At 72.3% G+C, this 40,875-nt stretch carries 38 protein-coding genes, 1 other RNA gene and 2 pseudogenes; 18 read left to right on the top strand and 23 right to left on the bottom strand.

Features of this window, described 5'->3' with window-relative positions; genetic code table 11:
• Positions 1-292: 292 nt before the first annotated feature.
• The 4 genes from ACFWGJ_RS08155 to ACFWGJ_RS08170 form a co-directional block, all read right to left on the bottom strand.
• Positions 293-925, bottom strand: coding sequence for a response regulator (locus tag ACFWGJ_RS08155; protein WP_387321808.1), 633 nt, complete (start codon positions 923-925; stop codon positions 293-295).
• 139 nt (positions 926-1,064) lie between these two features.
• Positions 1,065-2,291, bottom strand: a complete 1,227-nt coding sequence (locus ACFWGJ_RS08160) for a sensor histidine kinase (protein WP_387321772.1) — start codon at positions 2,289-2,291, stop codon at positions 1,065-1,067.
• Positions 2,292-2,366: 75 nt separating this feature from the next.
• On the bottom strand, positions 2,367-3,086 hold the full coding sequence (locus ACFWGJ_RS08165; protein ID WP_387321809.1) for an ABC transporter permease: 720 nt from the start codon (positions 3,084-3,086) through the stop codon (positions 2,367-2,369).
• Between the two features lie 2 nt (positions 3,087-3,088).
• Complete coding sequence (locus ACFWGJ_RS08170) at positions 3,089-4,039, bottom strand: ABC transporter ATP-binding protein (protein WP_387321810.1); 951 nt, start codon at positions 4,037-4,039, stop codon at positions 3,089-3,091.
• Between the two features lie 443 nt (positions 4,040-4,482).
• Here ACFWGJ_RS08170 and ACFWGJ_RS08175 point away from each other — a divergent pair, with 443 nt between their 5' ends.
• From ACFWGJ_RS08175 to ACFWGJ_RS08185, 3 genes are all read left to right on the top strand, one after another.
• Positions 4,483-5,358, top strand: coding sequence for a MaoC/PaaZ C-terminal domain-containing protein (locus ACFWGJ_RS08175; RefSeq protein WP_387321774.1), 876 nt, complete (start codon positions 4,483-4,485; stop codon positions 5,356-5,358).
• A gap of 83 nt (positions 5,359-5,441) precedes the next feature.
• Positions 5,442-6,518, top strand: a complete 1,077-nt coding sequence (locus ACFWGJ_RS08180; RefSeq protein ID WP_387321775.1) for a Zn-dependent alcohol dehydrogenase — start codon at positions 5,442-5,444, stop codon at positions 6,516-6,518.
• Positions 6,519-6,629: 111 nt separating this feature from the next.
• Positions 6,630-7,619: a 3-oxoacyl-ACP reductase gene (locus ACFWGJ_RS08185; RefSeq protein ID WP_387321776.1), complete on the top strand. Its 990-nt coding sequence runs from the start codon at positions 6,630-6,632 to the stop codon at positions 7,617-7,619.
• A 102-nt stretch (positions 7,620-7,721) separates the two neighbouring features.
• On the opposite strand, the gene ACFWGJ_RS08190 is transcribed toward ACFWGJ_RS08185, so the two are convergent.
• On the bottom strand, positions 7,722-7,898 hold the full coding sequence (locus tag ACFWGJ_RS08190) for a hypothetical protein (protein ID WP_387321777.1): 177 nt from the start codon (positions 7,896-7,898) through the stop codon (positions 7,722-7,724).
• 87 nt (positions 7,899-7,985) lie between these two features.
• Entirely contained in the window at positions 7,986-10,100 is a 2,115-nt protein-coding gene (locus ACFWGJ_RS08195; protein ID WP_387321778.1) for a hypothetical protein, read from the bottom strand.
• A 312-nt stretch (positions 10,101-10,412) separates the two neighbouring features.
• On the opposite strand from ACFWGJ_RS08195, the gene ACFWGJ_RS08200 reads away from it, so the two are divergent.
• The 3 genes and pseudogenes from ACFWGJ_RS08200 to ACFWGJ_RS08210 form a co-directional block, all read left to right on the top strand.
• Positions 10,413-11,252, top strand: a complete 840-nt coding sequence (locus ACFWGJ_RS08200) for a Nif3-like dinuclear metal center hexameric protein (protein WP_387321779.1) — start codon at positions 10,413-10,415, stop codon at positions 11,250-11,252.
• Complete coding sequence (locus tag ACFWGJ_RS08205) at positions 11,249-11,992, top strand: zinc ribbon domain-containing protein (protein ID WP_387321811.1); 744 nt, start codon at positions 11,249-11,251, stop codon at positions 11,990-11,992. Before ACFWGJ_RS08200 ends, ACFWGJ_RS08205 begins: the two co-directional genes overlap by 4 nt.
• Before the next feature lie 145 nt (positions 11,993-12,137).
• Positions 12,138-12,938, top strand: a pseudogene (locus tag ACFWGJ_RS08210) (histidine phosphatase family protein); the annotation flags it as partial.
• 217 nt (positions 12,939-13,155) lie between these two features.
• Here ACFWGJ_RS08210 and eda read toward each other — a convergent pair.
• Together eda and yaaA are read right to left on the bottom strand one after the other, a co-directional pair.
• Positions 13,156-13,818: a bifunctional 4-hydroxy-2-oxoglutarate aldolase/2-dehydro-3-deoxy-phosphogluconate aldolase gene (eda, locus tag ACFWGJ_RS08215; RefSeq protein WP_387321780.1), complete on the bottom strand. Its 663-nt coding sequence runs from the start codon at positions 13,816-13,818 to the stop codon at positions 13,156-13,158.
• Between the two features lie 62 nt (positions 13,819-13,880).
• A complete protein-coding gene (yaaA, locus tag ACFWGJ_RS08220; RefSeq protein WP_387321782.1) occupies positions 13,881-14,681 on the bottom strand; it encodes a peroxide stress protein YaaA in 801 nt (266 codons plus the stop codon).
• A 90-nt stretch (positions 14,682-14,771) separates the two neighbouring features.
• On the opposite strand from yaaA, the gene ACFWGJ_RS08225 reads away from it, so the two are divergent.
• On the top strand, positions 14,772-16,289 hold the full coding sequence (locus ACFWGJ_RS08225; protein ID WP_387321783.1) for an RNB domain-containing ribonuclease: 1,518 nt from the start codon (positions 14,772-14,774) through the stop codon (positions 16,287-16,289).
• Here the strand turns inward: ACFWGJ_RS08225 and ACFWGJ_RS08230 are convergent.
• Positions 16,240-16,917 carry a hypothetical protein gene (locus tag ACFWGJ_RS08230; protein WP_381832899.1) on the bottom strand — a complete coding sequence of 226 codons (678 nt, stop codon included), beginning with the start codon at positions 16,915-16,917 and terminating at the stop codon, positions 16,240-16,242. The two genes, ACFWGJ_RS08225 and ACFWGJ_RS08230, sit on opposite strands and share 50 nt — an antisense overlap.
• Positions 16,914-17,735 carry a MerR family transcriptional regulator gene (locus ACFWGJ_RS08235; protein WP_387321784.1) on the bottom strand — a complete coding sequence of 274 codons (822 nt, stop codon included), beginning with the start codon at positions 17,733-17,735 and terminating at the stop codon, positions 16,914-16,916. The genes ACFWGJ_RS08230 and ACFWGJ_RS08235 overlap by 4 nt, the downstream gene beginning before the upstream one ends.
• 104 nt (positions 17,736-17,839) lie before the next feature.
• Here ACFWGJ_RS08235 and ACFWGJ_RS08240 point away from each other — a divergent pair, with 104 nt between their 5' ends.
• From ACFWGJ_RS08240 to rnpB, 3 genes and pseudogenes are all read left to right on the top strand, one after another.
• Positions 17,840-18,727 (top strand): AraC family transcriptional regulator, encoded by an 888-nt coding sequence (locus ACFWGJ_RS08240; RefSeq protein ID WP_387321785.1) that lies wholly within the window; start codon positions 17,840-17,842, stop codon positions 18,725-18,727.
• Positions 18,728-18,746: 19 nt separating this feature from the next.
• Positions 18,747-19,577, top strand: a pseudogene (locus ACFWGJ_RS08245) (DMT family transporter); the annotation flags it as partial.
• A 67-nt stretch (positions 19,578-19,644) separates the two neighbouring features.
• An RNA gene (rnpB, locus tag ACFWGJ_RS08250) (RNase P RNA component class A) lies at positions 19,645-20,051 on the top strand.
• 37 nt (positions 20,052-20,088) lie between these two features.
• Here rnpB and ACFWGJ_RS08255 read toward each other — a convergent pair.
• From ACFWGJ_RS08255 to ACFWGJ_RS08275, 5 genes are all read right to left on the bottom strand, one after another.
• Positions 20,089-20,538: a spore-associated protein gene (locus ACFWGJ_RS08255; protein ID WP_387321786.1), complete on the bottom strand. Its 450-nt coding sequence runs from the start codon at positions 20,536-20,538 to the stop codon at positions 20,089-20,091.
• A gap of 154 nt (positions 20,539-20,692) precedes the next feature.
• Positions 20,693-21,391 carry a restriction endonuclease gene (locus ACFWGJ_RS08260; protein ID WP_381834515.1) on the bottom strand — a complete coding sequence of 233 codons (699 nt, stop codon included), beginning with the start codon at positions 21,389-21,391 and terminating at the stop codon, positions 20,693-20,695.
• A 171-nt stretch (positions 21,392-21,562) separates the two neighbouring features.
• Positions 21,563-22,243: a polysaccharide deacetylase family protein gene (locus tag ACFWGJ_RS08265; protein ID WP_387321787.1), complete on the bottom strand. Its 681-nt coding sequence runs from the start codon at positions 22,241-22,243 to the stop codon at positions 21,563-21,565.
• Positions 22,240-22,911 (bottom strand): glycoside hydrolase family 11 protein, encoded by a 672-nt coding sequence (locus ACFWGJ_RS08270; RefSeq protein WP_387321789.1) that lies wholly within the window; start codon positions 22,909-22,911, stop codon positions 22,240-22,242. The genes ACFWGJ_RS08265 and ACFWGJ_RS08270 overlap by 4 nt, the downstream gene beginning before the upstream one ends.
• Before the next feature lie 260 nt (positions 22,912-23,171).
• Complete coding sequence (locus ACFWGJ_RS08275) at positions 23,172-23,858, bottom strand: TetR/AcrR family transcriptional regulator (protein WP_387321791.1); 687 nt, start codon at positions 23,856-23,858, stop codon at positions 23,172-23,174.
• Between the two features lie 111 nt (positions 23,859-23,969).
• On the opposite strand from ACFWGJ_RS08275, the gene ACFWGJ_RS08280 reads away from it, so the two are divergent.
• Positions 23,970-24,749 (top strand): SDR family NAD(P)-dependent oxidoreductase, encoded by a 780-nt coding sequence (locus ACFWGJ_RS08280; RefSeq protein WP_387321792.1) that lies wholly within the window; start codon positions 23,970-23,972, stop codon positions 24,747-24,749.
• Between the two features lie 17 nt (positions 24,750-24,766).
• Here the strand turns inward: ACFWGJ_RS08280 and ACFWGJ_RS08285 are convergent, their stop codons facing one another.
• Positions 24,767-25,438: an enoyl-CoA hydratase-related protein gene (locus ACFWGJ_RS08285; RefSeq protein WP_387321793.1), complete on the bottom strand. Its 672-nt coding sequence runs from the start codon at positions 25,436-25,438 to the stop codon at positions 24,767-24,769.
• Positions 25,439-25,719: 281 nt separating this feature from the next.
• On the opposite strand from ACFWGJ_RS08285, the gene ACFWGJ_RS08290 reads away from it, so the two are divergent.
• Together ACFWGJ_RS08290 and ACFWGJ_RS08295 are read left to right on the top strand one after the other, a co-directional pair.
• Positions 25,720-27,096: a PHB depolymerase family esterase gene (locus ACFWGJ_RS08290; RefSeq protein WP_387321794.1), complete on the top strand. Its 1,377-nt coding sequence runs from the start codon at positions 25,720-25,722 to the stop codon at positions 27,094-27,096.
• A gap of 27 nt (positions 27,097-27,123) precedes the next feature.
• Positions 27,124-28,473: an SGNH/GDSL hydrolase family protein gene (locus tag ACFWGJ_RS08295; protein ID WP_387321812.1), complete on the top strand. Its 1,350-nt coding sequence runs from the start codon at positions 27,124-27,126 to the stop codon at positions 28,471-28,473.
• A gap of 9 nt (positions 28,474-28,482) precedes the next feature.
• On the opposite strand, the gene ACFWGJ_RS08300 is transcribed toward ACFWGJ_RS08295, so the two are convergent.
• On the bottom strand, positions 28,483-29,046 hold the full coding sequence (locus ACFWGJ_RS08300; protein WP_387321795.1) for a MarR family winged helix-turn-helix transcriptional regulator: 564 nt from the start codon (positions 29,044-29,046) through the stop codon (positions 28,483-28,485).
• Positions 29,047-29,137: 91 nt separating this feature from the next.
• Between ACFWGJ_RS08300 and ACFWGJ_RS08305 the strand changes: the two genes are divergently transcribed.
• Positions 29,138-29,671, top strand: coding sequence for a YceI family protein (locus ACFWGJ_RS08305; RefSeq protein WP_387321796.1), 534 nt, complete (start codon positions 29,138-29,140; stop codon positions 29,669-29,671).
• A gap of 147 nt (positions 29,672-29,818) precedes the next feature.
• Here the strand turns inward: ACFWGJ_RS08305 and ACFWGJ_RS08310 are convergent, their stop codons facing one another.
• From ACFWGJ_RS08310 to ACFWGJ_RS08330, 5 genes are all read right to left on the bottom strand, one after another.
• Positions 29,819-30,172 carry a MazG-like family protein gene (locus ACFWGJ_RS08310; protein WP_387321797.1) on the bottom strand — a complete coding sequence of 118 codons (354 nt, stop codon included), beginning with the start codon at positions 30,170-30,172 and terminating at the stop codon, positions 29,819-29,821.
• A gap of 5 nt (positions 30,173-30,177) precedes the next feature.
• Complete coding sequence (locus ACFWGJ_RS08315; RefSeq protein WP_387321798.1) at positions 30,178-30,738, bottom strand: DoxX family protein; 561 nt, start codon at positions 30,736-30,738, stop codon at positions 30,178-30,180.
• Positions 30,739-30,934: 196 nt separating this feature from the next.
• Entirely contained in the window at positions 30,935-31,627 is a 693-nt protein-coding gene (locus ACFWGJ_RS08320) for an ABC transporter ATP-binding protein (RefSeq protein ID WP_387321799.1), read from the bottom strand.
• Between the two features lie 55 nt (positions 31,628-31,682).
• Entirely contained in the window at positions 31,683-33,170 is a 1,488-nt protein-coding gene (locus ACFWGJ_RS08325) for an ABC transporter permease (protein WP_387321800.1), read from the bottom strand.
• A gap of 211 nt (positions 33,171-33,381) precedes the next feature.
• On the bottom strand, positions 33,382-34,191 hold the full coding sequence (locus ACFWGJ_RS08330) for an SDR family oxidoreductase (protein ID WP_387321802.1): 810 nt from the start codon (positions 34,189-34,191) through the stop codon (positions 33,382-33,384).
• A gap of 145 nt (positions 34,192-34,336) precedes the next feature.
• Between ACFWGJ_RS08330 and ACFWGJ_RS08335 the strand changes: the two genes are divergently transcribed.
• Complete coding sequence (locus ACFWGJ_RS08335) at positions 34,337-35,983, top strand: alkaline phosphatase D family protein (RefSeq protein WP_387321803.1); 1,647 nt, start codon at positions 34,337-34,339, stop codon at positions 35,981-35,983.
• Positions 35,984-36,107: 124 nt separating this feature from the next.
• On the opposite strand, the gene ACFWGJ_RS08340 is transcribed toward ACFWGJ_RS08335, so the two are convergent.
• A complete protein-coding gene (locus ACFWGJ_RS08340) occupies positions 36,108-37,109 on the bottom strand; it encodes a Gfo/Idh/MocA family protein (RefSeq protein WP_387321804.1) in 1,002 nt (333 codons plus the stop codon).
• Between the two features lie 123 nt (positions 37,110-37,232).
• Here ACFWGJ_RS08340 and ACFWGJ_RS08345 point away from each other — a divergent pair, with 123 nt between their 5' ends.
• From ACFWGJ_RS08345 to ACFWGJ_RS08355, 3 genes are read left to right on the top strand one after another with little or no spacing between them, the layout of a single operon-like run.
• Positions 37,233-38,600: a multidrug effflux MFS transporter gene (locus ACFWGJ_RS08345; protein WP_387321805.1), complete on the top strand. Its 1,368-nt coding sequence runs from the start codon at positions 37,233-37,235 to the stop codon at positions 38,598-38,600.
• Positions 38,528-39,730, top strand: a complete 1,203-nt coding sequence (locus tag ACFWGJ_RS08350) for a serine hydrolase domain-containing protein (protein ID WP_387321806.1) — start codon at positions 38,528-38,530, stop codon at positions 39,728-39,730. The genes ACFWGJ_RS08345 and ACFWGJ_RS08350 overlap by 73 nt, the downstream gene beginning before the upstream one ends.
• A gap of 60 nt (positions 39,731-39,790) precedes the next feature.
• A complete protein-coding gene (locus ACFWGJ_RS08355; protein ID WP_387321807.1) occupies positions 39,791-40,783 on the top strand; it encodes a small ribosomal subunit Rsm22 family protein in 993 nt (330 codons plus the stop codon).
• Positions 40,784-40,875 lie beyond the last annotated feature (92 nt).

Genomic DNA, 40,875 nt, shown 5'->3' on the forward strand with positions numbered 1-40,875 from the left:
CCAGGGGCGCGGGGAACGGCGCGGGCGACCACGACGCACCCGCAGGTGGCAGTGCACCTCCACCCCCCCCAGGGGCGCGGGGAACGGCGCGGGCGACCACGACGCACCCGCAGGTGGCAGTGCACCTCCACCCCCCCCAGGGGCGCGGGGAACGGCGCGGGTAACCACGACGCACCCGCAGGTGGCAGCGCACCCCCACACCCCCAGGGGCGCGGGGAACTGCGCGGCCGACCCCCACGCGCCCGCAGTCGGCCACGCACCTGGGCCCCCGCGGCGCGCCGCAGCAGAAGGGCTACAGCCACCCCTGGTGGCGGGCCTCGCGCATCGCCTCCATGCGGTTGCGCGTCGCCGTTTTGCCGATCGCGGAGCTGAGATAGTTGCGCACGGTCGACTCGGAGAGACGCAGTTTCGACGCGATGTCGGAGACTGTCGCCCCGTCCGCCGAAGCCTTCAGCACATCGCACTCACGCGCCGTGAGCGGATTCGGCCCCGCCCCCAGCGCCGCCGCCGCGAGCGCCGGGTCGATGACGGTCTCCCCGGTCAGCACCCGGCGGATCGCCTGCGCCAGTTCCTCCACGGGCCCGTCCTTGACGAGGAACCCCGCGGCACCCGCCTCCATGGCACGGCGCAGATAGCCGGGCCGGCCGAAGGTGGTGAGGATCAGCACCCGGCAGTCGGGCGCCTCCTGACGCAGCAGCGCGGCGGCGTCGAGCCCGCTGATCCCGGGCAGTTCGATGTCCAGCAGCGCGACATCGGGCCGGGACTCCAGGGCGGCCCCCACGATGGCGTCCCCCGTCCCGACCTGCGCCACCACGTCGATGTCGGCCTCCAGCCCGAGGAGCAGAGCCAACGCGCCCCGCATCATCCCCTGATCCTCGGCGAGCAGCACACGGATGGACTTGGCAGGCCGATGATCCTGGGGCATCTCGTTCACACCCCAACATTAGGCTGTCTCGGCTCCCCTGCTCAGGGGCCGCACTCGTGCCTTTCAGGGGCGCGGGGAACTGCGCAACCAGCCCCCACGCACCCGCACCCGCACCCGGCAAAACCACCCCCGGGCCCCCTCAGACCGCAGCCACCCCCACCGCCTCTCCCGGAAGCTCCGCCGTCACCACGAACCCGCCCCGGCTTCCAGGCCCCGCCTCCAGAGAACCCCCCGCCGCCGCAAGCCGCTCGGTCAGCCCTTTGAGCCCGGTCCCGCCGATACCCGGCAAGACGGAGGGTGAGGAACCAGGGGGCGAGGACGCGGGCACGGCGGCCGCACCCCCGCCGTCGTCCGACACCCGCACCCGCACCCGCTCCGACCCCCCGTCCACCGTGATCGAGCAGCGGCGGGCGCCGCTGTGCCGCACCGCATTGGTGACGGCCTCCCGCACGACCCACCCGAGCAGCGCCTCCGCCTGCGCGGACAACGGCGGCCCCGACTGCCGTACGACGGGTTCGATCCCCGCGGCCTTGAGCGCCGACCGCGCCCGGTCCAGGTCGGTGGCCAGACTGCCCTCGCGGTACCCCGTGACCGCCTCACGGATCTCGGTGAGCGCCTGCCGGCCGACCGACTCGATGTCGGAGACCTGGACGAGCGCCGCGTCCAGGTCCCGGTGGGCGAGGCGCCGGGCCGCCTCGGACTTCACGACGATGACGGAGAGCGTGTGGCCGAGCAGGTCGTGCAGGTCGCGGGAGAACCGCAGCCGCTCCTTCTCGACGGCCTGGTGCGCCAACTCCTCGCGCGCGGCCCGCAGTTCGCGTACGGCGTCGGACAGGGACAGGATCGCGGCGGTCACCATCGTGGACAGGAACGTGCCGTACGCGACGTTCACCGCGCCCCAGCCGTCCCGCACCCCCGCCACGACGCCGGCGAGCACGCTCAGTCCGACCCCGGTCCTGCCGAGCCACGGCCCGCGGACGATCGCGCCCGCGGCGAGCCCGAGCAGCGGGAAGAAGAGGAGCCAGCTGCCCCCGTACAGACCGCCGAGGAGGCAGGTCACCACGCCCAGCGCGATCAGCGCGCCCCGGGTGGAGCGGGCCTCGCGGGCTTCCTTGGTGAAGGCGCGGAACACCACCTGGATGTAGAGGGAGTTGAAGACGAGGAGTCCGATGCCGCCGATCCACGGGTTCGGGGTCCTGCCCTGGAAGAGGTTGGAGAAGGCGCCCATTCCCATGAGGAGCCAGGGCAGCAGCGCGAAACCGCTGGGCGGCGGGCCCAGGTGCTCGGGGAGCCTCGCGTTCCTGTGCCCGGTCCGCTCCTCCCGCCGTTCGGCCATCCGGCAACTGACGCTCCGCAACCAGGACATCTGCCCGGCCCCCGTTCCTGTGCCCGTGCCTGTACGTGTACGTGTACGCCTGCGTGTACCTGTTCCCGATTCCGTTCAGACGGTCCGCGCGGTCCTGCGGTACGAGACCACAGCGTACGAGCCGAAGAGCAGCAGCCAGCCGGTCAGCACCAGGACGGCCGCGAGCGCGGGCGCCCGCCCGTCGGCGACGGCCGTACCGAGCTGTGCGAAGCGGTTCGTGGGGGTGTAGGACGACAGCGACCGCAGCCAGCCGGGGAACAGGGCCAGGGGGAACCACAGCCCGCCGACCACCGCGAGCGTCAGGTTGCACACCATGTTCACCACGCCGGTGGCCTGCGCGGTCAGCCGGTAGCCGTTGCCGAGCCCGAGCAGGGTGAAGGGCACCGAGCCGAGCCACAGCGCCAGCGCGACGACCGCCCACTTCCAGGCGTCCATCCGTACGCCGTTGACCAGGCCGCCCGCCGCGAGGACCGCGACGATTGCGGGCAGGACCGTCACCGCGCCGGTCAGCGCACGCCCCGTGACCACCTGGCGCGGGCTCATCGGAGTGATCCGCAGTTGTCGCAGCCAGCCGGTCGTGCGGTCCTCGGCGACCCCGCCGCCGGTGTTCAGGGCCGAGCCCATCGCCCCGTACGCGGCCATGCCGATCATGGACGCGGTCTTCCAGTCGGCGTCGGCGCCGCCCCCGAGGTTCGTGAACAGCAGGTACATCACCACCGGCATCACGACCCCGCCGATCATGAAGCCGACGTCGCGCAGGGTCCGGCGCACTTCGAGCCGCAGATAGTCGAGCATCATCACACCGTCTCCAGGGAAGCGGGCTGTGCCACCGTGTCGGAGGCCGAGTCGGAGGCCGAGTCGGAGGCCGAGGGAGAGGTCGAGCCGCTGGCCGTGGCGGTCAGCGCCAGGAACGCGTCGTCCAGCGAGGCCGGAGCGACCTCCAGGCCCCGTATCGCACCTCGTTCGGCCAGCGCGATCACCGTCGCGTCCGGGTCGTCGGTCCGCAGCCGGGCCCGGTCACCCCGGACCTCCAGGGAGACCACGCCGGGCAGCAGCGACAGCCCGTCCGTACCTGCACCCGCGAGGTCGAAGGCGACGAGACTGCCGCCGGCGGCCCGTCTGAGCTGCTCGCCGGTGCCGTCGGCGACGATCCGCCCGTGGTCGACGACCACGATCCGGTCGGCGTTGGCGTCCGCCTCCTCCAGGTAGTGCGTGGAGAACAGGACGGTGTGGCCGTGGCGCGCGTACGCCCGCATCGAGTCCCAGAAGGCGTACCGGGCCTCCACGTCCAGCGCGGCGGTCGGTTCGTCCAGCACGATCAGCGCGGGGTTCCCGACGAGGGCGACCGCGAACCGCACCCGCTGGGTCTGGCCCCCGGAGAGCCGGTCGACGCGCCGCCCGGCCAGTTCGGCGACGCCGGCCAGCGTCAGCGCCTCCCGGACGGGCATCGGCGCGGGATAGGTGCGGGCCACGAACCCGATCAGCTCACCCACCGTCACCCGCGGCACGGGCCGCGCGTCCTGCAGCATGGCACCGACCCGGCCGGCCCGTACGGCGTGCTCCGGAGCGGCGCCGAAGAGGCGGACGGTGCCCTCGTCGGGCTCGTTCAGGCCCAGCAGGAGGGAGAGCGCGGTGGACTTGCCCGCGCCGTTGCGGCCGAGCAGTGCGACCGTCTCGCCGCGGGCGATCTCCAGGTCGACCCCGTCCACGGCCCGTACCGCACCGAAGGCCTTGACCGCCCCCGTCATCCGTACCGCCGCCGTCCCCGTCGACGTCTCCGCCGCCGTCTCCGTCCTCGGCCCCGTCCTCGTTCCTGCCGTCGTCCCCGTCTTCGTCATGGGAACGACGCTACGGAGCGGCGGGCGGGGCGCGGCAGATGCGCATGTACGGACTCGGGCAGGACAAATGTCATGGCCGGGGCACAGCCAGGGCGCCGCAGGGGCGCTGCCGGGACTCGGGAGTGCGTGCGGTCACGCCGCTATCTGACATGGCGTCAGGAGTCTTCACATGTGCCCGGGGCTCGGCTATACAGGGGATCGCCGGTACTGGAACGCGTTCTAGAACAGGCGGGTTCCAGGTTCCCCGGCCCGGAGTCGACCTCGGTGCGACCGACGGTGCGGACGGCCGCATCGAGGTCTTCCCGTGTTCTCCCGTGCCCGTCCGTGTTCTCCGCGCGGCAGTCAGGAGCCCCATGCCCATCGACGTTGCCCAGGCCCTCGCGGCCGAGCCCCGGTCCGCCGGGATCGCCTGGGGTCACAAGGACGTCCAGCTCTACCACCTCGGCGTCGGCGCCGGCGCGAACCCCGACCGGGACGACCCCGCGACCGACCCCGACGAACTGCGCTACACCCTGGAGTCCCGGCTGCACGTCCTGCCGAGCTTCGCGACCGTCGCGGGCGCGGGCTCCCCGGGCGTGATCAGCGGCCTCTCCATGCCGGGCGTCGACGTCAACCTCGCGCACGTCCTGCACGGCGGCCAGACCGTCACGCTGCACCGGCCGATCCCGGTCGCCGGTGAGGCGGTCGCCACCGCCCGGATCGCCGCCGTGTACGACAAGGGCAAGGCCGCCATCCTCGTCGTACGCACCGAGGTCGCCGACGCGGACGGGCCGCTCTGGACCAACGACGCGCAGATCTTCGTACGCGGCGAAGGCGGTTTCGGCGGCGACCGGGGCCCCTCCACGCGCCCCGAACCGCCGACGGGCGCCCCGGACCGGACCGTCGAACGCCCGATCCGCGCGGACCAGGCCCTCCTGTACCGGCTCTCCGGCGACTGGAACCCGCTGCACGCCGACCCCGAGTTCGCCAAGCTCGCCGGCTTCGACCGCCCGATCCTGCACGGACTGTGCACGTACGGGATGACGCTGAAGGCGGTCGTGGACACCGTGCTCGGCGGCGATGTCACCCGGGTCCGCTCCTGCGCCACGCGCTTCGCCGGGGTGGTGTACCCGGGGGAGACCCTGCGCGTGCGCATGTGGGAGGAGGACGGCCGGGTCCGGGTGACGGCGGGCGCGGCCGAACGCGACGACGCGCCCGTCCTCACCGACACCGTCGTCGAACACACCTGAGCGTCCCGAGGACGAGGGGCGCGTGCCGTCCGAACGTTTCGCAGCTTTCGCACGTTCCGCACGTTTCCGAGGGGAGCCGCACCATGCGCGCAGCCGTACTGCACGAGATCGGCCAGGACAAGCTGGAGATATTCGACGACGTCGAGGCGACGGGCTTCGGACCGGGCCGGGTACGCATCCGGGTGCGGGCCACCGGCCTGTGCCACTCGGACCTCTCGGCGATGGCCGGGGTACTGCCGCAGCCCGCGCCCTTCATCCCCGGGCACGAGGGGGCCGGTGAGGTCCTGGAGGTCGGCGAGGGTGTCACGAACGTCAAGGCCGGTGACCGGGTCGTCGTCTGCTGGCTGCCCGCGTGCGGCGCGTGTCCCGCCTGCAAGCGCGGCCAGACCGAACTGTGTCTCGCCGGGTTCATGAACGCCGGCACGCCCAACTTCAAGCGCCCCGGCGGCGATGTGTTCGGCTTCGCGGGCACCGGGACCTTCACCGAGGAGGTCGTCGTCGACGCGGGCTGCGCCGTGCCGATCCCGGACGACGTGCCCTTCGACATCGCCGCGCTCATCGGCTGCGGGGTCACCACGGGGCTCGGCGCCGCCCTCAACACCGCTGACGTGGAGGCCGGTTCGTCGGTCGCCGTCATCGGCTGCGGAGGCGTCGGCATCTCCGCGATCCAGGGCGCGCGGCTCCGCGGAGCGGCGGAGATCGTCGCCGTCGACCCCGTGCTCTCGCGCCGCGAGGCCGCGCTGAGGTTCGGCGCGACCAAGGCCGTCTCGCCCGACGAACTCCCCGACGCCAAGCAGTCGGTGACCGCGGGCGAGGGCTTCGACTACGTCTTCGAGGTCGTCGGCCGCTCCGCCACCGCCCGCACGGCGTACGAGAACACCCGCCGCGGCGGCACGCTGGTCGTCGTCGGCGCGGGCGCCATGGACGACTTCCTGCAGCTCAACATGTTCGAGCTGTTCTTCGACGAGAAGCGGATCCTGCCGTCCATGTACGGCGGGGGGGACGTCCTGCGGTCGTACGAGCGGACCATCGCGCTGTGGCGCGCCGGACGCATCGACCTGGAGGGCCTGATCACACACCGGGTGCCGCTCACCGACATCAACGAGGCGCTCGACCAGATGCGTACGGGGGTCTCGCTGCGTACGTGCATCGAGATCTGACGCTGCTGCGTCCACTGCTGTCGCTGTCGCTGTCGCTGTCGCTGTTGTTGCCGTTGCCGTTGCCGTTGCCCCGAACCTCCGGTCACGGCCGGTCGAGCCGAAGGGACTTCCATGTCATTGCCACGTCTGCCGCATCCGCCCCTTCTGCCGCTTGAGGGGCGGGCCGCGGTCGTCACGGGGGCCGGACGCGGGCTCGGCCGGGCGGAGGCACTGGAACTGGCCCGGCTGGGGGCCGCTGTCGTCGTCAACGACTACGGACAGCCCGGCCGGGACGGATCCGGCGACGCGTCGGCCGGGCCCGCCGAGGAGGTCGCCGCCGAGATCCGGGCGGCGGGCGGCCGCGCGCTCGCGCACACGGGGGACGTGGCCGACCACGAACAGGCGCGGGAACTGGTCGAGTTGACGGTCGCCGAGTTCGGGCAGCTCGACATCCTCGTCAACAACGCGGGCATCCTGCGGGACCGGATGGTCTTCTCCATGTCCGAGGACGAGTGGGACTCGGTGATCCGCGTCCATCTGAAGGGCCACTTCAACACCACCCACTTCGCGTCCGCGCACTGGCGGGCACGGTCCAAGGCGGCGGACGCGCCGGTGTACGGGCGGATCGTGAACACCTCCTCGGAGGCGTTCCTCGCGGGCTCCGCGGGACAGCCCAACTACGCCGCCGCGAAAGGCGGGATCGTCGGTCTGACGACCTCGACGGCGCTGGCACTGGCCAAGTACGGCGTCACGGCGAACGTGATCTGCCCGCGGGCCCGGACCCGGATGACGGCGGACGTCTTCGCGGGCTTCCAGGAGCCAGGGGAGGGGCAGGGGGCTGGAGGGCGGGAAGCGCTCGATCCGCTCGCGCCCGAGCATGTCGCCCCGCTTGTCGGCTACTTGGCCTCGCCTGCCGCGCGACACGTCAACGGCCAGCTGCTCGTCGTGCACGGCGGGATGGTCGCCGTCGTCGAACGGCCGCGGGTGGCGGCGAAGTTCGACACCAAGCAGGACGCCTTCACGTACGACGAACTGGACGCGCTGCTCACGCCGCACTACGCGGACCGGCCGCGGGGGGAGACGTTCGCGGCGGCGGAGGTACTGGGCCTGAAGCACGAGTAGCTCTCGCAGCACGAGCAGCCAAGGATCTGCTGCCCCCATGCGGAACGGCCCCGCCCGACGAGTGTCGGACGGGGCCGTGTCGTGTCGCGGCCCGTGGTGTGGTCAGGCCCCTGAGTCGTGCTGCTCGGCCGGCCTGCGGTGCCGGCCACGGGGGATCGCCCCGTCCTCCTGTGCGGAGACGGGCCCCCGGTGCCGGCCCTGGCCACCGTCGTCGTCGGCCTGGGCCGACATCCCCCGCGGGTCGGTGACCGTCGTCTCCATGGTGTTCGTTTCGCTCATCTGGAATTCACCCCGTCAGCAAGATCCTTCGGTACAGCGCCGGAGATTCTAACGGTCGGTTGTGACCGACCTGAGGGGTGGTCGGGGCTACTCGGTGGTCACTTTGAGAGAACTCGGCGACGGCCCGCCCCCGGCGCCCACCCGAAGCCCCCGAAAGTCAGCAGGCGCCTCACAACTGACCCGCTCCACACGGAGTGGCTGCGCCGGCTCGGGGGGTCGGGAGTGGACACCGGGGGGTGTCGGGGGAGGGGCGGTGGGGCGGAGCGCGGGGAGGAGGGAGTTGGTCTCGGGCCCGGCGCCTGAAGCGGTGCTGGGCTTGGAACCGGCACCGGAACCAGAGCCGAACTCGGAGCCGGCGTCCCTGCGCGGGGCGTCGTCCGGCGTACTGCCTGGATCCCCCTCGGGGGCTCCGGCGGAACTTCCGCCAGGAGCCTGGCGGAGGGCCAGAGCCCGGGCCGCAGCTTGGCTTTCCGCCGTGGCCCGGTCGGGGGTCGCGCCCGGGACGCCGTCGAGCACGGCGACGCGAGCGCCGCCCGCGGGCGTGTCCAGGTCCCGGCCCCGGTTCCAGTCCCGGTCCCGGTTCCCTTCCGGAGCGGGATACGAGGTCCCGCCCCGAGCGGTCCCCGGAGCCGGTTCGGGCCTCCGGGCCGAAGCGCGTTCCGGTGCGGGGGGCGACGGGTGGTTGGGAGTTGTGTCTGAGGCTCGGCCCGACGGGTGGTTCGGAGTCGTGTCCGGTGCGGGGGCCGACGGGTGGTTTGGAGTCGCGTCCGGTGCTTGGTTCATCGGGTGGTTCGGGGTCGTGTCTGAGGCTCGGCCTGAGGGGTGGTTCGGGGTCGTGTCTGAGGCTCGGCCCGACGGGCGGTTCGGAATCGCGTCCGGTGCGGGGGCCGAAGGACGGTCCGGAGCCGCGTCCGGTGCCCGGTTCGACGGGTGGTCCGGGGTGCGGTCCGGGGCGCGGTGAGGCGTCCCGCCCGGGCCCCGGCTCCTCCCCGCCGCCTGTGCCGCCCTGCGGCCCGCGAAGGCGCTTGCGACTGCTTGGGCCGTCAGCGGGGCCTGTTGGAGCGGTACCGGGCGGGTCACCCCCGGCTTCTGTTCCGGCCCCTGCCCCTGCCCCTGCTGCGGCTGCGGTTCCTGATCCGACGGGTCCCCTGGTGCTTCACCCGTAACGGTGGACCCTTCCACCGTTGCCACCCCGCACGGCACCGCCCCCGTCGCGTACGGCAGGTGGAGCACTCCGTCCCTGGTCCAGCGGCCGGAGCCGGTCAGCCAGCCCTCGGGGGGCGGGAGCTGGTGGAGGTGGCGTTCCGCCGGGCGCCAGACTCCCAGCCAGCTGCCCGAGCCACCGGCGCCGCCGTCGCCGTCGATCCGCAGCGCGACCCCGCAGCTCTCCGGCGTCAGTACCAGACCCGGCTGGATCGCGAACGGCGTGACCGTGCACCCGGCCGGCTGAAGGCACTCCGGGAAGCGGACCGGCAGCGTGCTCCCCAGCACACCCCAGCCGAGCCGTTCCTGCCCCGGGGAGGGCGCGTCCGAGCGGATCAGGAGCAGCCCGCTGTCCGCGTCCGCGAGCAGCAGCCGGTCGTTGCTCTCCTCGGAGATCTGCAGCAGCGGCGACACCTCGCCCCCGCGTTCCAGATCGACGACCACCGTCTTGGTCCTGCCCTGCGACTCCCGGTCCAGCGCGAGCAGCCGGTCCCCGCCGCCCAGCCACACCCCGCCCGAGCAGCGCCCCGGCACCTCCGCGAGATGCTCGGGCCCGAACGCGCCGCCCGCCACCAGCCACACCGCGGTCGAACCCCGGCCCACGGCAAGCGCGTACGCCCGTGTGCCGTCCGGAGCCGGTGGCAGCAGCCGCAGCTCCGTGCCCGGCTCGGGGCACTCCACCGCGCCGAGCGGCACCTCACCCGTGCCGGGACCCGTCGGGTACAGCAGGGAGAACGCGTGCCGCCCGTCGGTGAACCGGTGGATGAGCACGCGCCCGTCCGCCATCGGCAGCACCTCCGTGCCGGGCTCCTCCGGCTGGTTGCCCGGCAGGGGCACGGCGTAGGGCTCAGGGCCGTCCAGCGTCCAGCGCTCCGGGAACCAGGACTCGCCGCTGCGGGCCAGCCGGGCCGCGTACGCCCCGTCGACGGTGATCACGCACCCCGCCCGCGTGGCCCTTCCGTTCTCGGACGCCGCGGACTCGATCGCACAGGCCGCCATCGTTCGGTCACCTCCGGCGACGAAACTAGTTTTCGCACGCACAGTCGTGGGACCCGCGGGCAGCCCCTTCACACATAAGAGTGGCCGCCTTCCGATTCGCCTGAGGGAACGGGGGCGGGTGTGCTCGACGGGAGCGAAGGTGCTCATGGTCGGGGCCGCGCCGAGCAGACCGGGATCACCGTGCCTGACAGGCGTCGGGCAGGCGTCGGGCGGGCGCCGGGGCGGGCGGCCGGCACGGCGTCGCGCGGTCGCGGCCGGTCGAGTCACCCGCGACCGGTGGGGCACGGACACAAGGCAGGTAGCCTTTTGTTCGTGCCCCGTCTGTCTGAAGCAATCGCCGCGCTCGACGCCCTCTGGCCCCCCGGGAGCGCGGAGGCATGGGACGCGGTCGGGACGGTCTGCGGAGACCCCGACCAGCAGGTCTCCCGTGTCCTGTTCGCCGTCGACCCGGTCCAGGAGATCGTGGACGAGGCGGTGAAGCTGGGCGCCGACCTGCTGGTCACCCACCATCCGCTCTATCTGCGCGGTACGACGACGGTCGCGGCCTCCACCTTCAAGGGCCGGGCCGTGCACACGCTCATCAAGAACGACATCGCGCTGCACGTCGCCCACACGAACGCCGACCGCGCCGACCCGGGGGTGAGCGACGCCCTCGCGGGCGCGCTGGACCTGCGGGTCGTACGTCCCCTGGTGCCGGACCCCGCCGACCCGGCGGGCCGCCGGGGCCTCGGGCGCGTCTGCGAACTGGACCACCCGGTCACCGTCCGCGAGTTCGCCGCGCGCGCCGCCGAACGCCTGCCCGCGACGGCGCAGGGCATCAGGGTGGCGGGCGACCCGGAGGCACTGCTGCGGACCGTCGCGGTCAGCGGCGGCTCCGGCGACAGCCTCTTCGAGGACGTACGCGCCGCGGGCGTGGACGCCTTCCTCACCGCGGACCTGCGCCACCACCCGGCGTCCGAGGCCCGCGCCCACAGTCCTCTCGCGCTGCTCGACGCGGCGCACTGGGCCACCGAGTGGCCCTGGTGCGAGCTGGCCGCAGCCCAGCTCGACGAGATTTCCGACCGTCACGGCTGGGGCCTGCGGGTCCATGTCTCGAAGACGGTCACCGATCCGTGGAACTCCCACTCCCCTTCACCTGGAGCCCCCAACTGAACGCCGCGCCCGCCGACCAGATCCGACTCCTCGACGTACAGTCCCTCGACGCCCGCCTCCAGCAGCTCGCCCACAAGCGGCGTTCGCTGCCGGAGCACGACGAGATCGAGTCGCTGACCAAGGACCTCACGCAGCTGCGTGACCTGCTCGTCGCCGCCCAGACCGAGGAGAGCGACTGCTCCCGCGAGCAGACCAAGGCGGAGCAGGACGTCGACCAGGTGCGCCAGCGTGCCTCGCGCGACCAGCAGCGGCTGGACTCCGGCGCCGTCACGTCCCCGAAGGACCTGGAGAACCTCCAGCGCGAGATCACCTCGCTGGCCAAGCGGCAGGGTGACCTTGAGGACGTCGTCCTGGAGATCATGGAACGCCGCGAGTCCGCGCAGGAGCGGGTCGCCGAGCTGACCGGGCGGGTCTCGTCCGTCCAGTCGAAGATCGACGACGCGACGGGCCGGCGGGACGCGTCCTACGAGTCCTTCGACGGAGAGAGCGCGACGCTACAGAAGGAGCGCGAGGTCGTCGCGGGCTCCGTCCCCGCGGACCTCCTGAAGCTCTACGAGAAGCTCCGCGAGCAGCAGGGCGGCGTCGGCGCGGCCCGCCTCTACCAGCGCCGCTGCGAGGGCTGCCGCCTGGAGCTCAACATCACCGAGGTGAACGAGGTGAAGGCGGCGGCCCCGGACCAGGTCCTCCGCTGCGAGAACTGCCGCCGCATCCTGATCCGCACATCGGAGTCGGGCCTGTAACCCCCGCCCCGGGGGCCCCGGTGGGGCCCCGTAAGGGGCGCGGGGAACGGCGCGCCCAGCCACGACGGCCGGTGAGCCGAATGCCGATCCCCGCCTGCGGCTTCGGGCGGCAGCCGGGCGGGCCTCGGTCAGGGCCCCGTAAGGGGCGCGGGGAACTGCGCGGCCAGCCACGACGGGCCGTCAGCCGGACCACAACCCCCGTACCACCGACGTACAGGCAGCCAAGAACATGACCCGCCCCCCAGACCTGGGCACCCCCACCACCCTCCTGCTCCTCCGCCACGGCGAAACCCCCCTCACCCCGCAGAAGCGCTTCTCCGGAAGCGGAAGCGGACGCGGAGGTGGGAGCGGGGCAGGCGCCCCCACCGACCCACCCCTCTCGGACACCGGCCGCCACCAGGCGGAGCGCGTCGCCACCGCCCTGGCCGCACGCGGCACCGCACCCGGCAGGGAACGCGGCAGGGAACGCGGCGCCGTACAGGCCATCGTGTCCTCCCCCCTGACCCGCTGTCGCGAAACCGCCGCGTTCGCAGCCGCCCGCCTGGACCTGGACGTACACATCGAGGACGGCCTCCGCGAGACGGACTTCGGCGCCTGGGAGGGCCTGACCTTCGCGGAGGTACGGGAGCGCCACCCGGACGACATGAAAGCCTGGCTGGCCTCACCGGACGCCGAACCGACCGGCGGCGGCGAGAGTTTCGAGGCGGTGGCGCGGCGTGTGGCGGCTGCCCGGGACGGGCTGCTCGCGGCGTACGCGGGCCGTACGGTGCTCGTCGTGTCGCACGTGACGCCGATCAAGACGTTGGTGCGGCTGGCGCTGGGCGCCCCGCCGGAGGCCCTGTTCCGGATGGAACTGGCTGCGGCGTCGCTCTCGGAGGTGGCGTATTACGCGGACGGGAACGCGAGTGTGCGGTTGCTGAACGAGGTCACTGCGTTGAGCTCTTGAGGGGCCGGTCGCTGGCCGGGTGCGGGCCGGTGGGGGTTGCTCGCGCAGTTCCCCGCGCCCCTTCGGGGGATCGGTTGTTCGTCGGCTGTAGGCCGGTGAGGGCTGGTCGCGCCGTTCCCCGCGCCCCTTGGAGGGGAACCGTCGTTTGTCGGGTGCGGGCCGGTGGGGGTTGCCCGCGCCGTTCCCCGCGCCCCCTCGGGGCGCCCCAAGAGGCGCCCTACGGGCGCAACCTCGCCGCCTCTCGGGCGAGGGATTCCACCCGGGCCCAGTCGCCGGAGGCGGTCGCGTCCGACGGGAGCATCCAGCTTCCGCCCACGCAGAGGACGTTCGGCAGGGCCAGGTACTCGGGGGCGACGGCGGGGCCGATACCGCCCGTCGGGCAGAAGCGGGCCTGCGGCAGCGGCCCGGCCAGCGACTTGAGATACGCCGTGCCGCCGGCCGCCTGAGCCGGGAAGAACTTCATCTCGCGCACCCCGCGCTCCAGCAGCGCCACGACCTCCGACGTCGTCGACACCCCCGGCAGGAACGGCACCCCGGACGCCTTCATCGCGTCGAGCAGTACGTCCGTCCAGCCGGGGCTGACGAGGAACCGCGCCCCGGCGGCCACGCAGTCCGTCACCTGGGCGGGCGAGATGACCGTGCCCGCACCGACCACCGCCCCCGGCACCTCGTCCGCGATCGCCCGGATCGCGTCGAGCGCCACCGGCGTCCGCAGCGTCACCTCGATCGCGGGCAGCCCGCCCGCGACGAGCGCCCGCGCCAGCGGAACGGCGTCCGCGAGGTCCTCGACGACGACCACGGGCACGACGGGCGCGAGTTCGAGCACAGGGAGGGGCGACGGTGACGGCGAGGGCGACGAGGGCAGCGGCGAAGGCGACATGCCGTCATCCTGCCCTCGGCACGCAGTATGCGCAAAGGTCGTTGCGCATACTGCAACAGCGTTCAGTGGATCTCGTCCACCAGCACATCCAGCATCCACGGCTTGCCCGCACCGGCCGCACCCGCCGCACCACCCGTCCCCGCAACCTCCACCACGTACCCCAGATCCCGCAACGCCTCCACCAGCTCCGCCGGGCCCGCCGGAACGACCCCGGTCTCCATGAGGCTCCGTACGATGCGCCCCTTCGTCGCCTTGTTGAAGTGGCTGACGACCTTCCGGGTCGGCGCGTGCAGCACCCGTACGCTCGCCGTACGCCCCGCGACCTCACCCTTCGGCTTCCACGCGGCCGCGTACGCCGCCGACCGCAGGTCGAGGACGAGCCCGCTCCCGGCGGCCTCGGGCAGCACGGCGGCCATCGGCGCACGCCAGTGCGCGCCCAGCGCCCCGAGACCGGGCAGCTTCACCCCCATCGAGCAGCGGTACGAGGGAATCCGGTCCGTCACCCGGACCGCCCCCCACAGCCCCGAGAAGACGAGCAGCGAACGCGCCGCCCGCCGCTTGCCCGCGGTGTCGAGGGAGGCCAGGTCCAGGGCGTCGTACAGCACGCCCGTGTAGATCTCCCCGGCGGGCCGCGCCCCCGCGGTCCGCAGCTCCGTGTTCTTGGCGACCTCGCCGCGCAGGCCCTCGCTCAGCCCGAGCACCTCGCGCGCCTTCTCCTCGTCGGCCGCGCACAGCTCGACCAGCTCGTCGAGGACCGCCTGGCGTGCCTCGGCGAGCCCCGGCAGCGACAGCGACTCCGGCTTCAACGGCGCGCCCCGCCCGGAGGGAGCCTTTCCTTCGGACGGCGGCAACAACACGAGCACGGCGGATCTCCCTGGGGCTTTCGGTACGTAGGCGGAGCACCCGCCAGCCTACGGGGTGCCGCCCGCCGCACCCCGTCCTACGCTCGTCGTGTGCCCCGCCGCCGGATACGAGCGACCGACGCAGCCGAGACCCCGCTGCGGGCCGCGCTGCGCGCCCTGCGCACCGAACTGGGCGTCCCCGAGGACTTCCCGCCGGACGTGCTCGCCGAAGCCGAACGCGCCGCCCGCGAGCCGACGGCGCCGGACCCCGGCACGAGGGCCGACGCGACGGACATCCCCTTCTTCACCGTCGACCCGCCCACCTCCACCGACCTCGACCAGGCCATGCACCTCTCGCGCCGCCCGCACGGCTATCGGGTGCGGTACGCGATCGCCGACGTGGCCGCCTTCGTCGTACCCGGCGCCGCACTGGACGCCGAAGCCCACCGCCGGGTCACCACGCTCTACTTCCCGGATGGGAAGACCCCGCTGCACCCGCCGGCGCTGAGCGAGGGCGCCGCGAGCCTGCTCCCGGACGGGGCCCGCCCGGCCGTCCTGTGGACGATCGACCTGGACGCGGACGGCGCCCCGACCGCGACCGACGTACGCCGTGCCCTGGTCCGCAGCCGGGCCAAGCTCGACTACGCGGGCGTACAGCGGCAGATCGACGCGGGCACGGCCGAGGAACCCCTCGCCCTCCTCAAGGACATCGGGCTGCTGCGCGAGCAGCGGGAGGTGGACCGCGGCGGCATCTCCCTCGACGTCCCCGAGCAGGAGATCATCGAGCGACCCGCCCCCGACGGGATCCGCGCCCCCGACGGGACCCGCGCCCCCGATAGGACCCAGACCCACGGCGGCACGTACGAACTCGTCTACCGTGCCCCGCTGCCCGCCGAGGGCTGGAACGCGCAGATCTCCCTCCTCACCGGCATGGCCGCCGCCGAGCTGATGCTCACGCACGGCACCGGCATCCTGCGCACGCTCCCGACCGCCCCCGACGGCGCGGTCGGCCGGCTGCGGCGCACCGCGCACGCGCTGCGCATCGACTGGCCGCACCACGTCTCGTACGCGCGCCTCATCCGTTCCCTCGACCCGCACCGGCCGCACCACGCGGCCTTCCTCCAGGAGTGCACGACACTGCTGCGCGGCGCCGGCTACACCCCCTTCCGGGACGGGGCGGTCCCCGGGATCACCACGCACGCCGCCGTCGCCGCGCCCTACACCCACTGCACGGCCCCGCTGCGCCGCCTCGTCGACCGGTACGCCTCCGAACTGTCCCTGGCCGCAGCCGCGGGCGCCGCCCCGCCCGAGTGGGTGCTCGCCGCGCTCGACGAACTGCCCGCCCGGATGGCCGAGGGCAACCGCAGGGCGGGCCAGGCCGAGCGCGGATGCGTGGACATCGTCGAGGCGGCCCTGCTCAAGGACCGCGTCGGCGAACTCTTCGACGCCACCGTCGTGGACGTACAGGAGCGCGAACCCACCGTGGGAACGGTCCAGTTGGAGGTGCCTGCCGTCGTCGCCCGCATCGAGAGCGGGAACGGGACGGCGCTGCCGCTGGGGGAGCGGCTGCGGGTACGGCTCACCCGGGCCGACCCGGGGACGGCGAAGGTGCTGTTCGCTCCCGCGTGAGCGGAGCGGGCTGTACGGGCGAGGGCTGTACGGGCGGGGGCTGTACGGCCTTGCGTATCGCGCGTACCAGCGCGTCGGACTCGTCGGCGTGGAAGCGGATCAGCCGTACGTCCCGGGGGCGCCCCAGGAAGCTCAAGTGCCTTACCGGGGCGTCCAGTTCGAGGGTGACCGTGGTCTGCGCGGCCATCGGCAGATCCAGTCGGCCCTCGGTCCGTTCGTGCGTGGTGACCAACTCCCGTCGTACGGAGGCGATCGAGGACAGCGGGACGCGCAGATCGACATGGGCGGCGCGGCGGACGCGCAGGACCGTGTCGCCGAGGACGTGCGGACGGGTCACGGACGCCGCGTGCATACCGACGACGAGCAGCAGCGTGTAGACGTCGAGGGCGAGCACGACCCGGTGCACGGCGGGATGGTTGCGCAGCAGCACCGCCATGCAGGCGCTCTCCAGGACACACACGAACCCGAGACCGAACATCATGGCGCCCTGCCCCCGGGCGTACCCGAAGGCCCGCCCTTGTCCCGGCCCCGGCCCGACACCGTGCGGGCGACGGGCCACCCACCGGCCGATGCTCGCCAGCAGCCGCGCCTCGTGCGCGACGAGCCGCCGTACGCGTCCGGCCGTCATCGCCCGCGCTCCGGACGGCCGTGTTCGGGGCGGGCGCGTTGCACGAGGAGCTGGATCGTGCGCAGGACGGCCGCGGACTGCGCGGGCGGGAAGTCGTCGAGGAAGGCGCTCAGGAAGCCGCCGCCGTCCGCCTCGGGCCCGTCCGGGTCGAAGCCGTCGAGGCCGAGGCCGTCCAGACCCAGGCCGGCCAGGGCCTCGTCCGGGAGGCAGTCGGCGATGGCGTGGGCGGCCTCCTCGACGCGCGGGTCGGCCGGGTCGGCGTCCGCGAGCTCGTCCAGCAGCGTGTAGGCCGCGTGCGCCCGCTCCGGGGCGCCCGGCACATCCGCGGTGGCGCGCAGCGCCGACAGCAGCCGCTCCCGTTCCTTCGGGGCCGCGACCGTTTCGAGCAGGGCGATCATCTCGCGGTCCTTCGCGGCGATCGCCGGCTCCGGATGGCGGGTCATCTCGCCGAAGATGGCGGCGAGTTCGGGGGAAACGGGACCCTCCGCGGGTATCCGGCCCGCGTCGAGCAGGGCGCGCAGCCGCAGCCGCCTCGCCCGGATGGCCGCCTCCTGGCGTGCCAGGTCGTCGTCGAGTTCCGCGAGCACCTCGGCGAGGTCGCGGCCGGCGTCGTCCGCGAGGACGTCCCGTACCTCGGTGAGCCCGAGCCCCAGCTCGGTCAGCCGTCTGATCCGGGCCAGCGCGACGGCGTGCCGCAGCCCGTAGTCGCGGTAGCCGTTGGGGCGCCGCTCGGGCTCGGGCAGCAGCCCGAGCTGGTGGTAGTGCCGCACGGTCCGCGTCGTGACGCCGACGGCCGCGGCGAGCTCTCCGATCCGCATGACCTCAGTAGAAACGTTGACGTTGCGGCAAGGTCAAGCGAGCCGCACCGCGGATGGGCATGGAAACGGGGCCGGGTGCGTTGCGCTTGCGAGGGGGTGCATCCATGGGGGAGGCGGACGGGCATGAACACGGCGGACGCGGGAGAGACGGGGGCCCGGTACGCGCGGGCGGGCGTGAGCAGGCCGTCTGGACGAGGGCGACCCTCGGCGGCACCGGCCGGCCGCTCGACCTGCTGACGGCCAGATTCGACCGCCACAGGTACGCGCCCCACGCGCACGACGAGTTCACCATCGGGGTCTGCGTCGCGGGCGCCGAGGTCATCGACTACCGCGGCGGCCGGATCCGTCCGGGCCCCGGTTCGATCGTGGTCCTGGGCCCCGACGAGGTGCACACGGGCGGCCCGGCCGAGACCGCCGGAGGCTACGCGTACCGCGCTCTGTACGCGGAGACACCCCTGCTCACCGAGGGCACCCTGGGCATCCCGAACTTCCGCGAACCACTCCTCGACGACCCCGAACTGGCCGCCGCCCTGCGCCTGACGCACACCGAACTCAGCGCCTGCCCGGACCCCCTGGAGACCGAGTCCCGGGTGCCGTGGCTGCTCACGGCCCTGGCCCGCCGCCACTCCTCGGCGCGCCACGTACGCGACACGATCCCGGGCGCGGGCCGCGTGGCGGAGGCGGTACGCGACCGCCTCGCCGACGAACTCCTGGCCCCGCCCTCCCTGGCGGCCCTGGCGGCGGACCTCGGCCTGTCCCGCTACCAACTCCTCCGCGCCTTCCGTACGAGCATGGGGATGCCGCCGTACGCATGGCTCGCCCAGTACCGGGTGAACCGCGCCCGCTGCCTGCTGGAAGCGGGCCACCGCCCCGCCGAGACGGCCGCTCTCGTGGGCTTCGCGGACCAGGCACACCTCACCCGCTGGTTCCGGCGGGTGCTGGGGGTGACGCCTGCGGCGTACCGCAACAGCGTTCAAGACGCCCGACGCTGACCCGCCCCAGACTGCGCGCATGACTGCACGCGGCTGGTTTCTCTTCTCCCTCATGGGAGTCCTCTGGGGCATCCCGTATCTGATGATCAAAGTGGCGGTGGACGGTGGCATGTCCGCGTCCATGGTGGTGTTCGCACGCTGTGCGGTGGGCGCGGCGCTGCTCCTCCCCTTCGCGGTCCGCCAGGGAAACCTGATCAACGTCGTACGAGCACACTGGCGCCCCATGCTGGCCTTCGCGTGCATAGAGATCATCGGCCCGTGGTGGACCCTGACCGACGCCGAACGCCACCTCTCCAGCTCGACGGCGGGCCTGCTGATCGCGGGCGTACCGATCGTGGGCGTCCTCCTGGCCCGCTTCTTCGGCGACACGGAACACCTGGGCGCCCGCCGCACGCTCGGCCTCGCACTGGGCCTCGGCGGCGTCGCGGTTCTCACCGTCCCGCACCTGACGGGCGGCGACGCCCGTTCCCTCACGGAAATGCTGATCACGGTGGTGGGCTACGCGACGGCCCCCTTGATCATGGCGCGCTACCTCCGCCAGATCCCGACCCTGCAACTGATAGCCCCGTGCCTGCTCCTGTCCGCCGTGGTCTACGCCCCGGCGGCGGCCCTGCAATGGCCCGCCACGCTTCCCTCCCTCCCGGTCCTGGCCTCTCTCGCGGGCCTGGGAGTGATCTGCACGGCGCTCGCGTTCGTGGCCTTCCTGGAGCTGATCAGGGAGGTGGGACCGACCCGGGCGGTGGTCTTCACGTACGTCAACCCGGCGGTGGCGGTGACGGCGGGCGTCCTGTTCCTGGACGAGGAACTGACGGCGGGAGTGGTGGCGGCCTTCACCCTGATCCTGCTGGGCTCGTTCCTGGCGACGGCCTCGGGACGGCGGCGGGGCGAACGCCCGGTAGCATGGTCGACACGGCAGACGAGCCGGGCGGACGGCCGCGTGGAGTCCCCTTCGGGGGCGCTTCCCGAGGAACGTCCGGGCTCCACAGGGCAGGGTGGTGGCTAACGGCCACCCGGGGTGACCCGCGGGACAGTGCCACAGAAAACAAACCGCCCGGGACCTCGGTCCCGGGTAAGGGTGAAACGGTGGTGTAAGAGACCACCAGCGCCTGAGGTGACTCAGGCGGCTAGGTAAACCCCACCCGGAGCAAGGTCAAAAGGAGCGCGGTAAAAGGCGCTCTGCGAGGACGTTCGAGGGCTGCCCGCCCGAGTCCCCGGGTAGACCGCACGAGGCCGGCGGCAACGCCGGCCCTAGATGGATGGCCGTCTCCCCGGCCGCCGCGAGGCGCCCGGGCGACAGAACCCGGCGTACAGCCCGACTCGTCTGCCCGTAACGCCCTCACCGGGCGCCCGGGACCGGCGGGTCAGCGGGTGGAAGTGACCCGGTTCTCCTTCAGGGACGCGCAGTTCGAGCCCGTGATCTGGACGAAGACGTTGTTGATGCTGCCGCCCCAGTCGATGCAGTGGCCCTTGCCGTAGACGTACGCCGGGCCCGCGTACGACGTGTACGCGCCGTCGTCGCCGGCGCCTTCCTGGGTTTCGGGGACGTAGACGTACGCGGACATGTTCACCGCGGTGCCCGGGTTGTTGCGGATCGTCGCCACACAGTTCTGGCCGTTCGAGGCGTTGTACGTCAGATAGACGGTGCCCTGGGTGCCGATGGCCGCCGAGTTCACGGTCTTGTAGGCGCTTCCGCAGACCTTCTGCGGTGTGGTGTTGGGCGCGGCCGAGGCGGGCACCGCCAGCGCGGTCGTGGTCCCCACCGCCAGTGCGGCGAACGCGGCAGCGGTCAGGACGGAACGGTTGAATCGCATGCTTCCCCCTTGTGATCCATGATCTGTGGTGCGAGACCCGTGGTGCGACTTCTGTGGTTCGCGGGGTTCAGTGTCCGTGCCTGTGCTGACGTGCCGCAAAGCTTTCAACGATGGTCGAATAGTCCGGGCCCGGGAGGACCGAACAGTGCCTCGCTCACTTGCCGTACGCCTGCCTCCAGCGTGCCCGGTGGCGGGAGTCCCCCTGGCCCCGGCCGTTCACGCCCCATAAGGAGGCGAGCGGGACTCCGTTGTTCCAGAGCCCCAGGTGGTCCCGGTGCACGGCGAGGATTCCGTGCTCGACCGCGAACTCCTCGGAAGGGCGGCTGAAGCGCGTGGTCGCCACGAAGACGGCCAGATCTGCCCGGAAATGCACCTTGGCGCCCAACAGATCACGCAGTTCGCGGCTCGCGATCGTGCTGCTCGGTGTGTACCGCTTGCACTGGATCACCATGGTCCGGCCGTCCGGGAGCCGCCCGAGGACATCGGCGCCGTTGTCGTGCGAACCGCCCACCCGGCGGACCTCCGTACATCCGTCGCGGCGGCACAGACCGGCGACCAGTTCCTCGAACTCCGTGCCGGTCATGGCGTCCACCTGCGCGAGAGTCCGGCGGCCGGCCTCCACCTCGTCGTTCCGACGCCAGCGGCGGTCCTGCGCGCGCACCACCCGGTCCGTGCGCCACAGCCACCAGCCCACCGTCCCGATACCGCCGAGGATCACGGCGGCCAGGACGTACGGCCACACGGTCGACCAGGACAACGCGAGGAGGCCGAGCAGCACCACGCCGCCGGTCACGGCCGCCTTCACCCGTGCACGTGCCTGTGCCTGTGCTTTCTGCCGCTTACGAGCAGCCATCCCCGTACCCTCCTGACCTTCCGCCGTTCCGCCGTTCCGTTGGGCAGTCTGGGCAGTACGTCGGTGGGCCGGAAGAGCGCGAGTCGGCCATGGTCCGAGCGTCCTTCGCGCCTCACTCGCCGGTGACGGCCGACGCCAGGCCGACCGTCTCCGACGAGGTCCGGCGGTCGGTCAGGGCGCCACCGCCTGACCTGTCTGCGGGGAGATGCGGCCGGCGCACAGGCCGCGGGCGGTCAGGTTCTGCGCTATGCGCGGGATCGCGGCGAGCGTGTTGGCCGGCCAGTCGTGCATGAGGATGACCTGGCCGTTGCCGAGCCGTCCGACGGCCTGCACGATCGCGTCCGTGCTCGCGTTGTTCCAGTCCTGCGAGTCCACGTTCCAGATGATCTCGGTCAGCCCGTACTTGGCCTCGACCGCCCGCACCGTCGCGTTGGTCTCGCCGTACGGCGGTCGGAACAGTTTCGGCGTACCGCCGCCCGCCGCCGCGATCGCCTGCTGGGTCCGCGAGATCTCCGAGTCGATCTGCGCCTGGCCCAGTTGCGTCAGATGCGGGTGGCTGTAGCTGTGGTTGCCGACCCACATGCCCGCGCCGACCTGGGCCTGGACCCGGGACGGGTTGGCGGCGGCGTAATTGCCCTGGTTGAACATCGTGGCCCGCAGCCCGTTCCGGGTGAGCGCGCTGAGGAGGGCCGGTGTGCTGCTGGACGGGCCGTCGTCGAAGGTCAGCCCGACGTATCCGGTGCAGGCGGCGGCGTGCGCCGGGGCGGCGCCGACGGTGAGCGTGCCCGCCGCCGTCAGCGCGACGGCGGCCACCGCCGTCGTCCAGGGACGCGGCCGGGCGCCGGCGATCACGCCGCCACCGTGATGCTTGAGCTGCCGCTGCTCTGATAACCCTCGGTCGCGAGGATCATGTAGTACTTGAACGTGCCGAGCGGCATCCCGGCCCGTGCCCACGCGTCGAAGTGGTTGCCGGTGGTGATGCTGCCGCCGGTCCTCCTCGACTGCCGGACGCTCCAGTACTGGTTGAAGGTCTTCGTGCCCTCGACGGACGGGGCGTTGTACCGCGTCGTCTGGTAGATGTCGTACGTGCCGCCGTCGCTGCTGACCGTGCCCTTGTACGTGCCCGTGGGCCGGTACGTGCCCCAGTTGTCGACGATGTAGTACTCGACGAGCGGGCTCGCCGTCCACCCGTAGAGGGTCAGGTAGGCGTTGCCGGACGGGTTGAAGGCGCCGGAGTACGTCACGGTCCTGCGGCTGCCGTTGCTCCAGCCCTTGCCGGCCACGAAGTTCCCGGTGTTCCTCCAGGTGGTGCCGTAGCTGCCGCCGGAGCCCAGGTTCATGGAGACCGTGCCCTGTGCGTCCGTCCAGAACGAGTAGTAGTACCCGTTGTTCGTGCCGGTCTGGTTCGTGGTGACGACCGTGTCGGCGTGGGCCGTGCCGGGGAGCGTGAGCGCGGTCGCGGCGCCCAGCAGCAGGGCGCAGGCCTGCCTGCGGTTCGGCTGTGCGGGGGTGAGGTTCATGTGCGGGTTCCCTCCGTCTTCCACGGGGCGGGTTTGGTCGAACAGTGTTGACCTGGACCCGTCAAGCGTCAACAGTTTCGCCCATGATTACGAAACATTCGTGTCGCGTGAGGCGATACGGAAGGTCTAATTGCCTGCTCAGGGGTGCCGGGCGACGACTGTGCGGCACGCTCCGCGAAATGCCCATCCGGGAGAGATCAAATAAACCAGGTCACATCTTCGAATGTTTCGATGAACTTACGGAGCGAAGCGTCGCGGCATCATTCGGCGGCCTGGGCCGCCCCGGGCCCTTCCGTCCCCCATCCCGCCGCCCTCGCCGTGCCGATGAGCAGCGGCCAGAGCGCGGCGGCCATCGTCTCGGGGGTGCCGGGGCAGCCGCGGCGGAGCCAGTCGACGACCGTGCCGAGCACCGCGCCCGCCACGAACGCGGCAGCCGGATCGTGCGGGATGTCCGCCGGGTCCTCGCCGGTGGGCGCAGGCGCCGGCGAGGGGCGCACGGGGACGTCGGCCGCCCCTGCCGCCCCCGCTGTCTCGGCCGGGACGCGGCGGACGTGGGCCGCGACCGTCATCCGGTGCAGCAGGTGGTTGATGACGCGGGCGCTGCCGTCGTCGCCCAGCAGGGCCCGGTAGAGCGGGGCGTGTTCGGCGACGTGCGCGAACAGCTCCGGCAGCAGCTCGACCGTGGGGCTGCCCTCGGCGTTGAGCGGCGGGACGACCGTCGGGCTGGCCGCCACCAGTTCGTCGAAGACCGTCGTGCACGCGGCGGCGGCCAGATCGTGCACGTCGGTGTAGTGCTCGTAGAACGTCGACCGGTTGACGCTCGCGCGCTTGGTGATGTCGGAGACCGAGATCTGGCTGAGGTCGCGCTCGGCGATGAGTTCCCGCAGGGCGGTCTCCAGGGCGGAGCGGGAGCGGCGGGTGCGGGGGTCCATGGAGCGCGCGGGCATGGCCCGAGCCTATCCTTTCCGGCACTTGTCGGATAACCGACACGTGCTGGATAGTGAAGGCCCGGCTGAGCACGGGCCGCGCGCCCGTGCGGACCTCCAGGAGGACCACCGATGAGCCCCACCAGCACGCGTGCCACAGGACTGTCCGGCAAGTCGGTCGTCGTCACCGGAGCCGGTTCCGGGATCGGCCGCGCCGCCGCGCTGCGCTTCGCGGCGGAAGGCGCCCGCGTCGTCCTCGCCGACATCAACGCCGACGGTACGAAAGCGGTCGCGGAGGAGATCTCCGGGACCGGCGGCGCCGCCGTCGCCGTGATCGGGGACCTCGGCGATCAGCAGGTCGTCGACCAGGTCGTCGCCACCGCCGTGGGCACCTTCGGAGGCATCGACGTGCTGGTCAACAACGCGGGCGTCATAGACAGGATGTCGGCCGCCGCCGACACCGCCGACGAGGAGTGGGAGCGCGTCCTGCGGATCAATCTGACCGCGCCGTTCCTGCTCAGCAGGGCCGCGCTGCCCCACCTCCTGGCGAGCGGCGACGCGGCGATCGTGTTCACCGCCTCCGAGGCGTCCCTGCGGGGCAGTGCCGCCGGCACCGCGTACACGGTCTCCAAACACGGTGTGCTCGGCCTCGTCAAGTCCCTCGCCGTCATGTACCGAGCCAAGGGAGTGCGGACGAACGCGATCGCCCCGGGCGGCACGGTGACGGGCATCCAGGTCGACGTGGACGCGGAGGCGCACGGGCCGTCCGTGCTGATGGGCTACATGGGCAACATCGGCCGTACGGCGACGGCCGACGAAAAGGCCGCCGCCATCGTCTTCCTGGCCTCCGGTGCCGCGAGCAACATCAACGGGGTCGTCCTCCCGGTGGACAACGGCTGGTCCGCCGTCTAGGACGGGTTCAAGTCGGGTCAGCCGAGAGGGTTGTCCCTGGTGCGCAGGGTGGCCAGGACGGGCGCGTACATACGGGACTTGATGGTGCCGAGGGTCGGTCCGGCCTTGCCCGCCTGTGCCGCGGCCAGTTCCACCGCCTTCGCGCGTACGGCGTCCTCGGCCACCGCGTGGTCGACGAGCCCGGCGGCCAGGGCGTCGCCGCCTCCGTAGCGGCGGGCGGTGAGCATGGCCTCGTGGGCGGCACGCGGATGCAGCCGGGACTGGATCAGCGCGGACATGCCCGGGGTGAAGGGGATGTTGATCTCGGCCTCGGGCAGGCACCAGTACCCGCGGTCGGCCCGCATCACACGGAAGTCGTGGGCCAGGGAGAACATCGCGCCGGCCGCGAAGGTGTGCCCCTGCAGGGCGGCCACGGTGATCACGGGCAGGGACAGCGTCCGCGCGAGCAGCTCCTGCACGCCGACGACGTAGTCCTCCTGCTGGTCGGCGTGCGCGAACAGCCAGTCCAGGTCGAGGCCGTTGGAGTAGAACTTGCCGGTGGCGGCGGTCACCAGGGCGCGCGGCCCCTCCGCCTTCTCGACCTCGTCCAGCGCGGCGCTGACGGAGGCGAGCCAGTCGGGGTGGAAACGGTTCTCGCCGTCTCCGAGATCGAGAACGAATACGTCGTCCTGGCGGTCGAGTGTCGGCACGGTGACTCCTTCGGACTGACGCTTCCCTCGCCGGCAGTGCGGGTGTCTTCACCGTCGCCTCCGCCATGAGGCTACCTGCGGGTAACTTATGGCACGCGGTGCGGGTGCGCAACGGTTTCGAGGAGCCGCTCGTCGAGTCGGGTCGCCCGTAGTGGCCGGTTTCGGTCTCCACCCTGTGGGAGCGCTTCCATCACAGTCATGACCATGCCATGCGGCCGGCCCCGTCGCGTGGTGCCGCTCCACCGCACCACACCCACAGCCGCGATCCGGAAAGGACAGACATGTCCGCCACTGGCAGTAATACCGCGCGCAGACACCCGCGTCCGGGGCCCGCAGTGCTCTTCGCGGCACTGGTGTCCCTGCTCGCGACGGCGCTCCTCGGCGCGCCCGGGGCCGCCGCCCGCGAGCCGGCCGAAACGGCGCCCGCCGCGGCGCCCGGTGCCGCGGTGGACGCCGAGCCCGCGCCGGGTGCCGTACCCACCGCGGCCCTCACCGAGGTCACCGGTTTCGGCAGCAACCCCAGCAACCTCCAGATGTACCTCTACGTACCGGACAGCGTCACCGCGAACCCCGCCGTGGTGGTGGCCGTCCACTACTGCACGGGTTCCGGCCCGGCGATGTACTCCGGCACCGAGTACGCCTCGCTCGCCGACCAGTACGGGTTCATCGTCGTGTACCCGTCGGTCACCCGCGCCAGCAAGTGCTTCGACGTCTCCTCGCCCCAGGCGCTGACCCGCGGCGGGGGCAGCGATCCGGTCGGCATCAAGTCGATGGTCGACTGGGTGACACGCACCTACTCCGCCGACACCGACCGCGTCTTCGCCACCGGTATCTCCTCCGGCGCGATGATGACGAACGTCCTGCTCGGCGACTACCCGGACGTGTTCGCCGCGGGCGCCGCGTTCTCGGGCGTACCGTTCGGCTGCTTCGCCACCACGGACGGCTCCGAGTGGAACAGTGCCTGCTCCGGCGGCACCGTGCTCCACACCCCGCAGGAGTGGGGCGACCTGGTCCGCAACGCCTACCCCGGCTACACCGGTCCGAGGCCGCGTATGCAGGTGTGGCACGGCACCGAGGACGACGTGCTGCGCTACCCCAACTTCGGGGAGGAGATCGAGCAGTGGACGAACGTGCTGGGCGTCAGCCAGACCCCGGCCGCCACCGACTCGCCCCAGTCCGGCTGGACCCGTACCCGCTACGGGGCCACCGGTGACCAGGCCCCCGTCGAGGCCGTCAGCCTTCAGGGCATCGGCCACAACCTGTACGCCTGGGGCATGGCGGCCCGCGTCCTCACCTTCTTCGGCCTGGACAGTTCGGGTCCCGGCCCTCAACCCCAGCCCGGCGCCTGCAAGGTGACCGCCACGACCAGCGCCTGGAACACGGGCCTGACCGGCTCCGTGACGATCACCAACACCGGTACCTCCCGCATCGAGGGCTGGCGGCTGGGCTTCACCCTGCCGTCCGGGCAGAGCATCACCAACGGCTGGGGCGCCGCGTACGCCCCGGCGAGCGGCGCGGTGACGGCCACGAACGCCTCGTACAACGGCACGATCGCGGCGAACGCGAGTGTCAGCATCGGCTATCAGGCGAGTCATACGGGCAACAGTGCGGCGCCGGCCGCTTTCACTCTCAACGGCACTGCTTGCAGCGGTGGCTGAGTGCGTACGCAACCGCTACGGTCCGTGCTGCCGTCGGGAAAGCACTCGTTCGTCCGTCTCCTCACCCCCTTCGTCCTCGTCCTGGTCCTCGCCGTGAGCGCGTCCGCCGTGGTGGCCCTCGTCGAGGGGGCACGGGGTGCGGACCGTGGTTCCGGCGGGCCGGCCGGGTCGGGCGCCCGGCACTGGGTCAACACCTGGACCGCGATGCCGCAGCTCACCGAGCCGGGCAACATGCCGCCCCCGCCGTTCACCGAGGAGCGGGCCGTCCTCGCCGACACCACCCTGCGGCAGACCGTACGGGTCTCGACCGGCGGCGGGCGGATCCGGCTGCGGTTCTCCAACGCGTTCGGCGACACCACGCTGCCCCTCACCGCCGTGAGCGTGGCGCTTCCGCTCGGCGGGCGGGCCGGAGTCAGCGCCGTCGAACCGGGCTCGCCGCGGCGCGTGACCTTCGCCGGACGCGCGTCGGCGACCGTGCCCGTCGGGGCCCAACTCGTCTCCGACCCCCTGGACTTCGCCCTGCAACCGGGCTCGGTGCTGACCGTGACCGCCTACCTCGCCGAGGGGCAGCCGTCCACCGCGCTCACCTCGCACCCCGGGTCGCGCACCACCTCGTACCTCCAGAAGGCCGGTCACGCCGACCGCACCCGGGACCTGGACCTCCCGGGGGCGACCGCCGTCGACCACTGGTACCTCCTCAGCGATGTCGAGGTGCTTTCCGCCCCCGGAACGGCGGCGGTCGCCGTGCTCGGCGACTCGCTGACCGACGGGCGCGGCTCCACCACCAACGGGAACGACCGCTGGACCGACCGCCTGCTGGACCGGCTCCGCGCGCATCCCGCGACCGGCGGGGTCGCGGTGCTCAACCAGGCCGCGGGCGGCAACCGCGTCCTCGCCGACGGTCTCGGCCCCAACGTCCTCGCCCGCCTGGACCGGGACGTCCTGTCCCGCAGCGGAGTCTCCTGGCTGGTCGTCTTCGAGGGGGTCAACGACCTCGGAACCGCCCCCGCCACGCCCACCGCCCAGCGCCGCGTCACGACCGAACTGATCGCCGCGTACGAGCAGATCGTCGTCCGGGCGCACGCGCAGGGCATCCGCGTGTACGGGGCCACGCTGACGCCGTTCGGCGGCAACGCGATGTACGACGACCCCGACGGGCACCGTGAGGCGTCCCGGCAGGAGGTCAACTCCTGGATCCGTACGAGTGGACGCTTCGACGCGGTCGTCGACCTCGACCGGGCCGTCCGTGACCCGGCGGACCCGCGGCGCCTGCGGTCCGCGCTGCACGACGGGGACTGGCTGCACCTCAATCCGCAGGGGTACCGGACGCTGGCCGCCGCGGTGCCGCTCCGGCTGTTCCGGACGCGAAACGGCTGACCGGCCCGGTCAGGCGGTCTTCTCCGCGGGGTCGGCGGGCAGGGGCAGGGGCGGAGGCAGGAGGTCGTGGAGCTGTGTGTATCGCTGGGCGCAGGCCGTCCGCGCGATGGCCTGCGAGACGGCGGCGGCCAGCGGGCCCGTGGACTCGCTCAGCAGTCGGCGGGCCTTGTCCGTGAGGGCCACCTCGATACCGCGCCGGTCGCCGCACGCGGAGTTCTTGGTGATGAGCCCCGCGTGCTGCAGACAGGCGACCTGGTACGTCAGCCGGGTCTTCGGGCGGCCCAGCAGTTCCGCGATGCGGGTCATCCGCAGGCTGGAGCCCGGCTGGTCCGCCAGCAGGCACAGCACCAGGAACTCGTCGTGCGAGACACCCATGGCGTCCTTCACGCGCGCACGCAGCTGCTGCTCGATCGCGCCGGCCGCCGCCAGCAGGCGCATCCAGGAACGGAGTTCGGCGGGCAGGAGGCCGTCCGGCAACCCGTTCGCCAGGCCGTCCTCCGGCGCGCCCTCCACCGCTTCGTCGTCCGGCGGGACGGAAGCGGGCTGGTCGGCGGGGGCGGGGGAGTCGGCCATGGTGTCGCAGTCTACCGGTTGTCCATTTTTGGATGACCCGCTAGCGTGGAGTCATCCAAATTTGGACAACTGATCAACCAGGAGAAGACCCATGACCGTCGCTGTGGAAACCGGCCTGTGGCAGCTCGACGCCGTTCGCTCCGCCGTCGCCATCAAGCACAAGACGATGTGGGGGCTGGTCACGGTGAAGGGCGCCTTCGGCGCGGTCTCCGGTGAGGGCGAGGTCGAGGCCGGCGGCAGCGCGCACGGCGCGATCACGGTGCAGGCCGGGTCGCTCGACACGAAGAACGCGAAGCGTGACGCGCATCTGCACGGTCCGGACTTCTTCGATGCCGAGCGGCATCCGACGCTCGTCTTCGCGGTCCGTGACGCGGTGGTCCGGCCGGACGACACCGTCGCGATCAGCGGTGAGCTGACCGTACGCGGTGTCAGCCGCCCGCAGTCCGTCACCGCGACGGTCACCGAGTCGAGCGCCGAGGCGGTGACGCTTGCCGCTGAGTTCACCGTGGACCGGGAGCAGTTCAATCTGGGGTGGAATCAGATGGGGATGATTCGGGGGCTGACCACGGTGACCGCGACGCTCCGGTTCACGCGGCGCGGGTCCGCCTCCGGCGAGGGGGTGTAGTTCGGGTGCGGGTCAGTGGGGGCTTGTCGCGCAGTTCCCCGCGCCCCTGAAGGCAAAAGACTGCGCCGTTCCCCGCGCCCCTTACGGGCGGGGGGCCGGGTTTCGGCTGCGGGGCGGTGGGGGTGGGCCGCGCAGTTCCCCGCGCCCCTAGAGGGGCTTTTCAGGGGTGGGCGTGTCAGGTTCCTGGGAGCGGGACGTCACTCGGGTCAAGTGGGTGGTGAAGATCTGTTGGGCGTCGGGGGAGAGTGTTCGCAGGGCCACCGCCGCTGTGATGATCACGTCGCAGAGCTCCGCGCGTACGTCGTCCCACGTGTGCGACACGCCCTTGCGGGGGTTCTGGCCGGTGGCGCCGATGACCGCCTCGGCGACCTCGCCCACCTCCTCGGAGAGCTTCAGCATCCGCAGGAGAAGGGTCTCCTGGGGCGGGCGGTCCGGCTGGGTGCGGGCCAGCCGGTCCTGGAGGTGCTCGATGGACTGCCAGAGGTCACCGTCGTCGCTCATGGACCTCAGACTGCCACGCCGTCCTCGTCGGACAACTCGCCCTGCCCGTCGTCCTCCTGGTCCCGCACCCGCGCGTGCCGCGCTCCGATCACCGCCAGGGTCGCCGCCGCCGTCACCGCGAGGGCGACCGGCACCATCCAGTTCCGGTCGACGGTGTGGCCCAGGGCGTGGTCCAGGGAGATCCGGCCGGGGCCCGCGACGGCCAGGCCCGCCGCCGTGAGGCCCAGGGAGGCCGCGTGCTCGTAGCCGCCGCTCTGCGCGAAGAAGCCGTTCGGCGCGTGCAGGGCGGAGGCTCCCGCCATCGCCCCGGCCGCGGCGGCGCCGGCCGCCGGGGTGGCGAGGCCCAGCGCGAGCAGCGTGCCGCCGCCCGCCTCCGCCAGGCCCGCCGCGGCGGCGCTGGCCCGGCCGGGCGCGTACCCCACGGACTCCATGAACTCGCCCGTCCCGGACAGGCCGCCCCCGCCGAACCAGCCGAAGAGCTTCTGCGCCCCGTGCGCCGCCAGAACTCCGCCCGTACCGAGGCGGAGCAGCAGCAGTCCCAGGTCGCGTCGGTCGAAACAGGTCACGGTTCCCGTCACTCCTCGCAGGTCACAGCATGGATGCGTCTGCTCACCGTCGCACCGGACCGGCGCCCGGGCCCTGGCCCGCGCCGCCGTTCGGGTGATCGGCCGCGACCGCCTCGACCGGCTCGACCGCGAGAGGCCGCCCACCGGTGAGGGTGAGCGGCCTCCGAGGGCGCGTACGGGCCCTGCGGGCTGACGGTCAGAGCGCGGGCTGCGGCTGCTGTTCGGTCAGGGCGATCCGGCCCTTCCTGATCGTCGCGAGCCGGGGTGCGCGCCGGGCGATCGACGAGTCGTGCGTGACCATGACGAACGTCAGCCCGTGCTCCCTCCACAGCCCCTCCAGCAGGGCCATGATGTCGTCGCGGGTGCCCTCGTCGAGGTTGCCCGTGGGTTCGTCGGCGAGCAGCACCTTCGGGTTCTTGACCAGCGCGCGGGCGACCGCGACGCGCTGCTGCTGACCGCCGGACAGTTCGCCGGGCGCATGGGTGAGGCGGTCGCCGAGACCGACCGAGCCCAGCGCCTCGGCGGCCTTCGCGCGCCGCTCCGACGACTTGACGCCGAGCGGTACGAGCGCGGTCTCGACGTTCTCCTGCGCGGTGAGCGTGGGGATGAGGTTGAACGACTGGAAGATGATGCCGATCTTTTCGGCGCGCACCCGGGTCAGCCGGGCCTCGCTGAGGGAAGCGAGGTCCACACCGTCCAGCTCGACGCTGCCGGAGGACGGGCGGTCCAGGCCGCCGATCATCTGCAGCAGGGTCGACTTGCCGCCGCCGGTGGGGCCCTGGATGACGAGCTGGTCGCCGTCCTCGATGGTGAGGTCGACGCCGCGCAGCGCCTCCACGGTCTCCTTGCCTCTCGTGTAGTTCTTGGTGACGCCGGTGAGCTTGTACATACGTCTTCTCCGTAACGAACGTGACGTGACGTGCCGTGGTGTTGGGGGGAGGGGGCTACGACACGCTGCGCAGCGCGTCGGCCGGGCGCATCCGGGAGGCGCGCCAGCCGCCCATCGCGCCGGCGATCAGCCCGCCCGCGACCGCGAGACCCACGGCGAGCGCGATGGTGGTGACGGAGACCGGCGCGGACAGCGCGATGTCGAGGGTGCTCGACGCGCTCTGCCCGCCGGGGCCGCCCCCGCCACCCGGACCGCCGCCGGGGCCGCCCTGGCCGCCGCCGCCCGTGGCACCGAGTTCGGCGGTGAGGGTGGGGCTGATGGCCGTGACCGCGTACGCCGCCGCCAGGCCGAGGGCGATACCGAGCGCTCCGCCGAGCAGGCCGTTCACGACCGACTCGCCGACGACCTGCCGGGTGACCTTGCGGCTCGGCCAGCCGAGCGCCTTCAGGGTGCCGAACTCCCGCACCCGCCGGCTGACCGCCGACGAGGTGAGCAGCGCGGCGACGAGGAACGCGGCTACCAGCACCGCGATGGAGAGCCACTTGCCCACGCTGGTCGCCAGGTCGGAGGCCGTCGACAGCGAGCCGGAGACGGTGTCCGCGAGATCGGCCGAGGTCGTGACCGTCGTACCGTCGATGTTCTTCTGGATGGCCGCCTTGACCGCGTCGATGCGCTGGGAGTCGGACGCCTTCACATAGATCGTGGAGATCTTGTTCTTGGAGTCACCGAGCGTCTGGGCCTGCTTGAGCGGGAGGTAGACGTCGGTCGTCGACTCGCTGCTGTCCGGGGTCGCGATCCCGATGACCTCGTACTTGGTGCCGGAGATCTTGATGTTCTCGCCGACGGTGTACTTGTTCTCCTTGGCGTAGGACGTGCTGAGTACGGCGACCTTCGTGTTCGTCTGCGCCGCCGTGAACGTCTTGCCCTTGCTGATCTTCGTGGTGGCGAGCGGGCCCAGGTCCTGGTTCGTGACGTCGACACCGGAGACGGAGTACGAGTTCACGTCGAAGGAGGCGCCGCCGCCCTGCACCTGGGGCTGGCCGGTCGAACCGCCGCCGCCCGCGCCGCCGGGGCCGCCGCCCTGGCCCTGGGAGCCCTGCGTGGAGGTGTCGGTCTTGGCCTTGCCCTGGGTGAAACTGCCGTCGACCTTCGTGACGTTCAGGGTCAGCGCGCCCACCGCGCTCGCCACGTTCTTCTGCGCGGCGACCTTCGCGATGAGGGAGGACTTGAGGGTCTGACCGCCCTGTGTCGTCACACGGTCCGAACTCTGTTCCTCGTCCTCGTCCGAGCCGGCGTCGAATTCGAAATTCGGCCTGCCCGACTGCTTGCTGCCGGCGGAAGGGGCCTCCCTGGCTTTGGTCACCGTCATGTCGGTGCCGAGTCCGTACAGCGACTGCAGGACCTTGTCCTGTGCCTGTGACATGCCGGCCGACACCGAGTTGACGGTGATGACCAGCGCGATTCCGAGCGCCAGACCCATGGCGATGACCAGAGCCGACTTCTTGCGCCGGCTCAGTTCACGCTTGAGATAGATGCCAAACATCCCTGTCCCTAAGGTTCTTGGCGCCCGCTGTGGGCGCTGCCACAAGCTATGGACGAACCTTTGAGGCACCCTGAGTAGGGAATGTGTAGGACCTGAGAATGCGACCGGGGGCGCCCCAAAGGGGCGCGGGGAACTGCGCGCCCGGCCACGACGGACCCGCAGGTTCGAACAACCCGCGGCCCCCGGCGCCCCGGCGAGCCCGCCGATGGAGCTACCCCCGCCCCACATAAGGCATGCCGCTCGCGAGAACCGTCGCGAACTGCACGTTCGCCTCCAACGGCAACTCCGCCATATGACGAACCGTCCGCCCCACGTCGTCCACATCCATCACCGGCTCCGCGGCCACCTCCCCGTTCGCCTGCAAGGCGCCCGTCGTCATCCGCGAGGTCATGTCCGTCGCCGCGTTCCCGATGTCGATCTGCCCGCAGACGATCCGGTACGGCCGCCCGTCCAGCGACAGCGACTTCGTGAGGCCCGTCAGCGCGTGCTTCGTCGCCGTGTACGCCGCCGACCGCGGCCGGGGCGTGTGCGCCGAGATCGAGCCATTGTTGATGATGCGCCCGCCCTGCGGATCCTGCTCCTTCATCTGCCGGTAGGCCGCCTGCGCGCACAGGAACGCCCCGTCGAGATTCGTCCCGACCACATGCCGCCAGGCCTCGTAGGGGAGGTCCTCGAACGGCACGCCGCCGGGTCCGAACGTGCCGGCGTTGTTGAACAGCAGGTCCAAGCGGCCGAAGCGGTTCCGTGTGGCCTCGAAGAGCGCGGCCACCTCCTCGGGCCGTGAGACGTCGGCGCGTACGCACAACGACGTGCTCTCTTTCCCGGCCGGCTCCCCGGCGGCCCCGGGCGGCGCGTCCGCGAGGGCCGCCCGCGCGAGCGCCGCCGTCTCCTCCAGCCGTTCCGCGCGGCGGCCGGCGAGCGTCACCGACCAGCCGGTCCGCAGCAGTTCGAGGGCCACGGCACGGCCGATTCCCGAGCCGGCGCCTGTCACGATCGCGATCTTCGTTCGATGGGCGTTCATGGCCCCGCAGCGTACGGGAGGCCATGGTCGACGGTCCGCCATCTGGAACTCATCCGTCCGACATCCGACTGTTGTGTCCCTGACGGTCCACCGTTGACTCTGACCACTCCAATTCCTCGTACAACAACCGTCAGGGGAGGGCCAGATGACATCCACCGGCCACCAGCAACCGTCGCAGCACGCCCCCGAACTCCGCGCCGCCGCCCGTCACCTCGGGCGCCGCCGGCTCTTCACCGTCACCGGCGCGGCAGCCGTCCTGGCGTTCGCCACCAACCTGCCGACCGCGGGCGTGGCGGGCGCCGCCGAGTTCGACGCGGCGAAGATCACCGACAACCCCTTCACCCTCGGTGTCGCCTCGGGCGACCCGCAGGCCACCTCCGTGCTGCTGTGGACCCGGCTCGCCCCCACCCCGTACCAGGCGGACTCCGGACTGCCCCCGGAACGCGTCACCGTGCACTGGGAACTGGCCCGCGACGAACGGTTCCGCCACGTCGTCAGACGCGGGGCGACCTTCGCCCACCCCGAGTTCCACCACTCCGTGCACGTCGAGGTCGGCCACCTCGACTCCGACCGGGTCTTCTACTACCGCTTCCGGACGGGCAGCTGGATCAGTGAGACCGGGCGCACCCGCACCGCGCCCTCGTCCCGCGCGCGCGTCGACGAGCTGCGGCTGGCCGCGGTCTCCTGCCAGGCGTACCACGACGGGTACTTCACCGCGTACGGGCATCTCGCCGAGGACGACGTCGACGTGGTCTTCCACGTCGGCGACTACCTCTACGAGTACGCCGTCGACTCCGTGGGCGGCGCCCGCAACTACACCGACCGTGTGCTGCCCGACCTCTTCAACCACGAGACGATCACCCTGGAGGACTACCGCCTGCGGTACTCCCTCTACAAGACCGACCCCGATCTGCGGGCCGCGCACGCCGTCCACCCTTTCGTGGTCACCTGGGACGACCACGAGGTCGAGAACAACTACGCGGACGACATACCCGAGAACTCCGTACCGCCGGAGGAGTTCCTGCTGCGGCGCGCCGCCGGATACCGCGCCTATTGGGAGAACCTGCCGCTGCGCCGCCCGCAGCGGCCCGCGGGCCCGGACATGCAGATGTACCGGCGGCTGAACTGGGGCCGGCTCGCCCAGTTCGACATCCTCGACACCCGGCAGTACCGCTCCGACCAGGCGTACGGGGACGGGGCGGACGTGCCCGGCCCCGAGACGGACGATCCGGCGCGCACGATCACCGGGGCGGCGCAGGAGCGGTGGCTGCTGGACGGGTGGCAGGACTCGCAGGCGCTGTGGAACGTCGTTCCGCAGCAGGTCATCTTCTCCCAGCGGAAGTTCGACCTGACCGTGCCGTCCCGGGTGTCGATGGACGCGTGGGACGGCTACCGGGCCTCGCGGGCGCGGGTCCTGGCCGGTGCCGAGGCGGCCGGGGTCGAGAACCTGATGGTGTTCACCGGGGACGTCCATGTCGCGTACGCCTTCGACATCAAGGACGACTTCGACGATCCCTCGTCCCGGACGCTCGGTACGGAGATCGTGACGACCTCGGTCACCAGTGGGCGGGACGGGGTGGAGAAGCCGGCCAACTGGGAGACGTACATGGCGGCGAATCCGCATTTGAAGTTCTACAACGGGCGGCGGGGTTACACGACCGTGCGGCTCGGGCGGGAATCCGCTCGGGCCGACTTCAAGACCGTGGCGGCGGTCACCACGCCTGGGGCTGCGATCAGTACTGCGGCGTCGTTCGTCACGGAGGTGGGTGACCAGGGGCTTAAGCCGGCGTAGTGGCTTCGCCCGGCTTTTCGGGGGCGGGGGCGGGGGCTGCGTGTTCGTTGTCGGCTGCGGGTCCGTCGTGGCTGGTCGCGCAGTTCCCCGCGCCCCTAAAAGATTGCGCCGTTCCCCGCGCCCCTTAAGCCGATTCGCCGGGGTAGGTGACTCCTACCTCCGCTCTTACCGTGTCCAGGGTGCGCATGACCGCCAGGGTGCCGTTCAGGGGGACCAGGGGGGATTCCTTCTCGCCGGCTCGGAGGGCTCGCATGACCTCCGTCGCCTCGTGTTTGAGGCTGGCGCGGGTGCCGTCCGCCGCGTTCGCCGTGTACTCCTGCGGGTCGCGGCCGTCGCGGTGCAGGACGAAGCGGTCCGAGTGGAAGAAGCCGTACGGGATGTCGATACGGCCCTCGGAGCCGGTGACCGAGGCGGAGGTCGACGTGCCACCGGTCAGGGAGCAGTGCAGCGCGGCGAGCGCGCCGCTGTCGTACGAGAGCAGCATGCCCGTCTGGAGGTCGACCCTCTCCTCCGAGAGCACCGCCCGCGCCGTCACACCGGAGGGCTCACCGAGCAGCAGATGCGCGAACGACACCGGATACACGCCCAGGTCGAGGAGCGCGCCGCCGCCCTGCGCGGGATCGCGCAGCCGGTGGGTGGGAGGGAACGGACCCGAGAGCCCGAAGTCGGCCTGCACCGTGCGGACCTCACCGATCGCCCCGTCGTCGACCAGCGCCTTGAGCTGCCGGATCAGCGGGTTGCAGTACATCCACATGGCCTCCATCAGGAAGCTGTCGTGCTGCTTCGCGAGGCCGACCAGTTCCTCGGCCTCGCGCGCGTTCAGCGTGAACGCCTTCTCGCACAGCACGTTGCGCCCCGCCTCCAGACAGAGCCCGGCCGCCGCCCGGTGCGCCGAGTGCGGAGTCGCCACGTACACGACGTCGACGTCCTCGTCCGCCGCGAGGGACTCCCAGTCGCCGTACGCCCGCGGGATCCCGAACCGTTCCGCGAACCCCTTCGCCGACTCCTCGGTGCGCGACGCCACCGCCACCACCTCGGCATCGGGCAGATCGATCAGATCCGCGGTGAACGCCGCAGCGATCCCACCGGTCGCCAGCACACCCCAGCGCACGCGTTCCTCCGTCATGCCCGACCCCTCGCTCCGTGCCGTCGACGCCCGCGGCGCCCTCGACCGCTTCGACCATCTGTACGAGACCACCCGTACGAGCTGAGAGCATAGGTGGCGGATCACACGGAGAGGGAGGGGCGCATGCCCGAGCGCGGCCGTACGACGAGGGACCCGGACGGCCCGGAGGCCCGCATACCCGGCACGGCGGTCACCGAGGAGAGCGTGGTCGCCGCCTCGGCGCCACCGGTACCGCCACCGGTCGCCCGCCGTTCCGTGGGCCTCCTGGTCACGCTCATCCTCGGCGGACTCACAGCCGTACCGCCGCTGTCCATGGACATGTACCTCCCGGCCCTCCCGGACGTCACCGACGCGCTGCACGCCTCCGCCGCCACCGTGCAGCTGACGCTCACCGCGTGCCTCGCCGGGATGGCGCTCGGGCAACTGGTCGTCGGGCCGATGAGTGACAAGTGGGGCCGCAGACGGCCGCTGATCACCGGGCTCGTCGTCTACATCCTCGCGACCGCCGTCTGCGCCATCGCCCCCACCATCGAACTCCTCATCGCCTTCCGGCTGCTCCAGGGCCTCGCGGGCGCCGCCGGGATCGTCATCGCGCGGGCCGTCGTACGCGACCTGTACGACGGCGTGGACATGGCACGGTTCTTCTCCACGCTCATGCTGATCTCCGGCGTCGCCCCGATCATCGCGCCGCTCATCGGCGGCCAGGTGCTGCGGATCACCGACTGGCGGGGCGTCTTCTACATCCTGACCGTCATCGGGATCGCGCTCACCGCCGTCGTCTGGCGGCTGCTGCCGGAGACGCTGCCGCCCGCCGAGCGCCACGACGGCGGCACCGTCGAGGCTCTGCGCACCATGCGCGGACTGCTCGCCGACCGCGTCTTCACCGGCTACATGCTCACCGGCGGCTTCGCGTTCGCGGCGCTCTTCGCGTACATCTCCGCCTCGCCGTTCGTGGTCCAGGAGATCTACGGCGCCTCCCCGCAGACGTACAGCATCCTCTTCGGCGTCAACTCCGTCGGTCTGGTGATCGTCGGCCAGATCAACGGCAAGATCCTCGTCGGCCGGTTCAGCCTCGACAAGGTGCTCGCCGTCGGCCTCGCGGTCATCACCGTCGCGTCGGCCGCGCTGCTCCTGATGTCGGCCGGGGCGTTCGGCGAGGTGGGCCTCGTCCCGATCGCCGTCGGCCTTTTCGTGCTCATGTCGGCGATGAGCCTGTGCATGCCCAACACCAACGCGCTCGCCCTCATGCGCACCCGGCACTCCGCGGGCTCCGCGTCCGCCCTGCTCGGCACGTCCTCGTTCCTCGTCGGCGCGGCGGCGACCCCCCTGGTGGGCATCGCCGGTGAGCACACGGCCGTCCCGATGGCCGTCGTCCAGCTCGCGTGTTCACTGGTCGCCGTCGGCTGCTTCGTGGCACTGTGCCGTCCCTGGCGGAAACAGCCGGACGCCATGGCGGGCACGCGGGCGGGATCGAAGGGAGCGGGGAACTGAGCGCACCGAGACTGCGCCCCGGCACGGCGGAACGTGCCGGGCTCGACCCTGGGGAACTCGACGCCCTGGTACGGGAGTTCCGCGCGATCACCGCCGGGGACCGGCCCTGGGCCGCGGGCGCCGTACTGGTCGCCGGACGCGGGCCCGTGATCGCCGTCGAGGAGGCGGCGGGCTGGGCGGTGCGCTACCGCGCGTACGACGAGGACGCGGACGCGGGCGTGGAACTGCCCCGCGGCGAACGCGTGCCGATGACCGTGCGCACCCCCTTCGACCTGGCGTCCCTCACGAAGCTCTTCACCAGCGTCGCGGCCGTGCAGCAGCTGGAGCGCGGCACGCTGGGCATCGACGCGCGCGTGGGGGCGTACCTGCCGGGCTTCGCCGCCGCGGCCGAGTACGGCATCACCGTGCGGCACCTGCTCACCCACACCTCCGGGCTGCGGCCCGAACTCCCGCTGTACGACTGCCGGGACGACCGGGCACGGTTCGCCCTGCTGCGGGCGGAGAAGCCGGTGACGGCGCCGGGCGCCGCGTACGGCTACTCGGATCTCAACATGCTGCTGCTCCAGCAGGTCCTCGAACGCATCACCCGGCGCCCGCTCGACGCCCTCGTCCGGGACGGGATCACCCGGCCGCTCGGCATGACCGACACCGCCTTCGGCCCCTGCCCCGGCGCCGCCGCCACCGAGGACCAGCGGCGGCCCTGGGCCAAGGCCGACCGGGGCATGCTGCGGGGCACGGTCCACGACGAGAACGCGTGGGCGCTCGGCGGGGTCGCGGGCCACGCCGGCCTCTTCTCCACGGCCGCCGACCTCGCCGTCTTCTGCCGCACCCTCCTCGCGGGCGGCTCCTACGGCACCGCCCGCATCCTCGGCCCCGACTACGTCGAACTCCTCCTCTCCCCGCCGGGCCTCGGTTTCGCCCTGGACCAGCCGTCCTTCATGGGCGCCCTGGCCGGCCGCGGAGCCGCGGGCCACACGGGCTTCACGGGTACGTCGCTGGTGCTGGACCCCTCCACGGACACGTTCCTGGTGCTCCTGGCGAACACGGTCCACCCGCGCCGCCGGCCCGCGGACCACGGACCCCGCCGGGCGGCGGCGACGCGGCTGGCCAGGGCGGTCCGGGGAGCCTGAGCGGCGGGCGGGCGCGGGAGCGGCCGGGGGTGCGTCGCGCGAGGCTCGTAGACTTCCCTCGTGACCGCCCCCGTTTCCCCAGCTGAGACCCTGCGCACGGCCCTCGCGGGCCTGCTCGACGGACTACCGCCCAAGGTGGCCGCGCAGGCCGTCGACCGGCTGATCGCGAACTACCGGGGCACCACCCCGACCGACGCCCCCATCCTGCGCGACCGCGCGGACGTCGCCGCGTACGCCGCGTACCGGATGCCCGCGACCTTCGAGGCCGTACGGGCCGCGCTCGACGCCTTCGCGGACGCCGTACCCGAATGGGTGCCGGGCAGCCACGTCGACGTGGGCGGCGGCACGGGCGCGGCGACCTGGGCGGTGAGCGCCACCTGGCCCGGACAGCGGCCGGTGACCGTGCTCGACTGGGCCGAGCCCGCGCTCGTCCTCGGCCGTGAACTCGCCTCCTCCAGCCCGCAGTTGCGGTCCGCCGAATGGCGCCGCTCGCGGATCGGCGCGGAACTGGCCCTGCCGGACGCCGACCTCGTCACCGTGTCGTACGTCCTCGGCGAGCTGACCGGGGCGGGGCGCGACGCCGTCGTGGACGCCGCGGTGGCCGCCGCGCAGGCCGTCGTGATCATCGAGCCGGGGACGCCCGACGGGTACGCCCGCGTCATCGCGGCGCGGGACCGGCTGATCGGCGCCGGGTTCTCCGTCGCCGCGCCCTGTCCGCACAGCGCGGCCTGTCCGATCGTGGCGGGGGAGGACTGGTGCCACTTCTCCGCCCGGGTGAGCAGGTCCTCGCTGCACCGGCAGGTCAAGGGGGGTTCCTTGCCCTACGAGGACGAGAAGTTCAGCTATGTCGCCGCGACGCGGGTGCCTGCGGAGCCGGTTGCCGCGCGGGTGGTGCGGCGGCCGCAGATCCGTAAGGGGCAGGTGTTGCTGGATCTGTGCGGGGTGGGGGGTGAGCTTGGCCGCTCCACGGTGACGAAGCGGCAGGGGCTCCTCTACAAGGAGGCCCGGGACGCGGCGTGGGGGGACGGGTGGCCCCCGGCCGAGCCCCGCTAAGGGCGTTTCCTCGCCCCCGCCGCCCCTACCCGTCCCGTCACTGACTCGGGGGCGCTGCCCCCGAACCCCCGCTCCTCAAACGCCGGACGGGC

Origin of the sequence: Streptomyces sp. NPDC060205, assembly GCF_042728395.1 — a bacterium.
GTDB lineage: Bacteria > Actinomycetota > Actinomycetes > Streptomycetales > Streptomycetaceae > Streptomyces.

Bases quoted from the DNA above. Each gene is read 5' to 3' on its own strand.
- ACFWGJ_RS08155 (WP_387321808.1), bottom strand. From the start codon at position 925: ATGCCCCAGGATCATCGGCCTGCCAAGTCCATCCGTGTGCTGCTCGCC.
- ACFWGJ_RS08160 (WP_387321772.1), bottom strand. From the start codon at position 2,291: ATGTCCTGGTTGCGGAGCGTCAGTTGCCGGATGGCCGAACGGCGGGAG.
- ACFWGJ_RS08165 (WP_387321809.1), bottom strand. From the start codon at position 3,086: ATGCTCGACTATCTGCGGCTCGAAGTGCGCCGGACCCTGCGCGACGTC.
- ACFWGJ_RS08170 (WP_387321810.1), bottom strand. From the start codon at position 4,039: ATGACGGGGGCGGTCAAGGCCTTCGGTGCGGTACGGGCCGTGGACGGG.
- ACFWGJ_RS08175 (WP_387321774.1), top strand. From the start codon at position 4,483: ATGCCCATCGACGTTGCCCAGGCCCTCGCGGCCGAGCCCCGGTCCGCC.
- ACFWGJ_RS08180 (WP_387321775.1), top strand. From the start codon at position 5,442: ATGCGCGCAGCCGTACTGCACGAGATCGGCCAGGACAAGCTGGAGATA.
- ACFWGJ_RS08185 (WP_387321776.1), top strand. From the start codon at position 6,630: ATGTCATTGCCACGTCTGCCGCATCCGCCCCTTCTGCCGCTTGAGGGG.
- ACFWGJ_RS08190 (WP_387321777.1), bottom strand. From the start codon at position 7,898: ATGAGCGAAACGAACACCATGGAGACGACGGTCACCGACCCGCGGGGG.
- ACFWGJ_RS08195 (WP_387321778.1), bottom strand. From the start codon at position 10,100: ATGGCGGCCTGTGCGATCGAGTCCGCGGCGTCCGAGAACGGAAGGGCC.
- eda (WP_387321780.1), bottom strand. From the start codon at position 13,818: ATGTCGCCTTCGCCGCTGCCCTCGTCGCCCTCGCCGTCACCGTCGCCC.
- ACFWGJ_RS08230 (WP_381832899.1), bottom strand. From the start codon at position 16,917: ATGACGGCCGGACGCGTACGGCGGCTCGTCGCGCACGAGGCGCGGCTG.
- ACFWGJ_RS08235 (WP_387321784.1), bottom strand. From the start codon at position 17,735: ATGCGGATCGGAGAGCTCGCCGCGGCCGTCGGCGTCACGACGCGGACC.
- ACFWGJ_RS08240 (WP_387321785.1), top strand. From the start codon at position 17,840: ATGGGGGAGGCGGACGGGCATGAACACGGCGGACGCGGGAGAGACGGG.
- ACFWGJ_RS08255 (WP_387321786.1), bottom strand. From the start codon at position 20,538: ATGCGATTCAACCGTTCCGTCCTGACCGCTGCCGCGTTCGCCGCACTG.
- ACFWGJ_RS08260 (WP_381834515.1), bottom strand. From the start codon at position 21,391: ATGGCTGCTCGTAAGCGGCAGAAAGCACAGGCACAGGCACGTGCACGG.
- ACFWGJ_RS08270 (WP_387321789.1), bottom strand. From the start codon at position 22,911: ATGAACCTCACCCCCGCACAGCCGAACCGCAGGCAGGCCTGCGCCCTG.
- ACFWGJ_RS08275 (WP_387321791.1), bottom strand. From the start codon at position 23,858: ATGCCCGCGCGCTCCATGGACCCCCGCACCCGCCGCTCCCGCTCCGCC.
- ACFWGJ_RS08280 (WP_387321792.1), top strand. From the start codon at position 23,970: ATGAGCCCCACCAGCACGCGTGCCACAGGACTGTCCGGCAAGTCGGTC.
- ACFWGJ_RS08290 (WP_387321794.1), top strand. From the start codon at position 25,720: ATGTCCGCCACTGGCAGTAATACCGCGCGCAGACACCCGCGTCCGGGG.
- ACFWGJ_RS08300 (WP_387321795.1), bottom strand. From the start codon at position 29,046: ATGGCCGACTCCCCCGCCCCCGCCGACCAGCCCGCTTCCGTCCCGCCG.
- ACFWGJ_RS08305 (WP_387321796.1), top strand. From the start codon at position 29,138: ATGACCGTCGCTGTGGAAACCGGCCTGTGGCAGCTCGACGCCGTTCGC.
- ACFWGJ_RS08310 (WP_387321797.1), bottom strand. From the start codon at position 30,172: ATGAGCGACGACGGTGACCTCTGGCAGTCCATCGAGCACCTCCAGGAC.
- ACFWGJ_RS08320 (WP_387321799.1), bottom strand. From the start codon at position 31,627: ATGTACAAGCTCACCGGCGTCACCAAGAACTACACGAGAGGCAAGGAG.
- ACFWGJ_RS08325 (WP_387321800.1), bottom strand. From the start codon at position 33,170: ATGTTTGGCATCTATCTCAAGCGTGAACTGAGCCGGCGCAAGAAGTCG.
- ACFWGJ_RS08330 (WP_387321802.1), bottom strand. From the start codon at position 34,191: ATGAACGCCCATCGAACGAAGATCGCGATCGTGACAGGCGCCGGCTCG.
- ACFWGJ_RS08335 (WP_387321803.1), top strand. From the start codon at position 34,337: ATGACATCCACCGGCCACCAGCAACCGTCGCAGCACGCCCCCGAACTC.
- ACFWGJ_RS08340 (WP_387321804.1), bottom strand. From the start codon at position 37,109: ATGACGGAGGAACGCGTGCGCTGGGGTGTGCTGGCGACCGGTGGGATC.
- ACFWGJ_RS08345 (WP_387321805.1), top strand. From the start codon at position 37,233: ATGCCCGAGCGCGGCCGTACGACGAGGGACCCGGACGGCCCGGAGGCC.